The organism is Chryseobacterium shigense, assembly GCF_014207845.1.
GTDB classification, from domain to species: Bacteria; Bacteroidota; Bacteroidia; order Flavobacteriales; family Weeksellaceae; genus Chryseobacterium; species Chryseobacterium shigense_A.
On record NZ_JACHLC010000002.1, the window covers coordinates 1 to 57,671 of the forward strand.

The 57,671-nt window shown below is 37.5% G+C and carries 50 protein-coding genes (1 of these 50 running past the window's edge); 23 read left to right on the top strand and 27 right to left on the bottom strand.

The features are described from left to right. Positions 1-299: 299 nt before the first annotated feature. The 17 genes from HNP36_RS09870 to HNP36_RS09950 form a co-directional block, all read right to left on the bottom strand. Positions 300-983 carry a hypothetical protein gene (locus tag HNP36_RS09870; protein ID WP_184162376.1) on the bottom strand — a complete coding sequence of 228 codons (684 nt, stop codon included), beginning with the start codon at positions 981-983 and terminating at the stop codon, positions 300-302. 1 nt (position 984) lies between these two features. Continuing rightward, positions 985-1,860, bottom strand: a complete 876-nt coding sequence (gene rfbD / locus HNP36_RS09875; RefSeq protein WP_317168972.1) for a dTDP-4-dehydrorhamnose reductase — start codon at positions 1,858-1,860, stop codon at positions 985-987. A gap of 66 nt (positions 1,861-1,926) precedes the next feature. Next, the gene (locus tag HNP36_RS09880) at positions 1,927-2,412 is read right to left on the bottom strand and encodes an acyl-CoA thioesterase (protein WP_184162381.1); all 486 of its coding nucleotides are present in this window, start codon (positions 2,410-2,412) and stop codon (positions 1,927-1,929) included. A 63-nt stretch (positions 2,413-2,475) separates the two neighbouring features. Continuing rightward, a complete protein-coding gene (locus HNP36_RS09885; RefSeq protein ID WP_184162384.1) occupies positions 2,476-2,979 on the bottom strand; it encodes an OmpH family outer membrane protein in 504 nt (167 codons plus the stop codon). Positions 2,980-3,045: 66 nt separating this feature from the next. Next, positions 3,046-3,600, bottom strand: coding sequence for an OmpH family outer membrane protein (locus HNP36_RS09890; protein WP_184162387.1), 555 nt, complete (start codon positions 3,598-3,600; stop codon positions 3,046-3,048). Between the two features lie 10 nt (positions 3,601-3,610). Beyond that, positions 3,611-6,148 carry an outer membrane protein assembly factor BamA gene (gene bamA / locus HNP36_RS09895; protein ID WP_184162390.1) on the bottom strand — a complete coding sequence of 846 codons (2,538 nt, stop codon included), beginning with the start codon at positions 6,146-6,148 and terminating at the stop codon, positions 3,611-3,613. Positions 6,149-6,175: 27 nt separating this feature from the next. After that, the gene (locus HNP36_RS09900; protein WP_184162393.1) at positions 6,176-6,925 is read right to left on the bottom strand and encodes an isoprenyl transferase; all 750 of its coding nucleotides are present in this window, start codon (positions 6,923-6,925) and stop codon (positions 6,176-6,178) included. Positions 6,926-6,930: 5 nt separating this feature from the next. Continuing rightward, the gene (locus tag HNP36_RS09905) at positions 6,931-7,821 is read right to left on the bottom strand and encodes a DUF6089 family protein (RefSeq protein ID WP_184162396.1); all 891 of its coding nucleotides are present in this window, start codon (positions 7,819-7,821) and stop codon (positions 6,931-6,933) included. 213 nt (positions 7,822-8,034) lie between these two features. Beyond that, the gene (locus HNP36_RS09910; protein WP_184162398.1) at positions 8,035-10,533 is read right to left on the bottom strand and encodes an exopolysaccharide transport family protein; all 2,499 of its coding nucleotides are present in this window, start codon (positions 10,531-10,533) and stop codon (positions 8,035-8,037) included. A gap of 3 nt (positions 10,534-10,536) precedes the next feature. After that, positions 10,537-11,400, bottom strand: a complete 864-nt coding sequence (locus tag HNP36_RS09915) for a polysaccharide biosynthesis/export family protein (protein ID WP_184162400.1) — start codon at positions 11,398-11,400, stop codon at positions 10,537-10,539. Positions 11,401-11,429: 29 nt separating this feature from the next. Further along, positions 11,430-12,557: a glycosyltransferase family 4 protein gene (locus HNP36_RS09920; RefSeq protein ID WP_184162402.1), complete on the bottom strand. Its 1,128-nt coding sequence runs from the start codon at positions 12,555-12,557 to the stop codon at positions 11,430-11,432. Positions 12,558-12,673: 116 nt separating this feature from the next. Next, on the bottom strand, positions 12,674-13,657 hold the full coding sequence (locus HNP36_RS09925; protein WP_184162404.1) for a glycosyltransferase family 2 protein: 984 nt from the start codon (positions 13,655-13,657) through the stop codon (positions 12,674-12,676). After that, positions 13,657-14,433 (bottom strand): SGNH/GDSL hydrolase family protein, encoded by a 777-nt coding sequence (locus tag HNP36_RS09930; RefSeq protein WP_184162406.1) that lies wholly within the window; start codon positions 14,431-14,433, stop codon positions 13,657-13,659. Before HNP36_RS09930 ends, HNP36_RS09925 begins: the two co-directional genes overlap by 1 nt. Before the next feature lie 18 nt (positions 14,434-14,451). Continuing rightward, positions 14,452-15,519 carry a formimidoylglutamase gene (locus HNP36_RS09935; RefSeq protein WP_184162408.1) on the bottom strand — a complete coding sequence of 356 codons (1,068 nt, stop codon included), beginning with the start codon at positions 15,517-15,519 and terminating at the stop codon, positions 14,452-14,454. 110 nt (positions 15,520-15,629) lie between these two features. Then, a complete protein-coding gene (topA, locus tag HNP36_RS09940) occupies positions 15,630-18,188 on the bottom strand; it encodes a type I DNA topoisomerase (RefSeq protein WP_184162410.1) in 2,559 nt (852 codons plus the stop codon). A 260-nt stretch (positions 18,189-18,448) separates the two neighbouring features. After that, a complete protein-coding gene (locus tag HNP36_RS19330; protein WP_184162418.1) occupies positions 18,449-21,835 on the bottom strand; it encodes a T9SS type A sorting domain-containing protein in 3,387 nt (1,128 codons plus the stop codon). 332 nt (positions 21,836-22,167) lie between these two features. Continuing rightward, a complete protein-coding gene (locus tag HNP36_RS09950; RefSeq protein WP_228456336.1) occupies positions 22,168-23,310 on the bottom strand; it encodes an EpsG family protein in 1,143 nt (380 codons plus the stop codon). Positions 23,311-23,642: 332 nt separating this feature from the next. Between HNP36_RS09950 and HNP36_RS09955 the strand changes: the two genes are divergently transcribed. From HNP36_RS09955 to HNP36_RS09975, 5 genes are read left to right on the top strand one after another with little or no spacing between them, the layout of a single operon-like run. Further along, positions 23,643-27,296 (top strand): MMPL family transporter, encoded by a 3,654-nt coding sequence (locus HNP36_RS09955; RefSeq protein WP_184162421.1) that lies wholly within the window; start codon positions 23,643-23,645, stop codon positions 27,294-27,296. Positions 27,297-27,339: 43 nt separating this feature from the next. Further along, a complete protein-coding gene (locus tag HNP36_RS09960) occupies positions 27,340-28,254 on the top strand; it encodes a dialkylrecorsinol condensing enzyme DarA (RefSeq protein ID WP_184162423.1) in 915 nt (304 codons plus the stop codon). A gap of 1 nt (position 28,255) precedes the next feature. Next, entirely contained in the window at positions 28,256-29,395 is a 1,140-nt protein-coding gene (locus HNP36_RS09965; protein ID WP_184162426.1) for a beta-ketoacyl-ACP synthase III, read from the top strand. Continuing rightward, positions 29,395-29,826, top strand: a complete 432-nt coding sequence (locus HNP36_RS09970) for a hypothetical protein (RefSeq protein ID WP_184162429.1) — start codon at positions 29,395-29,397, stop codon at positions 29,824-29,826. Before HNP36_RS09965 ends, HNP36_RS09970 begins: the two co-directional genes overlap by 1 nt. Before the next feature lie 6 nt (positions 29,827-29,832). Then, entirely contained in the window at positions 29,833-30,276 is a 444-nt protein-coding gene (locus HNP36_RS09975; protein WP_184162432.1) for an ABC transporter permease, read from the top strand. A 296-nt stretch (positions 30,277-30,572) separates the two neighbouring features. Here the strand turns inward: HNP36_RS09975 and HNP36_RS09980 are convergent, their stop codons facing one another. Next, the gene (locus HNP36_RS09980) at positions 30,573-33,485 is read right to left on the bottom strand and encodes a M16 family metallopeptidase (RefSeq protein ID WP_184162435.1); all 2,913 of its coding nucleotides are present in this window, start codon (positions 33,483-33,485) and stop codon (positions 30,573-30,575) included. A gap of 251 nt (positions 33,486-33,736) precedes the next feature. Between HNP36_RS09980 and HNP36_RS09985 the strand changes: the two genes are divergently transcribed. From HNP36_RS09985 to HNP36_RS10070, 18 genes are all read left to right on the top strand, one after another. Next, the gene (locus HNP36_RS09985) at positions 33,737-34,141 is read left to right on the top strand and encodes a hypothetical protein (RefSeq protein ID WP_184162438.1); all 405 of its coding nucleotides are present in this window, start codon (positions 33,737-33,739) and stop codon (positions 34,139-34,141) included. 66 nt (positions 34,142-34,207) lie between these two features. Continuing rightward, positions 34,208-35,203 carry a BtrH N-terminal domain-containing protein gene (locus HNP36_RS09990; protein WP_184162440.1) on the top strand — a complete coding sequence of 332 codons (996 nt, stop codon included), beginning with the start codon at positions 34,208-34,210 and terminating at the stop codon, positions 35,201-35,203. Position 35,204: 1 nt separating this feature from the next. Next, entirely contained in the window at positions 35,205-35,963 is a 759-nt protein-coding gene (locus tag HNP36_RS09995; RefSeq protein WP_184162442.1) for an ABC transporter ATP-binding protein, read from the top strand. Further along, positions 35,950-37,218 carry an ABC transporter permease gene (locus tag HNP36_RS10000; RefSeq protein WP_184162444.1) on the top strand — a complete coding sequence of 423 codons (1,269 nt, stop codon included), beginning with the start codon at positions 35,950-35,952 and terminating at the stop codon, positions 37,216-37,218. Before HNP36_RS09995 ends, HNP36_RS10000 begins: the two co-directional genes overlap by 14 nt. Continuing rightward, a complete protein-coding gene (locus HNP36_RS10005) occupies positions 37,208-37,633 on the top strand; it encodes an acyl-CoA thioesterase (RefSeq protein ID WP_184162446.1) in 426 nt (141 codons plus the stop codon). Before HNP36_RS10000 ends, HNP36_RS10005 begins: the two co-directional genes overlap by 11 nt. Then, positions 37,633-38,766: a beta-ketoacyl synthase N-terminal-like domain-containing protein gene (locus tag HNP36_RS10010; RefSeq protein WP_184165160.1), complete on the top strand. Its 1,134-nt coding sequence runs from the start codon at positions 37,633-37,635 to the stop codon at positions 38,764-38,766. Before HNP36_RS10005 ends, HNP36_RS10010 begins: the two co-directional genes overlap by 1 nt. 10 nt (positions 38,767-38,776) lie before the next feature. Continuing rightward, positions 38,777-39,325 carry a 3-oxoacyl-ACP synthase gene (locus HNP36_RS10015; protein WP_184162448.1) on the top strand — a complete coding sequence of 183 codons (549 nt, stop codon included), beginning with the start codon at positions 38,777-38,779 and terminating at the stop codon, positions 39,323-39,325. A gap of 21 nt (positions 39,326-39,346) precedes the next feature. Next, positions 39,347-39,907, top strand: coding sequence for a hypothetical protein (locus HNP36_RS10020; protein WP_184162450.1), 561 nt, complete (start codon positions 39,347-39,349; stop codon positions 39,905-39,907). Positions 39,908-39,968: 61 nt separating this feature from the next. Beyond that, the gene (locus tag HNP36_RS10025; protein ID WP_184162452.1) at positions 39,969-40,226 is read left to right on the top strand and encodes a phosphopantetheine-binding protein; all 258 of its coding nucleotides are present in this window, start codon (positions 39,969-39,971) and stop codon (positions 40,224-40,226) included. A gap of 76 nt (positions 40,227-40,302) precedes the next feature. Then, entirely contained in the window at positions 40,303-41,502 is a 1,200-nt protein-coding gene (locus tag HNP36_RS10030) for a beta-ketoacyl-[acyl-carrier-protein] synthase family protein (RefSeq protein WP_184162455.1), read from the top strand. Then, complete coding sequence (locus HNP36_RS10035) at positions 41,499-42,563, top strand: beta-ketoacyl synthase N-terminal-like domain-containing protein (RefSeq protein WP_184162458.1); 1,065 nt, start codon at positions 41,499-41,501, stop codon at positions 42,561-42,563. The genes HNP36_RS10030 and HNP36_RS10035 overlap by 4 nt, the downstream gene beginning before the upstream one ends. Positions 42,564-42,605: 42 nt before the next feature. Beyond that, entirely contained in the window at positions 42,606-43,361 is a 756-nt protein-coding gene (locus HNP36_RS10040; RefSeq protein WP_184162461.1) for a polysaccharide deacetylase family protein, read from the top strand. Then, positions 43,354-43,980, top strand: a complete 627-nt coding sequence (locus tag HNP36_RS10045) for an outer membrane lipoprotein carrier protein LolA (protein WP_184162464.1) — start codon at positions 43,354-43,356, stop codon at positions 43,978-43,980. Before HNP36_RS10040 ends, HNP36_RS10045 begins: the two co-directional genes overlap by 8 nt. Then, the gene (locus HNP36_RS10050; protein ID WP_184162468.1) at positions 43,946-44,587 is read left to right on the top strand and encodes a hypothetical protein; all 642 of its coding nucleotides are present in this window, start codon (positions 43,946-43,948) and stop codon (positions 44,585-44,587) included. Before HNP36_RS10045 ends, HNP36_RS10050 begins: the two co-directional genes overlap by 35 nt. Position 44,588: 1 nt before the next feature. Next, positions 44,589-45,191 (top strand): outer membrane beta-barrel protein, encoded by a 603-nt coding sequence (locus HNP36_RS10055; RefSeq protein WP_184162470.1) that lies wholly within the window; start codon positions 44,589-44,591, stop codon positions 45,189-45,191. 4 nt (positions 45,192-45,195) lie between these two features. Then, positions 45,196-45,567: a 3-hydroxyacyl-ACP dehydratase gene (locus HNP36_RS10060; protein WP_184162473.1), complete on the top strand. Its 372-nt coding sequence runs from the start codon at positions 45,196-45,198 to the stop codon at positions 45,565-45,567. Positions 45,568-45,570: 3 nt separating this feature from the next. After that, positions 45,571-46,047 carry a hypothetical protein gene (locus HNP36_RS10065; RefSeq protein WP_184162476.1) on the top strand — a complete coding sequence of 159 codons (477 nt, stop codon included), beginning with the start codon at positions 45,571-45,573 and terminating at the stop codon, positions 46,045-46,047. A gap of 4 nt (positions 46,048-46,051) precedes the next feature. Beyond that, a complete protein-coding gene (locus HNP36_RS10070) occupies positions 46,052-47,224 on the top strand; it encodes a DUF2062 domain-containing protein (protein ID WP_184162477.1) in 1,173 nt (390 codons plus the stop codon). Between the two features lie 174 nt (positions 47,225-47,398). Here the strand turns inward: HNP36_RS10070 and HNP36_RS10075 are convergent, their stop codons facing one another. The 9 genes from HNP36_RS10075 to hutH form a co-directional block, all read right to left on the bottom strand. Beyond that, positions 47,399-50,047 (bottom strand): T9SS-dependent M36 family metallopeptidase, encoded by a 2,649-nt coding sequence (locus HNP36_RS10075; RefSeq protein WP_184162480.1) that lies wholly within the window; start codon positions 50,045-50,047, stop codon positions 47,399-47,401. A 259-nt stretch (positions 50,048-50,306) separates the two neighbouring features. Next, positions 50,307-50,672 carry a DUF1648 domain-containing protein gene (locus tag HNP36_RS10080; RefSeq protein ID WP_184162483.1) on the bottom strand — a complete coding sequence of 122 codons (366 nt, stop codon included), beginning with the start codon at positions 50,670-50,672 and terminating at the stop codon, positions 50,307-50,309. Next, entirely contained in the window at positions 50,669-52,354 is a 1,686-nt protein-coding gene (locus tag HNP36_RS10085) for a C45 family autoproteolytic acyltransferase/hydolase (protein ID WP_184162486.1), read from the bottom strand. Before HNP36_RS10085 ends, HNP36_RS10080 begins: the two co-directional genes overlap by 4 nt. Continuing rightward, positions 52,341-53,873, bottom strand: a complete 1,533-nt coding sequence (locus HNP36_RS10090) for a phytoene desaturase family protein (RefSeq protein WP_184162489.1) — start codon at positions 53,871-53,873, stop codon at positions 52,341-52,343. The genes HNP36_RS10085 and HNP36_RS10090 overlap by 14 nt, the downstream gene beginning before the upstream one ends. Positions 53,874-53,983: 110 nt before the next feature. Further along, a complete protein-coding gene (locus HNP36_RS10095; RefSeq protein WP_184162492.1) occupies positions 53,984-54,868 on the bottom strand; it encodes a lipid A biosynthesis acyltransferase in 885 nt (294 codons plus the stop codon). A gap of 113 nt (positions 54,869-54,981) precedes the next feature. Continuing rightward, positions 54,982-55,236 (bottom strand): acyl carrier protein, encoded by a 255-nt coding sequence (locus HNP36_RS10100; RefSeq protein WP_040999465.1) that lies wholly within the window; start codon positions 55,234-55,236, stop codon positions 54,982-54,984. 4 nt (positions 55,237-55,240) lie between these two features. Then, entirely contained in the window at positions 55,241-56,461 is a 1,221-nt protein-coding gene (locus HNP36_RS10105) for a beta-ketoacyl-[acyl-carrier-protein] synthase family protein (protein WP_184162495.1), read from the bottom strand. A gap of 110 nt (positions 56,462-56,571) precedes the next feature. Continuing rightward, positions 56,572-57,303 (bottom strand): 3-oxoacyl-ACP reductase FabG, encoded by a 732-nt coding sequence (fabG, locus tag HNP36_RS10110; protein ID WP_184162498.1) that lies wholly within the window; start codon positions 57,301-57,303, stop codon positions 56,572-56,574. 67 nt (positions 57,304-57,370) lie between these two features. After that, positions 57,371-57,671 carry the end of a histidine ammonia-lyase gene (hutH, locus tag HNP36_RS10115; RefSeq protein WP_184162501.1) on the bottom strand. The gene runs 1,220 nt beyond the window's last position, so the window shows 301 of its 1,521 coding nt (coding positions 1,221-1,521); its start codon lies off the right edge, out of view; the stop codon is at positions 57,371-57,373.

Here is a 57,671-nt window from a genome sequence, read left to right on the forward strand (position 1 = left end):
CTTATTTGCGGTTGCAAAAGTAATTATTTATTTATTAATGACCAAATATTTATCAAAGAAAATTTAAAGTTTTTTTTTAACCCTAACCCCTTTTCCTAAATATCCAATCCAACTCCTGCGCTTACTGATTCCTTTCGTTTTCAGTGGGGCAAAGATAGGCTCTTTACCCTACACAAAACAAATTTATTTAACATAAATTTCATGTTTGCGTAATATTTGACTGTAAAGAACTGGTAAGCAGGAAGAAAAATTTTAAACATTTGTTTAAACCTGTTGCCTGTTTTTATTTACCTAAGATATTATGGTTTATTGTGAACATAAATAAGGCTTAAAAAATCTGCATAAGATTTTTCTAACCCGATAATATCGCCGGATTTCAGATTTAAACCACCGGTTCCTGATGTATCTGATTTTACTTTTAAAGAAGAGGCCTGAAAGTACAGATTCTCATTATTTGTTTTGGGCTGAACTTTAATTGTAGAGCCTAAAAGTTTTTTTGTTGATATGGTATACACTTCTCCCGGGATAATATCCAAGGTAATATATGATCTGGGAGTGAGTAAATAGTCTTTTTTATTGATATTGATCTTCTGATCTTTATCCGAGGAAGCAAAAACATATAATTTCCCGTTTTGATCTGCTAATTTTTCTTTGGGAGTATAGTATAGAGCAATCCTATAGTTGGCAGGATTAAGAGGCTGAGGAGTGCCATCTATATTTCCAAAGGGTTTAAATGAAAAGGTATTGGCTCCTATTTCTTTTGCTTTCTTGTATATCAGTGAAAAAACAGCTGCATCATCTTTTGAGAATCCCTGAACTTCAATTTCACCTAAATATTGGGCATCAATTGTTGATTCAGTTTTTTTATACAAGAACTTATCTGTATTGTCGTTTGTTTTTTCAACTTTTGAAAGGTAAACATTCTGTGCATTACACAGGTGAATACAGAATATGGAAACAGCAACTGCCAGATTCTTGATCATATTATTGTTGTGTTAATATTTTAACTGATTCTTCAAGACTGTTTTCCCAATGTTTAGGCTCTATTTTGTACACTTCTTCTATTTTATCCAATGACATGGTGCTTCTTCCCGGCCTTTTTGCGGGAGTCGGGTATTGATCCGTGGTTAAAGGGTTTAACTGCACTGAAGAGCCGGAGAATTCTGCAATTTTTTTTGCAAATTCAAACCAGGTGGTTTCCGGGTAGTTTGAGAAATGAAAGATTCCAAAAGTTTTACCGGGAGTTTCGATAATGTCCATAATAGCTTCTGCCAGGTCATTTGCATTGGTGGGCTGTCCAAACTGATCGGCAACAATTCCCAACTGATCTTTTTGAGAGAAAAGGTTCAGCATTGTTTTCACAAAGTTTTTATTAAACTCTGAATAGAGCCATGAAGTTCTTAAAATAATAGTTTTGGGATTAATTTCCAGGGCAAGCTCTTCCCCTTTTCTTTTTGACGCACCATATACCCCGGTTGGATTGGTGAAATCGTCTTCTGAGTAAGGCAGGTTCGTATCTCCATCAAATACATAATCGGTGGAAACGTGGATCAGAATACATTTATTATCTGCACAGGCCTGGGCAAGATATGCAACACCGTCAGCATTTACTGCAAATGCTTTGTCTTTTTCTTTTTCGGCGAGATCAACTGCTGTGTATGCGGAAGCATTAATACAATAGTCGGGTTTGTTATCATAGAAGAAGCCATTGATCTGATCTTCATTTGTAATATCCAGTGTCTGGGAATCCGTAAATATGAATTCATACGTATTTTCAAAATCAGGTGCTATTTTTCTGATACAGTTACCTAACTGACCATTTCCTCCTATTACTGCTATTTTTTTCATCTGTAATTTTATTATTTTACTATTGATGTATTATTAAGAAATATCCTTTTAGAAATTGGGTTATTTCATTATTTCCGATTAAGAATTTTTTGCGTTCTGAGATCTAAGGAATTTCACTCTGGGCTGGAAATCTTTTTGCTCAATATCTACATAAAATTTCCCAAAGGTTTCTTTTATATCTTCCGGGTGAACTTCAGATTTTCTTGTTTTGAGGTTGAAGTAAATCACGGTAACCCATAATACGGCATGAACTGTTTTTTCGTCCAGGCTTTTCATGAGTATTTCTACTTTGGCTGTTCTGTCCTGCACTTCTATGGTTTTACTGCTGATTATTACCTGGGTATTGTATCTTACTTCTTTTAAATAAGCGATCTCATTCTGAATAGCAATCCACGTACATCCGGTCTTTTTGGTATATTCTTCGTATGTGAATCCGTAAAATGTTTCTACATGGTCTTCTCTGGCGTTGAACATATAATCCAGATATTTCACGTTATTCAAATGTCCTATCGGATCACAATCGCTGAACCTTACTTTTACGGTTGTTGATACTTCTTTTTCCATAGGGCAAAAATAAAAAAACCGCCTTTAAAAGAGACGGTTAATTTATAAAACTTTGTTAATTTATTAGTTGATCCCTAATTCTTTCTTAACAGCAGCTGTAGCATCTGCACCTGATTTGTAAACCAAAGCAGCAGAGTTTGCATCCATGATGAATTCGTATCCGTTAGCTTTAGCTACTTTCTCGATGGCATCATTCAGTTTTTTCTCAATTGGTCCGAAAGCAACATCCTGCTTAGCCTGAAGATCTTTCTGAGCTTTATCCTGCATCTGAGCAATTTCTTCCTGAAGTTTCTGTAATTCTGTTTCTCTAGCTTTGTTCTCGTCAGCCGTTTTCTTAGGAGCTTCTTCAGTATACTGCTTTAACTTAGCCTGTCCAGCATCTGCTTTTTTCTTAATTTCAGCTTGTTTAGCATCTAAGAAAGTTTTTATATCAGTATCTGCTTTTTTCTTTTCAGGCATTGCATTAAGAACTCCCATTAAATCTACAGTAGCTAGTTTCTGAGCTTTCGCCATACTTACCGATACAACCATTACTACCACGGCAAATAATACACTTAATTTTTTCATAATTGGTAAAATAAATAATTTAATTTGTTTTTAGATTTTAATTTTAAGTAAAAGTTAACTTAAACTTTATTTTTTACTGTTTGTCTTTTCTTTTTTATCAGATGCAGAGGATCCTTTCAATAAGATCGTTAATACTTTTTCTGTATAATCATATCTGGGCAAAAGGAAAAGAACATTGTTATCGGATTTATCAAGAACCGTGCCCAATCCGTTTTTCTCGGCCATTGTTTTAACAGCGGTCCAGATCTGATCCTGAAACGGAACAACCAGATTTGTTCTCAGTTTTGTAATCTCACCATTGGCTCCAAAACGTAAGCTTGTGGTAGTTTTGATATTTTTCTCAAGATCCAATACTTCTTTTTCTCTGAGCTTTAGCTGATCTCCTATCAACAATACTTTCTCACTTTCAAATGCAGATTTTTTTCTTTCGTATTCTGACTGCAGGTTTTGAAGTTCTGCCTGCCAGGTATCGATCTGTGAATTTAATCTTGCTTCTGCTTCTTTGTATTGAGGTAGCTTGTCTAAAATATAGCCTGTATCTACTATTCCAACTTTCTGGGCATTCGAAAGGCCGAAAAGCAGGAACAATACAAATGTGAAAATGATTTTAAGGTTTTTCATATTGTGTGAATTATAATGATTGGTTCATCAGGAAGTGTGTTTTCCATCCGGATGGTTCTGTTCCGGAAACTGTTTTATCAAATCCGTAAGCAAAGTCAAATCCGATCAAACCAAAAGCTCCCATGTATACTCTTACTCCAATTCCCACAGATCTTTTCAGCTGGAACGGGTTGTATGTGCTCCAGGAGTTCCATACGTTCCCCCCTTCTGCAAAGGTAAGTGCATAGATCTTAGCTGTCTGGTTCATAGAGATCGGGTATCTTAATTCCAGGGTAAATCTGTTATAGATTGTACCTCCTCCTCTTTGGGTAATATCATCTATTTCTCCTCCGTATGTTGAAGCGTTTTCATATCCTCTCAATGGAATCAATTCACGTCCGTCATATCTACCTCCGAAAAGTCCTGTACCTCCTACATAGAATCTTTCGAATGGCGGAGCTCCCAATTTTTTGTTATATCCGTCCATGAATCCCATTTCTGCGGAAGATCTCAATACAAGTTTTCCTGCAACTTCATTATAAACGTCAGCTTTGAACTTGATTTTGTAGAATTCCATCCACTTGTACTTGTCCACCGGTGACATTGTAGAGTAATCTTTGTTGCTGAACAATGAATATGGTGCGGTAAGTTTCGCGGAAACTTCAATATTTGAACCCATTGTAGGGAAGATAGGGTCAATACCTGCTGAGTTTCTGCTTAAACCTAAATTAAGACTTAAGTTGTTGGCATCTCCATAGTATTCTGTGGTATCTCCGAACTGGAACGGATAGTTACTGAATTTATAATTCTGGTACTGAATTCCTGTATATAGTGAGAAGTAGTCATCCGGCCAGTTTAATAATCTGTTCAAACCAACTGATGCGGAGAAGATATTAAGCTTTTGAGCAGCTCCATAACTATCACTGTATTTTACTCTGGAAGTATTTAAACTTACTGAAAGGGCTGTAGGTCTTGTTCCGAACAACCATGGCTCAGTAAATGAGATTCCATAGTTTTGGAAATACTGTCCTGCCTGCGCCTGGATAGACAAAGTCTGGCCATCTCCCTGTGGAACCGGCTTAAAGTCTTTAAACTTAAGGAAGTTCTTTAAAGAGAAGTTGTTGAAGGTAAGTCCTAAGGTCCCGATAAAGCTGTTACCACCGTAACCTGCCTGTAACTGTACCTGGGAAGAACCTTTTTCAACCAGTTTCCAGTTGATGTCTACAGTATTATCCTGCTGATTCGGCTGAATATCCTGACCAACCTGCTGAGGGTCAAAGAAGGACATCCCTGCTAAATCGAAGTACGTTCTTTTAATTTCTGTCTTTTTGAAAAGCTCTCCCGGTTTTGTTCTCAGGGCTCTCAATACAACGTGGTCATGGGTAGTGGTATTCCCCTGCCATGTTACTTTGTTCCAGGTTGCCTGTTCACCTTCATTAATTCTGATTTCCAGATTTACGGCATCTCCTGACACGGATTTTTCTACCGGTGTTACATTAGAGAAAAGGTAACCGTTATTCATGTAGACAGACTTGATATCTGAATCGTCTTCTTTACCTCCGTCTTCCCCAACTTTTTTGTTGAAACCAACGGCATCGTAAATATCTCCTTTTTTATATCCTAATAATCTCTGTAAATATTCTGTAGAGTAAACGGTATTTCCGGTGAATGTAACATCCCCGATATAGTACTTTTTACCTTCGTTAAGCTTTACATTGATTTCGTAGTTATTTCTCTTGTTTCTCCATACGGAATCTGAAACAATCTTAGCATCTCTATATCCTAAAGAGTTATAGTAGCTCACAAGGCTCTGCTTGTCTTCCTGGTATTTTTCTTCAATGAATTTTGAAGATTTCAGAATTCCGCCGATACCAAATCTCTTTTGTTTGGTTTCTTTGAAGGCTTTTTTTCTAAGCTTTGCATCAGTAACGCTTTGGTTGCCTTCAAATTCGATATGGTCGATTTTTATTCTTTTACCTTTATCGATATTAATGGTCCAGTCTACCATAGACGGATCATTTGCATTCACTTTATCCTGAATGGTGATTTTAGCATCTGCAAAACCTTTTTTCACATAATCCTTAGGAACTTTGGTCTTAAGGCTTGAGATCAGGTTTTGGGTGATTTTTGTTCCAGGTTTTAGATTATTGTCTTTTGTAAGTTTTTCGTTTTTAGATTTACCGATCCCTCTACCTGTGAATTTTACCTCTCCAAGTTCTTTAAGGTCTTCGAGGTAGAATCTCAGAATTACGGTCTGCCCTTCAATACTCTGAACGTACACTTCAACTTCTGAAAAAGACTGGGTATCCCAAAGCTTTTTAACAGCGTTGCTGATCTTCTGTCCCGGAATATCTACAGCTTCTCCTTTGGTTAAGCCTGTAAATCTTAAGATCTGTGCCGGTGTATATTTTTTTACCCCATCTACAACAATGTCTTTAAGAGTGTAAGTTCCTGCTTCATTTTCTGCATGTACAGCATTATTTACTTTGGTGCTGTCCTGAGGAGTTACTTGTCCATAAAAATGTGCCGAAGCAGCAAACATTATGATGGGTAATAGTCTAAACTTCATTTTATCGAGTCTTTCTTTTCTTTAAATTTATTGGGCGTTTATCTGGTCGCCGGTTAAACCGTATCTTCTTTCTTTATTCTGATAATCTACAATACACTGGAAGAAGATATCTTTTGTAAAATCCGGCCACAGGACATTTAAAAACTGTAATTCCGCATAAGCAATCTGCCAAAGGAGGAAGTTGCTTATTCTTATTTCCCCGCTGGTTCTTATCAGCAGGTCTACAGGAGGAAGATCCTTTGTATAAAGGTAATTTTCGAATAATTTTTCATCAATATTCTCAATATCAACTTTTCCTTCTTTCACGTCTGAACTGATGCTTTTTACGGCATTCAATATTTCATTCTGTGAGCCATAGCTTATTGCCAGTACTAAATTGCCTTTTGTGTTTTCTTTTGTAAGCTCTATTACACGTTCAAGCTGTTCTCTTACAAGAAGAGGCAGCTTTTCTAAATTTCCTATAACATGCATTCTGAGTCCTTTGCTGAAAATTTCTTCAGCTTCCAGCAACAGGGTTTCCACCAGCAGATTCATCAGTGTATTAACTTCATCTGCAGGGCGGTTCCAGTTTTCAGAGGAAAATGTATACAGTGTTAAATAGGGTATATCTATCTCATTACATGCATTAATGGCATTTCTTACTGCATCAATGGCGTTTCTGTGACCAAAGGTTCTTTCTTCGCCACGTGTTTTCGCCCATCTTCCATTGCCGTCCATAATAATGGCGACGTGTTTCGGTAAATTCTGAGAATTTATTTTATCTTTAATCAACGACATATTAATTAATCACAATAACACGGAGGTCTTCCGAATGAATAGGTAAGTCCTAAACTAAAAGTATTCATCCAGTCTTTCGACCTTTCATCGCCTATATTTCTTTTATAAAGAAGTTCCTGTTCTCTTTCTTTAGAAACTGCATAATAGTTTCCTGACTGCAGCAGTGATCCACCGGTAGCAGGATCCAAAATATCTCCATTAAAGCTGGATGTAAGATCTTTTGAAAGCAGTCTGCTGTGATCAAGCTGATCCGTCAGTGTATATCTAAATGTAGCTTCTGCAAATATAGCCCAATTATGGTTGAACTTATATTTCAAACCAACTCCAAAAGGAATATGCATCGTTACTTTTTTTCCTAATGTATATTCTGGGGTACTCTTAAAATCCTGTTCATTAAGAGGAGCCTGCGCCACGCCATCTGCATCTCTTCTAAAATCGTTTACAAGATTGGCTTTAGGAGCATCAAACATCAAAGCACCGATACCTCCAAAGATATAAGGGCTTACCATGCTTATCTGTTCATTATTTACGGGGAAAAGATTGTATTCAAAAGTTAAACTTGCTTCGTATACATTATTTTTTCCGTATGAGTTTCTATTTACTCTGTATTCTTCTTTCGCAGCTTTATCGCTAAACTGAATCTGGTTATATCCTAAATCCAATCTAACGGTCTGATGCGGGTTAAAATTAAATCTATATAATAAACCTCCATAAAATGGGAACCCCCAATCTGACATTCTGTCTAAATCCAACGGCTTTTGTAAAATATAATTGGTCCGTCCTATGTCCCCAACTAGGTTACTCATACCCAGACGAACTCCCAATTCATTTCTTTGTGCTTTAACACTTACCATTCCCAGGAAGGCAATAAAGCTAAACAATAATTTTTTATTCATAAAAGAATATGGATTTATGGTTATTTTAAAATTTAATTTTTGCAAATATAAAACATTTTTATATTAATGATATTCTTAATGTATAGTTAAAAATAAACAAAAAAACATAATTTGTTATAAAGTAAACGACAAAGTGCCAAAAATATTCTTTTTTCCTTAGATGACCAAAACTGAAAGTATAAAAAAACCCCCATTTGCTGAGGGTTTAAAACGTTATTTTTTATTAAATATTGTTTGAACCTTATTTCGTATTCTTATTAACAAAGGTTCTTTATAATTTTTGTCTTCATCAAAATAGCCATATCCGTAACCATATCCGTAACCGTAGCCATAACCATACCCTTGTTTTTTATTGTAATCATTATATACAAGTCCTAAATGATCAACTTCTTCGTTATGATATTTCTCTGCGATCATCTTCAGCATATACTTTTCGGTGTATTCATGACGAACCACATAGATATTGGCATCCGAATATTTCATCAGCTCGTAAGAGTCTGCTACCAAACCTACCGGAGGAGAGTCGATGATGATAAAATCGTATTTATCTTTCAGCTCTTCCAGGAATTTGATATTTCTGCTGCTCATAAGGAGCTCTGACGGATTCGGAGGAATTGGTCCGGAAGTAGCCACATCCAGGTTAGGAATCTTGGTTTTATTAATGATTTGATCTATTCCCACTTCTCCTGTCAGGTAATTGGAGATACCATATTTGTTATCAATTTTAAAATCTCCAAAGATCTTCGGTTTTCTAAGGTCCATTCCAAGAAGGATTGTCTTTTTATCACTTAATCCTATTACTGAAGCAAGGTTGATGGAGATATATGTTTTTCCTTCACCCCCAATGGATGATGTAATCAGAATGGTTTTTCCTTTTCCGTCTTCCCTGTTATTCTCCATTAAGAACCTCATGTTTGCTCTTATTCCCCTGAATGCCTCTGATACGGATGATTTAGGCTGTTCCAAAACAGTAAGCATACTCTCGTTGGTATTGTTTCCGATAACCCCAAGAAGAGGAATCTTTGTTGCACCCAGCAGTTCTTTGATATTTCGGATTTTATTATCCAGTAATTCTCCAACCAGGATAAATAATAATGGAATCAACAACAATCCAAACATAATCGCCGATTTGATTGCTTTTACGTTAGGGCCAATCGGAGCCTGCCCCAGGTTTTTAGCAGGGTCAATTACAGTAATATCAGACTGGTTGGTAGCCACTTTCATCTGCGCCTCGTTCTGTCTTCCCAAAAGGCTGTTATAAGTAGCCTCAATCATACTGTATCCTCTTTCTGCATCAAGATATTTTCTTTCTTTTTCAGGATATGAGTTAAGATCTGTATTGGCTTCTGCTACCTGGCGGTCTATATTACCGATCTCATCGTAATATTTTGTATAATAATTTCTAAGAGAACCTGACGAACCTGTTCTTGCCTCATTAATAAGCCTGTCTATTTCTTTCATAGGCTCGGAGTTCGGCTTATAGATGGTTGCCATTTCTCTTCTCTTCATATACAGAGCTTTAAGTTCTGAAACAGTAGCTGTAAAGAAACCATCTTCAAACCCTGCAGCATTTGTACTGATCATTTTATCAAAATTCTGACTCTGAAGTGTATTTTTAATATTATTCAGCGAGTTGATTTTGCTTATAATATCTGCTTTCTTGGCTTCAAGATCTTTTATTTTTTCTAAAGATTTTTCGTCTCTGTCTTTGATGTTATAAAGCTTTTCGGAAGTTTTAAGGTAGTTCAGAACCGCCGCACTTGAGTCGAGCTTTTTACGGATACCATCTATATTGGCCTGCAGATAAAGGTCTGTGTTTTTATTAACAATATTTTTATCCGCCAACCTTTTCTTCTGAAGCTCGGCTACAGATTTATTCAGGAAGTTTACCGTACTGTTAAGATTAAAACCTTTTTTGTTAATAATCATAATGGTAGCAATCTCCTTGTCAAATTGCACTCCTATGGTAGAAACAATCTCATTTACGCTTTGGTTTACAGAGTTAAGACTTACAATAACGTTCTCAATTTTTATTTTGGGAGCTACTGTATTCTTAAGCAGTCTGAACCTAAGGTTCGGAGAATTATACCATTCATTTACTTTTATAATCTTATTGGCAGGTCTGCTATATGCATTAATAGGCTGGAATCCTTCTGTTTCATAGCTGTATAAATTGGTAGACTGCCCTTCATTCGGAAGAACTACTTCATAAGAGTCTCCCCCTTTCGGAATCAGCGTAATAGGATAATTGACCTGCTGCAGGTGCTTTTTGTCGATCTGCAAAAATACCGGTGAATCAGTTTTATCAATATAGGTTGATTTGATTAATCCTTTGGTTGAATAATTAACAAAAAGATCTAATTCTTTTACCAAGAACTCGTTATGAGATCTGGATAACAACATTTTTTTAAGATAAACCCCGTCCTGGTTTCCATTCTGTCCCCAGATAAAGTTGATAGACTGGTTGGGGGTAAAATAACTGGATGTGTTATTGGATATACTGAGGGAAAGATCTGAGGAATAAATATTTTGTGCGTAATACTTGCTGTATACCCATGAAATAATGTAGCCGATAAACAGCATGAATACAAACCAATACCAGTTTTTAAGTATTCTTCTCAGGAAATGTTCAATATCAAATAATGCAAACGATCCATACTTTTCCTTCTGGGATTCGTTTTTCCCTATTTGGGTGCCTTTGTCTGGAATCATGGTTTAAAGGTTTTTAAGAAGCAGATAAATTGATAATGCTGTAGTAATCACCGATACCCCAGTCGTTAATGTCTGTACAGGATCTTTTCCAAATCCGTTCAAGCTCTTACCTCTGGTATTCAGATAGATTTCATCGCCATTCTGCAGATAATAGTATGGGGAGTTCATGAGATCTTCACGGGTAAGGTCTATTTTTGCCACTTTTATTCCTTCCGGCAATTTTCTGTGGATAACAATATTGGTACGGTCAACTGTTCTGTTCAACCCTCCATTAATAGCTAATGCTTCTGTAATGGTCAATGTATTTTTGTGGGCAACTTTTTCTCCGGAAAGTCCTGTAGTTTCTACGTCTCCCAGAATATAATAGGTTATCCCGTCTGTATTCAGTCTTACTTCAGCTTTTCCTTCCTGGAAGTTTTCGTTTACTTTTTCCTGAAGTTCCTGGGTAACATCTTCCAGTGTTCTTCCTTCGGCTTTAACGTACCCTATTCCGAACACGTTGATATCTCCTTTGGAATCCACTTTCAAGCCGTTAAAATAAAAATTCATATTACCGCCGGCTACATTTCCCCCGGCTCCTCCGTTACCGCCTCCGCTTAATGCGGTATTGGCTCCTCCGCCCACTCCACCGGATGTGTTCAGAGAGGAATAAAACTGTGCTGCATCTCCTTTGGGAGTGGTCACAATGTTAAGGTTAAGGATATCATTCTTGGTAATCCTGTACGTAGGGATATTGTAGGGAATAAGTCCTTCTTCATTAATCACGAGACTCTCGCTGGGCTGCAAATACCTTACATCTTTCTTGGTAATGCAGGATGTTATAAAAAAGGGTAGTAGTAAAAATAAATATTTCAAATTCTTCATCATATTTTGGATGTTATTTGCAAAAGTAAAAATTAAATTCTTATTTTCTTATTATTTCGTAAATGATAAATAAGATCCGGCAGGTAGGCTCCTAAAAATCCCATTAAAATAATTATGAACAAAAGAAGGTTTATATTGAGGTGTCTTAAATAATAAGCCACGGTTACAATCATCAGGTAGTAGACGATAATATAGAATGTAGAGCGTCTATGGGTAAGATCAAGCTTCAGAAGTTTGTGATGGATATGGTTTTTATCTGCATCAAAAGGTGATTTCTTATTGCACAGTCTTATAATGATTACATTCAACGTATCCACAATCGGCAGAATAAGGATAGCAACTGCTATGGCCGGTGCAGACTGCAGGTGATACCTTGGTACATTGGGAAGTTCCCTGTCTATAAAAATATCAATAAAATAGATGGAAGTGAATGCCAGAAGAAAACCGAGAAGCATGGATCCCGTATCTCCCATGAATATTTTATTGGTCCTGTAGTTGGATAAATTATAGTACAAAAATGCCAATACAGTTCCTATGATAATTACAGACAAAACCACGAGCGGATAATTATACTCTCCCAGCCTGTAGTAACTTATTCCGAAAAGAGCACTGCAGATTACAGAATATCCTCCGGCCAGGCCGTCTATCCCGTCAATCAGATTAAAAGCATTGATAAGAATAATAAATGTGATAATACTGAACAGCACACTTATGAAATACCCCATTTCATAAATTCCGAATATTCCGAATAAACTTCTGATCCTGATATCGGACCCAATTACAGCCAATGCGGAAACTATAATCTGTGCCACAAGCTTCTTATAAGCTCTCATCACCACAATATCGTCCATTACTCCTATGTACAGAAGGATAATTAATGAGGCAAATAAAAATTTGTAGAGATCAAACAGCTCGTATGCAAATATGGATGCACATATTCCTATCGAATAAAAAATAGCAATACCACCCAGGTTAGGGATTTTTCTGAGATGGGAACTCCTTATTCCCGGCTCATCCATAAGATTCTTTCTTCTTGAGATCTTAATGATGGTGGGAATAGAGAAAAAGGTAATTAAAAAAGAGAACAAGAAGCCTAATCCTATTTTCACGTAAAAAATAGAAACTCCTGATTCGCTTAAGAACAATTCAAAATTCTTCATTTTTTTTTATCAAGTACATCATCAATACTTCTGATAAGGCACATCAAGATACCTCATAAAAAGTTAAACGTTAATGTTTTACATCACGACTGAAACAATTGTACTTATCATTTGTGTTATAACAATTTCTTTATCAGCTTCTTTTGCCCTGCAAAAAACAAGAGATAAAAAATCTTTTTTTTCAACGGCAAAGATAAAAGATAATTTTTACCAAAACGACTATAGTTCAATATATCTTTAATTTTTATTTTTCTTTCCTTCATAAAAATGGTCAGTTCACCGTCCATTTTATAAAATATTTCTGCATTTTTCACAAAGGCCAGATAGGCCAGAAACGAATATACGCCTTCAAATATCTGGAAGTTTTTAAGCTCTTCCCTTTTGTGGGAATATCCGGATTTTTCAAATACAGCTTCTACATCTTTTACTGCTTTCAGAATATCGAGCCCTTTTTCCGTATGGGTTTTTGTAATAGAATCCGTACGCTCCAGATACTGATAATGAAAATTCTGCGTCTGGGCTATGACTTTACATTCCAAAAGCAGTTGCGGTATCAGCTGAATATCTTCAAAATGGACTCCTTTTTTAAATCTTTTATAATCAAAAAGCTCTTTTTTAAACAATTTGTTACAGGCAAAATAACTGAGATCTGAAAAAACAGAAAAATGATCTTCCAGGTCTATTTTTTCAGTCATATTGGGAATCTGTGTCAGTTTTTGCGTTACTTTTCCGTCCTGATCCACTTTCTGAATATTACAGATAACTATTTTTGCCTGATGTTTTTCTGCCAGCTGCAGCATTTCTTCAAACATTGTTTCTGTAACATAATCATCGCTGTCTACAAAACCAATATATTCTCCTGAAGCTCTTTCTATTCCAAAATTCCTGGCATCGCTCAACCCTCCGTTCTCTTTGGTAAAAGCTTTTATTTTCTCAGGAAATTTTGTTGCATATTCTTCAATAACAAGCTGTGAATTGTCTTTACTGCCGTCATTAATCACCAAAATCTCAATATCCTGAAGAGTTTGGGCAACGAGGGAATCCAGGCATTTTGCCAGATAATTTTCTACATTGTATACGGGAACTATAACTGAAATCATTATTTTGTGCTTTCTAAATTAACCATTCCTTTTGCTAAAAATTCGCTGAATTTCTGGTAGCCCAGCTTATTTAAATGCAGGGGATCTGCGTACAGACCTTTATCTTTATCATAATCTGGTGTTACTTCGTCAAAGTTTAAAATGGTTATTTTTTTGTCCAGTCCATCATGCTTTAGTTCTTCCAGCAGGGCATTTCTGTAATCTGGGATTTTAAACTGGTCGCCTCCGTTTAAAACCAGTTCAGCGCTTCGGTTACTGAGGCTGCTGATTACATTTTTACTTTTAAAATTCTCTTCCACTCCAAATTCCGGAAGGGAAACAATAACCGGCCTGATGTTATAATGGAGAAGTGTTTTAATGATCATCAGCATATGATGGGTATAAAATTCAGGTCCCATACAGGTTGCAGCATCATTAACTCCGGCAATTACTATGCAGTAATCGGGTTTTTTTTCAATTACTTTTCTGGAAGAAAACTCTTCGTTATCATCTTTAAACAGGTTCTCGTAAATCTTTTTGGTCTTGGCACCGGGATTCCCTGATGAATAAATCTCCGAATGTATTCCTTTATCCAGAAGTTTTTTCTGTAAAAGTGAATCCAGGTTCTGTCTTACCACCCAGCTATCTCCAATAATACCAATCTGTAGCCCATTCTCGGGTTTCGCAGCGGAAGAAAAATAATTCTCCCTGCCGGCATAGGAATACTTATTCCAGAAATATATGAGGCTAACGACTCCAATTAATAGAACAACACCTAATACTAATTTTTTTTTCATCTTTATGTTTATGTATACTTAAAAAGTCAGCCTGGGATTAAGCGTTCCTCTTTTTGCTTCATCAAAATCTTTTTTAGAGCATGGAATACAGTTTTCTATATTCTCATCTTCTCCAAAATACCACAGATTGCTGAAGGTATCCCGTTTGAAAGCATACTTCTCATCGTCTATCAGCACATAGAACAGTTCATAGTGTCTTTCTTTCGGGTGTGATCTCTGAATATTGATTCCTTCAATCAGGTACCAGATCATCTGGGCAAGCAATTGATGGTTCAGCTGGCTTTCAGAATAAATATTGTAGTTGAAAATCCCTACTGATTTTAAATTTTCACTGAGACCAATTTCCTTCATATAAGCACACAGTTCCCTTCTGTTCAAACCATTAACCTGCGGGTTCATTGAAAATGGCTCGCTGAAACTTTCAACGGCATCACAGTTTAAAGTTACAAGATCTGTTCTTCTGAAAAAAGGTTCTGTTTTTTCCGTTGAGTTCATCATTTCTGCAAGGCGGACAATATCGAATTCCACCTCTTTGATGAGTCTTACAGAATCTGTTTCATTTAAATGTTTCTGATAACCCAAATGATGATAGTTTTTGATGGAAAAGTTCTTGGAACCTAAAATTTTCCCCAGAAAGGTATACTCATTAATGGTTTCACCCTGCTGCAGGGAAATAATATTACTGATCTGGGTGTAGTTAATATTTTTCTTATGAAAATTCAATGCTGAAAATAATGAAAAAGCAAAGTCATTGGAACCTCCGATAATTACCGGAAGCGCTCTTTTGTAATGACATGCCGACAAGACTTCCTGTAAAATATAATGGGTATCCTGAACCGATTTCCCGGAAACCAGATCCCCAAGATCTACTACAGGAATTTCGAAGTCCAGCTGTGAGAGTTTATAGAACTCTTTTCTGACTGCCGTAAAATCCTGCACTTCCGCATCACCGCCTGCCCCTCTGTAATCTGAGACGAAAAGAAGAACAATGCTGTCTTCTTTTATATTTTTAGTGATCCTGCTGCCAATCTGCCAGCTTTCTGTTTTGAAATTTCTTGGCGAAATGATAAAATCTTCAAAATCCATATTGTAATCCGGAGCTTGGAAAGGTTAACTTTTAAATTTCTTTATAGGGCAAACATACAAAAAAAGCCGTTAATACATACTGTTAACGGCTTTGTATAGTTATCTTAATACTATTTCTTTTTGGCTACTGTTTTTTTTGCAGCAGTTGTTTTCTTGGCCGCGGTTTTCTTTGCAGCCGGTTTCTTTTTCTCGGCAAAAGCATTTTTATCCTGGTCTGTGATCCATTTTTTAACCTCATCCAACGATACGGTTTTCAGCTCTTCTGCTTCATACTTTGTATCGTCTTTTTTCTTCGGGATCTTGAACATGGCTTTTCCGAATTTTACAAAAGGGCCCCATCTTCCGTTTTCAATAGAGATTTTCTCTTTTTCCCACTGCTGGATGTAACGGTTGGCTTCTTTTTCCAGCTTGGCATCAATCAGTTCATTGATATCGCTTTGGGAAAGGTTGTCGAAATTATATTTCTTCGGAACATTCACAAAAATATCTTTGTATTTGATGAACGGTCCGAATCTTCCTGTTCCTTTTGTTACCGGATCTCCTTTGTAAGCAGCAATAGGCGCATCAGCTTTTTTCTTTTCGTTGATGATTTCTTCTGCACGTTCCTGCCCTACAGAAAGAGGATCTTCTCCTTTTGGAATACTGATAAATGTTTCGCCCCATTTCACATAAGGACCGAATCTTCCAACTCCTACGGAAACAGGCTGCCCTTCAAATTCACTAAGTTCAAATGGCAGCTTGAAAAGCTCCAGTGCTTCTTCTAAAGAAATGGTTGCAATATTCTGCCCGGTCATTAATGAAGCAAAAATCGGTTTTTCTTCATCTTCTGTTTCACCGATCTGGATCATTGCCCCGAATCTTCCGATTCTTGCATGAACATTTTTACCGGTTTTAGGATCTAATCCAAGAAGCCTGTCGCCGGTAGCACGGTCTGCATTTTCTTCTACATCTTCAATTCTCGGGTGGAATTTTGAATAGAAATTGGTCATCATTTCTTTCCACTTCTGATCTCCGTTGGCAATCTCATCAAAGCTTTCCTCTACTCTTGCGGTAAATCCGTAATCAAGGATTTCTTTGAAATTATCTGTCAGGAAATCATTGACTACTTCACCGATGTCCGTAGGTATAAATTTATTTTTATCGCCCCCGAATTTTTCTTCGAGAACTTCTTTTTTGATCTTATCTTTTGTAAGAGACATTTTAACCACTTCGCGGGTTTGAGGATCAATCTCTCTTTTGTCTACATATTCTCTGTTCTGAATGGTCTGGATTGTCGGTGCATAAGTAGATGGACGGCCAATTCCCAGTTCCTCTAATTTTTTCACCAATCCTGCTTCCGTATATCTTGCGCTTGGTCTTGTGAATTTTTCTGAAGCAACAATCTTTTTGTAGCTTAAAATTTCACCGACGCTTACTTTTGGCAATAGTTTCTCGTTGTTTTCCTCATCATCGTCTTCGGTTTTTACAATACCGTAAGCTTTTAAGAAACCATCAAAAATGATTACTTCTCCCTGTGCTTCAAAATGCTGCGGCAACGATGCGTTTCCAATTTCAATAACTGTTTTCTCAATTTTAGCATTCGCCATCTGGGAGGCCAGCGTTCTTCTGTATATTAATTGGTATAATCTGTTCAACTGGGCATCTCCGATACTTTTCACTCCAAAATCAGTCGGGCGGATCGCTTCGTGAGCTTCCTGTGCAGAAGCAGATTTTGTGGTGTAGTTTCTTGGCGAAGAGTATTCAGCTCCATATTCTGAGATAATCTGTTTTTTTGCTCCTTCAATAGCTTCCTGAGAAAGGTTGACAGAGTCTGTTCTCATATAGGTTATATATCCTTCTTCATACAGTCTTTGGGCAAGACGCATAGTATTGGTTACATTGTATCCTAATCTTGAAGATGCTTCCTGTTGCAGGGTTGAAGTGGTAAATGGCGCAGAAGCGGAACGTGTTCCCGGTTTTGTTTCAACATTCAGAACTTTGAATTCTGTAGTTTTTGCTTTTTCAAGGAATTTTTCTGCGTCTTCTTCTTTTTCGAAGTCTTTTTTAAGCTTGGCTGCAATTTCCTGCTCGGATTTATTTAAGAAAACTCCATCCAGTTTAAAGCTTGCCTTTGGAGTAAATTCACGGATCTCTTTTTCTCTTTCAACAATTAATCTTACAGCTACAGACTGTACTCTTCCTGCAGAAAGACCCGGTTTTACTTTTTTCCATAGAACGGGAGACATTTCAAAACCTACGATTCTGTCTAAAACTCTTCGTGCCTGCTGGGCATTGACAAGATTCTGGTCAATATCTCTGGGATTTTCAATGGCTTTCAGAATGGCATTTTTAGTAATCTCGTGGAAAACAATTCTTTTTCTGTTTTCGGGCTTTAATTTCAATTCATCCGCAAGATGCCATGCGATAGCTTCTCCTTCACGGTCTTCATCGGAAGCCAGCCATACCATTTCGGCTTTCTTTACGGCAGCCTTTAATTCTGTTACCAGCTTCTTTTTGTCAGCCGAAACTTCGTAATCTGGACTGAATGTGGCAAGGTCTATTCCCATTCCTTTTTTGGGAAGGTCACGGATGTGTCCGAAGCTTGATTTCACTTCAAAATCTTTTCCCAGATATTTCTGAATAGTTTTTGCTTTTGCCGGTGACTCTACGATTACTAAATTTTTCGACATTCTAAAAATTTTTTGCAAAAGTAAAGCTTTTTTATTACATCCATTTTGTTAAAACGGTTTAATTTAATATTTAGACGGGTTTAACATGCTTTCCTGAGGGCATTTTTAATCATGAGAAGTCCTTTAGGCAGTATGATTCAGCTTAAATTTCAGCTTTGATATAATAGATGCTATAGAATTTTTCATCAATAATGATAGATGTAAGCATAAAAAAGCAGAATAGGAAATCCTATTCTGCTCTGCTATTACTTTTTTAGGGTTTACTGCTTAATAATTTTTACGATCTCTTCGGAATTATTTATCCTCACTAAATAGACTCCTGAACTGAGCATTGACACATCTGTTTTTCCATTTTCAAATTTTCCTGATCTAACGATCTGCCCGGAAACATTATAGATCTGATAATAGTAACTCATCTTATCAGAAGCGTTGATATACAGAATATCTTTTACCGGATTGGGGAATAAAGAGATTTTGTTTTCATTTACCTTTTCTTTTATTTCGGCACCCGTTAAAACTGCAGCTGTTTTTCCTGAAGCAAGAGCTGTAACCTGCAATCCGGGAATAGGGCCGGCTTCATTTCCCTGAGAATCGTATTTCATTTTTACACATCGGCAGCTAGTTCCGAAATAAGGATCATTATTATCATTAAAGACTATAAACCGGTTAGCTGTGGAAGCTGCATCAAACATAACATTCACCGGCCGTCCTATATAGTTGGATGTCAAAGCACCTGTCCAGGCACCCGGATACTGAAGATTAACGGTATTGAATGTTCCCTGTGAAGACTGATTAGCCAGAACGTTTCTGTATCCGCGTGTACCTGAATCCGGGAAATTCCCTACTGCGTATGATGGACCTATAAACATATAGCCAATAGTGGAAGTTGTAGAGGGATGCCTCACTCTATATCCTGCATAGTCTGTCATTGCATTATAAAAAGCAGCAACATTTTTATCTTTCTTATACCAGGGAGACATACCAAAATCCTGATAGGAGATTGGTGCTACGTTGGTAACATCAGGGATTCTCCAGCCTTCCGGACACGGATCAAAAGGTGATTTCTTTCCTCCTCTGCCCCATCTGTCGGAGGCAAGATTCGGTTCATTGGCAAGCCAGTCTGTTCCATTGGTGTAATTAGGCAGCGCACTGTTATAAGGAGCAAGAGAACCTGGAACCATATACACCAAAGGATTCTTTATGGAATAAGACAGTACTTTGGCTATTTTCTCTGCCGGTCTATCCACATTTTGTACAACTGAAGCCGCATAGGTATTATAAGGAACAATATAATTTCCTGACATATTATTGTATGCTGCAGCCGTCAAGGTAGTATAAGCAACTGTTCCGTTATCTGATGCTGTTCCTAAAAATATATTGAACGAAGCTTTGTTATCTGCATATACAAACGTAGGAATAGGATCTTTTCTTCCCCACTGATAATGCATTCCGGTGGAGGCCCTTATTTTTGCCAATTCCGCAGCAGTGGGAGTAAGAGGGTTAGCGACTACCGGAAAAGCATCCGTCGCGCCAATGTTCCTGTCCATAAATTCGGTTTGAAGCACCACATCTGCCTTGCTTACATAATTTACATAATTCACAGCTTCAGCTGCAGGAAGTTCTGTTGTATAATTAAAGGAACCTAAAGGAGAATCTGTTATCCAGATATGCCAGCTCCAATAAACCGGAGAAGAAATACTTCCGTTATGCAGCGTCACCACAGCATTTCCACTCTGATTCGGATTAATTTCTACTGAAATACTTGAATTACTTAGATTCTGAATTGAAGAGGGAGAAGGGTTAATAACTGATATTCTGTTAATTAAAGCTGTATTTGTAGTCCATAATACATTTGCTTTTAAATGGCTAAAACTGGAAGGATTCAATATTTCCTGATTGTTTAAAAGCTGACTTTGTACAGAAAAAGCCTTACTTACGGGAATTTCCACCGTAAAGAGCTGGGTATTTTTTACAGCCTGATAAGTATTGGGATTATTAATTCCTTCTCTGTATTCTTCCTGAGGAGCAAGATATTCGGAGGGAAAATCATAGTTGTCTACAATATAAAGAGGGTCTTTTATACATCGGCACCCATTGGCTTCAGAAGTACGCATCCCCGCCATCGGCATATAAAAGAATCTACCTTTGATATCGGGATAACCAGGATCAGGGATATCCGGCTGTCCTTTATCAGGGATCATAAAAAGACCTCTGGTCATTACGGCCGGGGAAGCATCAAAATTTCTGGCCATAGTTGCTGTCCATAATGCGACATGATGCTGGTCGGTATATTGCCCCAGGTGAGTCCACCTGATTAATTGCCCTGTTCCCGGAAAAATCCCCATATTATTTCCGCCAACACCAGAGAGATCAAATCCCAGATTTGGATAAATCTTAAATCCCGTCATAAAAGCAGGAACTCCGGCATCCGCAGGCTTTATGATATGATACTTATTGGTCTCGAAAACATTTTTCGCCATATTGGTTCTAACACCGAAAGGAGAAAAATCCAGCCGGATATCATCTATATAAGACTGAGAACCCAGATTGGCAACCAACATGGATGGTATTCTCCACCCATTCGGGCATGGATCATAAGAGGATTTATCTCTGTAAGGTTTTGCGCTGGTATTGTTATTATATCCCGTACTGATGAGCCCCTGAGAGTTATCAGACCAAAGATTAAGCTCCGAAAGCCTGTTATCCGGAAGTGCAGAAGTACGTCCGAACCAGTTAACAGGAAGGTTCAGATTATTATTGTAATATGCCTGGCCGCTGTTATCATCTTTGTTTATATAAATTAAACTCAGAGGATTCTTTACAGAAAGCCTGATATTATTGGTTACCTCAGCACTTGAAAGGGGAACATACTTCGTAAGATTATCAATATTTGCTGCACCTGTAAAATTCTTTGCGCCTCTATGCCGCACCCTTCCTACAGATCCTGAAACCTCATAAAAATCATTCCCTCTCGCAACCAAAGGAGGAATGGGATCTTTCCTGCCCCACTGATAAAGGAGCCCTATACTTCTGTTCCAGTCTGAAGAGGTAATAGAACTGCTTAAAGCTCCAAGATTACGGTCCATCCACCCCCAATCGGAATCCGGAATTTGTTCAATGGTTCCGTCTTCTCTCATTCTTGTCATGTTATCGAAACTTTTATAGGTTGATCCGTTGGAAGGATCATCAGTCACCCATATATGCCAGCTCCAATAGATCTCACCGTTCACTTTCAGTGCAATGACTGCATTTCCCTTTTTAGTTTTGTTGATGGGAACTCTTATTCTTGCACTTTCGCCAGAGCCTAAAACATCCAGTGAATACCTTTCCCCTGATTTAATAAGTCCATGTGAATCTTCCCACAATACATCTGCTGTTACCTTACCGGGAGGAATCCCATCATTCTTAATGTAATTACCATCCCTCCACATAGCATATGCCTTCCTTACCGGAACCAGTAAGCCTTCGCTATTCTGCGCAGGATCAAAAACATAACTATTGGGGGCTTTCGTCCAATCCTGAGCGTCTGATATCCTGCGATTGGAGCTCACCAGCGTATCTCCTGGGGGCACCAATCTTTCCGTATAAACGCCAGGAAGACTTTCTTTTAATTCTCTACTATTCTTGGAATAGGTACAAATCGACACTAAGCAAAAAATTGCCGCTAAATTTTTAACTAAACTTTTCATATCCTTAGACTTATGTACTGCTACATGAAATACAATTTTTGAACCTTTATCAAAAATAATCAATTAATAATTAAAATAAACAATTCATATATCAATTAAATAAAAAATAAATTAACATTAAAAGATTATTAATGATAAAATAATATTTTATTTATAACATGCAAAAATAAATGTTCCGGATAATAAATTTTATGATGGTAATCAAAGTTTACAAAAAGATAAAGAAGGCGGAAATAAAAAAAGACAGCTTCAGAGCTGCCTTTATAAAGATATAATCAATACAGTAAATTCTACGGAAGAATGTGGTTCTTATAAAGTTCAATAGAAAACCTACCTACTTTTATATTAAAGAAAGAAGAGAACACCACAAAATTAAAGACCACAAGGGCCAGGATAAAGGCGTAGATCACTTTTTTCGTACCGTTTGAAACTACATACATAGTATTGGGAATCATCACGTAAGCGAATCCGATAAACGCTCCCACGAGCCTGGATGAGAACACAGGATTATTCCTGAAAATAAAATAAAAACATATCCCGACAACAGCATAAGCCCTGTGATATTCATAATAGGGATAGAGCTCTTTCATTTTGGTATCGAAGGTAAAAAGGAAAAAGGTGATGATGATCATCATTATTTCGGGTACTCCGAAACTACCATTCAGCCTGTCCGAGGTCTCATTTATATATCCGTTCAAGCCATTCGCCAAAATATTGTCTGAGGCCACACTACTCTCCAGGAAACTTCCAAAAGCCCTATACACCTCAAATGGTGAAAGAAATATGGATACGATGATCAAAAGCAGCATTACCGTTTTGCTCAACGGAATGCGCACAAGCCAGTACATTGGGATAAACAGGTAACAAACGGTATGTATACCGGATGCAATAAATATAAAAAAGAGGTAATGCCACAGCTTCCGCTCTTTAATATACCTTATGGCAAAATAAACAATGAATGTCCCCAGATTCTGTCTGATCTGCCCACTCTCTCCAATGAAAAAGAACGGAATAAACATGAACAGGGTAAAGGTAAAAGGATAAAAAGTATTGTCCTCCGTATATTCTATCTTAAAAAAAGTAGCACAAATAGCAATTACCAGAGTAAGAATATAAAAAGGGGCATCAAAAACATTCAGCAATATCTTGTTAATGAGGGTATACAGCCATTCTACCTCCAGCTGGTCAGGGCCTTCCATGTGCAGCATTTTCATGAAAATACTGTAATAGCTCTTTGACTCGGAATAGAAGTAAAGCACTTTATAACTTCCGTAATCCGGCCCTACATTATCACGAAAACCGACTAACAGAATGAGGTAGATCCCTAAAAGCCAGAACCATTTTTTTTCTACTTTTTTTCCAAAAACTTCCTGTACACTAAAGAAAAGCATGTATACAATCGCAACGAGAAAATATGGATGTAATATACTCATGCTAGCTTAATATTTTTTTATCCGATGCAGTACACACCGGAATAATGCAAACCTGTAACAAGACATTACAAACAGCAGAAAAAGAAAGGCTATTACAGACAGCGATCCTTTTTATTTTTTCATCATTTTTTTTCAACATATCTAAAACAGGTTCTTATTTCTTTAATAATAATATTGATTTAAAATATATTTTGAGAGGGAACTTTTGCAAAAGTAGAATATTTTTTCATTCTTCCTAGAATATTTTGTTGATTTTCAGCCAAAACTTATAGCCGAAATGTTTTGAACTAATACTGAAAAAATTAAATTTGCAGACTTGATTTCATAATGCAATGCATCGTTTTTTTATATTTTTATATTATCTGATTTCTAAAAACAGGCTTCTTTCAGTATTTATTGCTTTAGGAATAGCTGTTGTATGCGGATTTTTTGCTTCAAAAATTAATTTTGAAGAGGATATCAACCAGATTATTCCTAAAAATGAAAAATCTGATCTTACCGCAAAAGTTCTCAAACAATTGAATTTTTCGGATAAAATTATTGTAATCATAGAAAACAAATCCAGTGAAGACAATTTTCAGCTCTCTGAAACAGCCGACAGTTTCCTGCAAAAAACAGAACCTCTGAAAAAATATATAAGTTCCGTTCAGGGAAAAGTGAATGACAGTGAGATTTCAGAAACCTTTGATTTCGTAAGCCGGAATCTGCCCCTTTTCCTTGATGAAGATGATTATAAGGAAATTGAAAGGAAACTTCAGAAAGACAGCATAGCCCAACAAGTGGAGAACAATTACGTTTCTCTTGTTTCGCCAACCAGTCTTGTAACCAAGGATTTCATTAAAAAAGATCCGTTGGGAATTACCTATCTGGGGATTAAGAAGTTAAATGCTTTAAACATCAGCAAAGATTTCAAGCTTGAAGATAATTACATCGTTACCAAAGACGGAAAAAACCTTCTGCTTTTCATTGATCCTAAAAATAAAAGCAATGACACAAAGAACAATGAAATTTTCGTCAACCAGCTTAACCAGGTAAAAGACAATATCAATAAACAGTTTAAAGGGAAAACAGAACTCAGCTATTTCGGTTCTCCGGTGATTGCCGTAGCCAATGCACAACAGATCAAAAAAGACATCCAGAATACCGTGATGATCTCTATGACAGTGCTTCTGATCTTATTGATTTATTATTTCAGGAATTTCTTCACCCCTGTTATTGTATTTCTTCCTACCGCATTTTCCGTATTGCTGGCCCTGATGGTTCTTTATTTTATAAAAGACAGGATATCCGCTATTTCCCTAAGTGTAGGAGCAATCCTTATTGGAATTACGATAGATTATGCGCTCCATATCCTTACCCATTACAAGCACAACAACAATATTGAAGAGCTTTATAAAGAGATTACCCAACCTATTGTACTGAGCAGCGCCACAACAGCCGTTTCTTTCCTATGCCTTGTATTCGTGCGTTCTGAAGCCTTGAAAGATCTTGGTATTTTTGCCGCGATTACAGTTATTCTATCTTCCGTTACTGCACTGATTATAGTCCCTCAGCTATACAAACCCAAAGAGAAAGAAGATAAGCACAGCACCAACTTTATTGATAAGATCGGTTCTTATCCTTATGAAAAAAACAAACCCTTGATCATAGGATGTTCCATCATCATTATCGCCTGCCTGTTTGGTTTCAGGCACGTAGGGTTCAATGAAGATATCGGGGATTTGAATTACATTCCAAAAGAGTTAAAAATAAGTGAGACTAAACTTCAGAAACTTTCAGACATTACTTCAAAATCTATTTACACTATCTCTTACGGAAATTCTGAGGAAAAGGCACTGGCAAGCAACTCCCGCCTGAACAAATTCCTTGAAAAAGAAAAACAGGAGAAAAAAATACTGAGCTACAATTCAATCGGGAATATTGTTCTTTCTGAAAAAGATCAGAAACAGAGAATTCAAATCTGGAATACATTCTGGGATGGAAATAAAAAGAACCATACCGTTTCGGAACTGGTGAACAGTGGAAATCAATTTGGTTTCAACAGCAATGCGTTTGATCATTTCAATGAAATTTTAAATAAAAATTACACCACACTAAGCCTTAAAGACTACGAAAAGGTAAAAGCACTGCAGGTCTCCGAATTCCTGAGCAATGAAAACGGATTTTACACCGTCTCCAATGTTGTAAAAGTAGATGAAAAGAAAAGAGACGCCTTCATAAAAGATGTTGAAAAGAATCACAATGCCCTCGCCATTGACCGTCAGCAGATGAATGAAAACTTTTTGGGCCTTCTGAAAAGAGATTTCGGCACGTTAATCAACTACTCTCTTTTGGCGATTGTCCTTACAATCATTGTTTTCTTTAGAAATTTTGAGCTTACTGTTCTTACCATGTTTCCCATTGTACTGACGGGGATAGTTACAGCAGGAATCCTATATTTCTTAGGATTAGAATTAAATATTTTCAGCACGGTAGTCTGCACATTGGTTTTCGGTGTGGGAGATGATTTCAGTATTTTCCTGACAAAAGCCATGCAGAAGGAGCACACAACCGGAAAAAATGAGCTTCCCACTTACAGGACGTCCATTATTTTAGCAGTTTTCACTACCATTTTATCCATTGGATCTTTAATCTTTGCAAAACATCCGGCACTACATTCGCTGGCATTGGTAGCTCTGATCGGGATGTTCTCGGTGATTATCATTACCTCAACGCTTTACCCGTTCTGGTTCAGATTACTGATCACAAACAGGGCAAAGAAAGGACTCTCTCCTATTACTTTCAGACTTCTTTTGAGATGCATCATATCTTTCTTTTATTATGGACTGGGAGGATTTGTTTTTTCCCTGATCGGAAGTATATTTATCAAAAGATCTAAAGGAAAAACATTAAACATCATTAAATTAATTCTAGCTAAGTTTTTAACATCTGTACTCCACATCAGTCCTTTTGTAAGAAAAAGAGTGATAAAAAACCCCGCGGAAGATTTCAGCAAACCGGCAGTGATCATTGCCAATCACACATCATTTCTCGATACACTCGCCATTGCTATGGCTACCCATAAAATTATATACCTGGTCAACGACTGGGTATATGAATCCCCTGTCTTCGGAAGACTGGTAAAGGCACTGGGTTTCTATCCGGTTTCCCAGGGAATAGAGAATGGAATGGAAAAACTGAAGGAAAAAACAGACCAGGGATATTCATTGGTTGTTTTCCCGGAAGCAGAGCGTTCTTATACCAATGATGTCAAAAGATTCCACAAAGGGGCATTTTATCTTGCAGAAGAGTTCGGATTGGATGTTCTCCCGCTGTATATCCATGGAAATTCCGAAGTATTGCCGAAAGGAGATTTCATTATTTACGATGGAAGTATTACCGTAAAAGTTGGGGAAAGAATCAGTAAAGACGATACCAGTTTCGGGGGGAATTATTCTGAAAGAACAAAGAAAATTAATGCCTACTTTAGAGAGAAGTTTGCAGAACTGAGAACCGAGCTGGAAGATGAGAATTATTTCAGGAATAAATTATTCTTAAGTTACCTCTATAAAGACAACGAAGTGGTAAAAGAAGTCAAAGATGATTTCAGCGCCAACAAATCTGTCTATTTTGAACTGAACAAACACATTCCAAAAAATGCATCCATTCTCCACATGGCAGATGATTTTGGACAAAAAGATATCCTTTTAACTCTTTATCAGGCAGAAAGAAGGATTTTTTCACTGATTAAAAATGATGAAAGAAGAGATACGGCAGCTCAGAACTATCTGGTAAAGAGAAGAAAGCTGTATTATATTAACAGTATTTCGGAAGTCAGTAAAAATATTGATGTGCTTCTGGTTTCAGATAAAAATTTTGATCTCAGTACATTGAAAGCATTTCCTGAGACCATTATATTCCTGAATACTCCCGATCAAGAGCTGAATAATTCAGATTATTCCGAGGCATTCAGTTCACAGGCAATAAAAATATTCAAAAAACAGTAAATAAATATGAAAAGCATATTTTTGTAACCGCTAAAGAATATTAATGAAAAAAAATATACTCATTATTTATTATTCGCAAACCGGCCAGCTGGAGGATATTGTGAAGAATGTGGCCCAACCTTTTGAAGCCAGAAAGGAAGAATATGACGTTACCTATTATAATATCCAGCTGAAGGAAGACTTTCCTTTTCCGTGGCCAGGTGACGTTTTCTTCAATACATTCCCTGAATCTTACCTCCAGATCCCCAAAGAGATCTTTCCGCCTTCCGATGAGATTCTGAACAAAAAGTACGACCTCATCTTATTCGGATATCAGGTATGGTACCTTACTCCGTCTATCCCTATTATTTCTTTCTTAAAAAGCGGTTTTGCAGAAAAAATCATGAAGGATACCAATGTCGTTACCATTTCAGGAACCCGCAACATGTGGATGCTTTCCCAGGAAAAATTAAAAGTATATTTAAAAAATCTCGGGGCAAAACTGGTAGGAAATATTGCTTTGGTAGACAGACACGACAATTATACAAGTGTACTGACGATCTTACGCTGGCTGACTACAGGGCAGAAAGAAAAATCAGGAATGCTCCCTGCCGCCGGAGTTTCAGATGAAGAAATTACCGGCTCTGTAAAATACGGGAACATTATTGAAAAGCATTTCAGCAGCGGAAACCTGTCAGATCTTCAGCCTGATCTGGTGCAGAATGGTGCAGTGGAAATCCGCCCTTTTCTGGTAAGAGTTGAGAAGGTTGGTAACAAGATCTTCACCATATGGTCTAACCTGATTATGAAGAAAAAAGAGAAACGTCCATTGCTGATAAAATTCTTTAAGGTATATTTGATGGCTGCGATATGGATTATTTCACCTGTCGTGTTAGTTTTACACTTACTGACAACCCCTATATTTTGGTCTAAAAGACAAAAACAAAAAACATATTTACAAGGAATTAATTTAAAATAGAATGTACGACGTATTTATAACAAAAGCATCAACATACTTACCTAATAACCCGGTATCAAATGATGAAATGGAGACTTATCTTGGTCTGATCAACGGCGCTCCTTCTAAAGCAAAATCACTGATTTTAAGAAATAACAAGATCACAACAAGATATTATGCTTTGGACAAAGAAGGAAATCCTACCCATACCAATGCACAGCTGACAGCAAAGGCTGTAGAAGGATTATTCGATGAAAATTTCAAAAAGGAAGATATGAAGCTATTGTCTGTAGGAACTACTTCTCCGGACCAGATGCAGCCTTCACACGCTTCTATGGTTCATGGTGAGCTGAATATCGGAAAATCTATTGAAATTAATACCGCTACCGGTCTTTGTAACTCAGGAATGAATGCCCTGAACTACGGATTCCTTTCCGTAAAAGCCGGTGTACAGGAAAATGCTGTTTGTGCAGGTTCGGAAAGAATGTCTGCGTGGATGACGGCAGATAAATTCAACCACGAAGCCGAAAACTTAAAATTGCTGGAAGAAAGACCTATTATTGCCTTCAAAAGAGAATTCCTGAGATGGATGCTTTCTGATGGAGCAGGTTCATTCCTTTTAGAAAATAAACCAAGAGAAAACGGAGTTTCTCTAAAAATAGAATTCATCGATTTCTATTCCTACGCCCACGAAATTGAAGCCTGTATGTATGCGGGATGTGACAAGCTGGAAGACGGAAGCCTTAAATCATGGGCAGATTACCCATCTGATGAATGGCTGAAGCAATCTATTTTTGCTATAAAGCAGGATACCAAAATCCTGGACAAATATATCCTTGTAAAAGGTGCTGAAAGTCTAAGATCATCCTTTGACAAACATAATCTGGATCCTGCAACAATAGATCACGTTCTGGCGCATATTTCTTCAGGCTACTTTAAAGACGGCCTAAAAGAAGAATTCGCTAAAAAAGGAATGGATTTTCCGGCGGAAAAATGGTTCTATAACCTTTCTGACATCGGAAACATCGGAGCTGGTTCTATTTTCGTTGCTCTGGAAGAGTTAATGAATTCAGGCACATTGAAAAAAGGAGAGAAAGTATTATTATGCGTTCCTGAAAGCGGAAGATTTGCATATTCTTGTGCACTGTTAACGGTTTGCTAATGAAACACCAACTGCCTACATCTGATCAGGATTTTGTGGGAAGCCTTATTCCACAGCGTTATCCGTTTGTAATGGTTCATGAGCTTTCGGAATACTCCGAAGAACATCTTGTATCAGGATTTGAAATAAAGGAAGACAATATTTTTATTCAGGACGGGGTTTTTCAGGCTTCAGGTCTTATTGAGCATCAGGCACAAAGCGTTGCTTTACACACGGGATATAAATACTATCTTTTAGGAAAAGAATCTCCTACAGGATACATCGGGGCCATTAAATCTTTTGAGGCGGAATCTCTGCCCAAAACAGGAGACCGGCTGGCATCGGAAGTAACGATCCTCAATGAAGTAATGGGAGTAACCCTGGTAGATATTGTTACAAAACTGAATGGCGTAATCATTGCAAAATCCCAAATGAAAACTGCTGTAAAATAAACTGTAATGGAAATCAAGGAAGATCATATTATCAATATACACAACTTTCTGCCGCACCGCGAACCGATGCTGATGGCAGATTATATCCTGGAACTGACCAAAGAAAAGGTTGTGACTTCCTTTGAGATAAAAGGAGATAATATCTTTGTTCACAACAATGAATTTGCAGAAGCCGGACTGATTGAAAACCTTGCACAGACCTGTTCATCTATCCTCGGACAAAGCTTCTTTGAAAATCCGGAAGCAGATACCAAAGTAATAGGCTTTATTACCAATATCAAAAAAATTGAAATATTTGCCCTTCCTAAAGTTGGAGATAAAATCATTTCAAAAGCGTCATTAATCTCTCTGTACGAAAATATCTGCAATATTTTCTGTGAGACTTTTAATAATGATGAAATACTGATCAGGGCGGAGATTAATCTGTTTATTCAGGAGGTGAAATCTTAGAAATAACTTCAATTTAATAATATAAAACCGTACATTTTTTGTGCGGTTTTTTGTTTTTAAACACGGATGACACGGATTTTCGCAGATGATTGTGTAACATGATAATACAATCAGGTTTTGGCTAAAGCCGGATTGGTTTTTATTATTTTTTTTAACGGGCTAAAGCCCGTATCTATTGATTGCATTTGTGTTTATTTGTGAAAAACATTTGTGGAATTCGTGTTTAATTTCAGGTCTACATTACAATAAAAAAGCGGAACATTTCTGCCCCGCTTAAAAATTGATATTATAAAAGGTTAGTACCCGAAGATTTCTTCAAGGGAGACTTCCTGGAACGTTCCCATTTTATTGATAGATTCCATATCCAGATTCTCTTTTTTACCGATGATGGCTGTATTGTATTTTACCGGCTTAACTTCTGTATCATAGAAGCTTGTAAGCTGGGGTAAAGTCAGTCCCTGGATTTCAGAATAAATATCTTTTCTGATATCATAATCAACACCCAGTTTTTTCAGGGCCAGCTGATTAAAGAAAATATTCGTTCTGTTAATTCTGTTGGAAGCAATCTGCTTCAATGCAGAACCTCTGGAATTTTCAAACTGCGCCGGAATCTGTGGAAGAGAAACCATAAGATCATTCATTGCGTTTACTGCCAAAGGAAGCTTGTTGGCCTGGGTTCCGATGTAGTTTGTGATGTAGTTCGCATGTCCTTTTTCTGTTGCGTTGGCGTAAGAAACATAAGCTGTATAGGCCAGAGACTTACTTTCTCTGATCTCCTGGAATACGATGGAGGAAAGGCCTCTTCCGAAATATTCGTTGAAAACATTGGCTTTTCCGAAGTTACTTAAGTTCACTTCACTTCCTTTGGCTACTTTAGCCATTTCCATCTGTACCATGTCGTAGTTAGTAAAATATACTTTCCCTTCTGCAACAGGCTCAGAATATTCCTTAGCTTTTGCAGGCTGAACAGTGGTTTCCGTGATATATGGCTTAACTGCTTTTTCCAAACCTGACTGTTCCTGTCCGTAAAGCAGCACTTCATATGGAGACTGGTTCAATACTTTGATCTTTTTCATCAGTTCCGTTGCATCAATGTTTTCCAGACGTTCTTTAGAGACAATATCCGTCATTCTTGAATTCTTACCATATTTGGCATAATTAGAAAGGGCGGCCATAATTCTTGTCTTATCTTTTTTGCCGGCAGCTCTTGCTTCCAAGATTGTCTTTACAGTTTTACCGTAGATTTCTTTGTCAGCTTTTACATTGGTTAACCAGTGATTCATCAGCTCGGCACCTTTTTTCATATTGGCTTCAAGACCGCTAAGAGTAATAATTACCTGATCATTTGAAGTTCTGAAGCTGTAAGATATTCCTAATTTATAGAATTCTCCTTTCAATTGCTCAGGAGTATATTTATCCGTTCCAAGATACTCGAAAAGTGTTAGGGCAATCGGAAGTTCCTTATCATTATCTGTTCCGAAAGGGAAAATATAACTGATCTGTGCTACATCATTATATTTATTCTTTACAAAGCTTACCTTTTTGTCTTTAATCCGGGAAGTCTGGATTGCCGCTTTATAGTCTATGAATTCCGGTTTGATCTCCTCTACCTTAGTGCTTAAAATATCTTTAAGGAAAGGTGACTGGGCTTCTCTGTTCAGTTTAATTGGGGTAATTCCCGGATTCTGTACACGTACCAGTTTATCATTCACTCCTTTTTCTTTGTAAACAACCACATAATTATCCTTGAAAAATTCATTGGCAAACTTTACAACATCTGCTTTTGTAATTTTCTCATATTGGTTGATGTCATCCAGCTCATCCTGCCATGTTTTTTCATTGATATAGGTATCATACAATGTAGTTGCCAATCCGTCTGCAGTTTCCCAGGATTTCATACGCTGTACTTTCTTGTCGTTTACAATTGCTTTCAGCATCCAGTCTGGGAACTGGCCCTTTTTCACCAGCTCCAGCTGATCCAGTAACAGTTTTTTAGCATCGTCAAAAGACTGCCCTTCTTTAGGTGTTACAGACATCGAAAATGCACCATAAGTCTTAAAGGCTGATTCGTAAGCTCCTGCACTTAACACTTTTTGCGTCTGGTTCATATTAAGGTCAATAAGTCCCGCATCTCCTCTGTTGCTCAAAATTTCTGCCACCACGTCTGCTAATCTTGCATTCTGGCTCCCATTGGAATCTGATCTCCAGGCAAGGGTCATTCTTGGTGTACTTGGGCTTTTCACTGTTCTTGCAACAATGCTTGTCATCGGTTCTTCGCTCACCATTTTTTTCATCGGCAGTTCCTTATATTTAAAGGAACCGAAATACTGGTCAACAAGCTTGATTGTCTTATCAAAATCTATATCTCCAACCAAAACAACAGCCATATTATTGGGAACATAATATGTATCAAAATATTTACGGATGGCAACCATAGAAGGGCTCTTCAGGTGTTCCGAAGTACCTATCGTTGTCTGCTGCCCGTTGGGATGTTTCGGGAAAAGGGCTTCCATCATGGCGTAATTTACAAGACGCCCGTCATTATCCTGAGCCCTGTTATATTCCTCATAAACAGCTTCCAGCTCGGTATGGAAAAGACGCAATACCAGCTCGGAAAAACGCTCTTTCTCCACTTTCATCCATTTTTCAAGCTCGTTGGACGGGATATTGTTTTTATATACGGTTTCATCAAGCCATGTATGGGCGTTGGTTCCTGTAGCACCCAATGATGAGATAGCCTTGTCATATTCATTGGCGATAGCATATTTTGAAGCTTCCTGTGAAACCTCATCTATCTTTTTATAAAGCAACTTCTTTTTTTCCGGATCTTTTTCCGCTTTATGCTGCTCATAAAGGTCGGAAATCTGCTGAAGAAGTACTTTCTCCTTTGCCCAGTCCTGAGTTCCCAGATGTGAAGTACCCTTGAAAACCATATGCTCAAGGTAGTGAGCAAGCCCTGTATTGTCACTTGGATCATTATTAGACCCTGTTCTTACAGGAATATAAGTCTGAATTCTCGGTGCATCATCATTTTTTGCCAGATAAACCTTCAGTCCGTTTTTCAAGGTATACACTCTTACTCCAGCCTGGTCATTCTTAACGGTTTCATAAGAATATCCCTGACCATCGGTTATCTTTTGGGTCTCAAATTTCTGTGCCATTGCACTCAGCATGCAGAAAAGAGAAACAGAAATAAAAAATTTCTTCATAAGTCTTGTTATTTAATTCAAATTTCCAGAATATAATAAGTCTGTATTTATTATATACTTGTTACAGCAAATTAAAGATTATAATTTTTGGAATCAAAATTTCAGTTTACCTTTTAAAAAGACCTGTTTTCGGCATTATAATTTAATATGATTTACATATAATGTATTTTCACTATTTTAGCCAACTGATTAAAAAGAATCGAAAAGGGGAAGTATTTTTCAACTTAAATTAAAAAAATAATACAGTTTACATGAAAAAACAAGACCTGCCTCAGGACGAAAGCAATCTGAAATCGGCAAACATGACCGAAGTCTTGTATGTGACCGATGAGAATGACAATTATACAACCGCCAACAGCACCGGTTGGGACGCGAAAAAAGCGGCCCTTGATGAATCTATGGAGCTTATCCATGAAAGAATTGAAGAGGCCAGACAGGATGTAGCCAATAATCTGGCAAGTCCGATTGTTTATTTTATGGAACTGAATAAAATGGATTTGCAGGTCCTTGCAGCTTATGTAGGAATGTGGCAGTGGAGGGTAAAAAGACATGCAAAACCAAAAGTATTTAAAACACTAAACGAATCCGTACTGAAAAAATATGCCGATGCATTTGGTATTTCAGTAGATGAGTTAAAGAACTTCGACGGGAAATAATAGAGAAATGAAGCATAAACTTTATGCACAATTTCGTTTCACCAATGAAAAAGATAAAAGCAGCAAATGAAACTTAACTTCGAACACCATCAGACCGCACATTGCGAAAACGGTGTTGCCTCCAATCTGTTACTCAATAAAGGCTTAAAGCTTAGCGAACCTATGATCTTCGGGATCGGTTCCGGACTGTTTTTTGTCTATCTGCCGTTTCTGAAAGTCAATTTCGCACCGGGCTTCAGCTATAGACCGATGCCGGGTGCTATTTTCAGCAAGGCAGCCAAAAGACTGGGAATTAAAATCAAAAGAGAAAAATTTTCTAACCCTAAAGAAGCACAGTCTGCTTTAGAAAGAAACTTAAACCAAAACATTCCTACAGGGCTTCAGGTAGGCGTTTTTAACCTTACCTATTTCCCCGAAGAATATAAATTCCACTTCAATGCCCACAATCTCGTGGTATACGGAAAAGAAGACGGAAAATTCCTGATCAGCGACCCGGTGATGGATTATACCACTACCCTTACAGAAGCTGAGCTGGAAAAAGTGAGATATGCAAAAGGTGCGCTGCCACCGAAAGGACACATGTACTATCCTACCTATATTCCGGAACATGTAAATATTGAAGAAGCCATCAGAAAAGGAATTAAAGACACCTGCAAAAATATGCTGGCTCCCGTTCCGCTTATTGGGGTAAAAGCCATGAGATGGGTTGCCAAAAGCATCCCGAAATGGGCTGAAAAGAAAGGCACTAAAGTCACCAATCACTATCTGGGGCAGCTTATCAGAATGCAGGAAGAAATTGGTACCGGCGGCGGCGGTTTCAGGTTTATTTACGGTGCATTTCTTCAGGAAGCGGCAGTTATTCTTAAAAATGACGAATTGAAAGAACTTTCGAAAGAAATTACAGCTATTGGCGACCTTTGGAGAGACTTTGCCGTGGATATTGCCCGTGTGTACAAAAACAGGAACTCGAAAAGTGATATCTATAACAACCTTTCCAAATCCATGCTTCATATTGCCGATCTGGAAGAAGCTTTTTATAAGAAACTGAGAAAAGCAATCTGATATGGCAGAGAATATGATTGAGATTAAAAATCTTTATAAAAAATACAAAAGTGCCGAAGACTTTTCTGTAAATGACATTTCATTGAATATAGAGAAAAACGAGATCTACGGAATTCTGGGACCAAACGGAGCAGGAAAAACTACTCTGATCTCTATGCTTTCCGGATTGATTAAACCTACTTCAGGGCAATTCAAAATCAATGGTTTATCTCCTCAGAAAGATGGTTTTAAATTAAGACAGATCATTGGAATCGTTCCTCAGGAATACGCATTATATCCTACTTTAACAGCCCGGGAGAACCTGATGTTCTTTGGAAGCCTGTACGGTTTAAGCCACAAAAAATTAAGAAATACCATTGATGAATCCCTGGAAATTATGGGTTTATCAAAGTTTGCAGATAAACAGGTAGAGCAGTTTTCCGGCGGGATGAAACGCCGATGCAACCTTATTGCAGGAACTCTTCACAACCCAAAAGTCTTATTTTTGGACGAACCTACTGTTGGCGTTGATGTTCAGTCTAAAAAAGTCATCATCGATTTCTTACAGGAACTGAATAAAAACGGGACGTGCATCATTTACACTTCCCATCACCTTTCCGAAGCGGAAGAATTCTGTACAAAAATTGCCATTATCGACAGGGGAAAAATCCACGCGGTAGGAACACCGGAAGAGCTGGTGGCACAGATTGCCAATGCTGAAAACCTGGAAGACGTTTTCATTTCATTAACAGGAAAAGAATTAAGAGATGTTGTTGTATAAACTTTGGAGAAGCTTCGTGAAAGAGATCCTTCTTCTGAAGAGGGATATTGGGGGAATAGTAATTATTTTCGTCATGCCGTTACTGTTGATTGTAACCATTACGTTAATCCAGGATTCCACTTTTAAAAACCTTGAAGGCTCAAAAATCCCTATCATTTTTATTGATAACGATAAATCTGAGGTCTCAAAAAACATAAAACAGGAACTGGAAACCAGCAAAACGTTCCAGCTACTGACCAATTATAATGAAAAATCAGCGCAAGATGCCGTATTTTCAGGAGATTACCAAATGGCTATCGTGATTCCTGAAAATTTAACGAAAGATTTAAATTCAAATATAGATTCCAAGGTACAGACAATCGTAAGTTCATTTGGTCTGGAAGGAGATTCTGCAAAAGTTCAGAAAGCAGCTCCAAAAGCGAAGGAAATTCATCTGTACTTTGATCCGGCTACCAATGCAGGATTCAAAAATTCAGTAATGAATTCCGTGAATAAAATGGTTTTTGAGATCGAAAACAAAAAGATCTATAAAGCATTCCAGGACCAACTGGGAACTGAGGAAAATCTTGAAGAGAATAAAAACCTTATCAGCTTCAAAGAAATCACACCCAAAAAAGGAGCTATGGAAGTAATGCCGAATTCCGTTCAGCATAACGTTCCTGCATGGACACTTTTTGCCATATTTTTTATTGTGGTTCCTTTATCTATCAATTTAGTTAAAGAAAAAAGCCAGGGTACCAGCGTAAGAGCAAGAATCAGCCCGACTCCGTATTTTGTTCATATTTTAGGAAAAACATTCACCTACCTTATCATCTGCATTATTCAGTTTTTACTGATGGTGGCTGTGGGAATCTATCTTTTCCCATATATGGACCTTCCTGCATTTGATGTTTCAGGGAAAATGTTCCAGCTTCTTGTCGTGACATTGTTCTCCGGACTGGCAGCTATCGGGTTTGGTGTTTTATTGGGCACTATTGCCGATACCCAGGAACAGTCTGCCCCTTTTGGTGCAACTTCAGTGGTAGTTCTTGCTGCAATCGGAGGAATATGGGTTCCCGTATTTTTAATGCCCGAATTTATGCAGACTGTAGCCAAATTTTCCCCTATGAACTGGGGACTGAATGCCTATTACGATATTATTTTAAGAAACAGCGGAATCGCAGGAATTGCCAAAGAGCTTGCTTTCTTGTTTGCATTCTATATTGCCATGGTATCCATTTCCATTTTTTACGAAAGAAAACAAAATGCAGTCTAAAGAAAACATATTAACCTGTACCGAAGAAGTAAGGGTAAGATTCAATGAAACAGATCCGCTGGGAATTGTCTGGCATGGACATTATATTGTCTATTTTGAAGACGGAAGAGAAGCTTTCGGGAGACAGCACGGCCTTACTTACCTCGATATTCAGAATGCAGGATATGTGACGCCCATCGTTAAAAGCACCTGTGAACATTTTCTTCCTTTAAAATATGGGGAAACCTTCAGAATTGTGACCACTTTTGTGAATTCAGTATCCGCAAAACTGATTTATACTTATGAGCTTTTCAACCAGGATAATCAGCTTGTCTGCAGCGGAGAAACTATTCAGGTATTCTTAGACAGCAGCGGAAACCTATGTCTGTATAATCCTGATTTTTTTCAGGCATGGAAAGATAAAATGGGACTATGATGAAGAAGGAAATTTACATTACAGATTACAACTGCGTCACGCCTTTAGGGTTTGATGTTTCCTCCAACTGGAATAATCTGGTAGAAGGAAAATCGGGTGTAGCACTGCATAAAGTGATTGAAAACCAGGAAGCCTTTTATGCTTCAATTATTGATACTGAAAAACTTAACGAAGAGTTCAAAAATAAATTTGAAAATCCGGATTTTACCAGATTGGAGAAAATGTTTCTTCTAAGCCTGAAACCGCTTGTTGACAAGCATCCGGTTACAGAAGAAACCGCATTTATATTATCCACGACAAAAGGAAACATCAGTTTATTAAAAAACCAGACCAAATTACCGGAAGGTGTTTATCTTTCCAATTTAGCTCAGAAAATTGCTGATTATTTTGGATTTAAAACAAAACCCATCGTAGTCTCCAATGCCTGTGTTTCAGGAGTTATGGCCATTGCCGTTGCCAAAAACATGATCCTTGCAGGAAAATATAAAGATGCTATTGTAATTGCGGGTGATGAAGTTTCCGAGTTTGTTATTTCAGGTTTTAATTCTTTCCAGGCTATCGGAACAGAGCCCTGCAAGCCTTATGATAAAAACAGAAACGGGATCAATATCGGTGAAGCTACGGCTGCAGTATATATTACCTCAGTTCTGAATGAAAACGAAAAATTTAGTTTCAAAATACTTGGAGATTCTGCAGTGAATGATGCCAATCATATTTCCGGACCTTCCAGAACAGGAGACGGACTGTACGCCAGTATCAAAAACGCCGTGACAGAAGCCAATATTTCCACAGAACAGATTGATTTTATTTCTGCCCACGGAACCGCCACACTATATAATGATGAAATGGAAGCTATTGCTTTCAACAGAATGGAACTTCAAAATGCCCCGTTAAACAGCATGAAAGGATATTACGGCCATTGCTTAGGTGCTTCCGGACTTCTGGAAAGCATCATATCTATGGAAAGTGCCCGTCATGGGATTCTTATTCCTTCCAGGAATTTTGAGGAAATGGGAGTTTCACAACATTTGAATATTATTAAAGAAAATCAGCCTGCGAAGATTAAATACATTTTAAAAACAGCGTCAGGCTTTGGAGGATGCAACGCGGCGGTTGTTCTGGAAAAATGTTAACATGAAAACAATGAAAAAAACAGACAGCTGCACCATAGAACACTCAAAAATAACCGTCAATGGAAACCTTATTTTTGAAAGCCAGAGCGAAACTTTTCATGACTTTGCAAAAGAAGCGTATAAAAACTTGGAACTCACCTATCCGAAATTCCACAAGATGGATAACCTGAGTAAGCTGGCTTTCCTGGCTGCAGAAATGATTCTAAAAGATGAAGATCACAGCAGAACAGCGGTGGTTTTCGCCAACAGATCATCAAGCCTTGATACAGATTTTAAATACCAGGAAAGTATCAATTCCCAGGAAAACTATTTCCCGAGTCCTGCTGTATTTGTTTATACCTTACCCAACATATGTGTAGGTGAGATCAGCATTAAACACAACATGCAGACGGAAAATGCCTTTTTTGTGCTGGATGAATTTGATGAAACTTTTTTAAACGACTACGCAGAACAGATCCTGCTGTCCGGAAAAGCAGATAAAGTTCTCTGTGGCTGGACAGAACTTTATCAGGATAATTATAAAGCTTTTGTATATTTGCTAAATAACAAAAAAAACTAACATTAAAGTTTATTATTAAGGATGAAGGATGTTTTTTTATTATTAACGTTTTTATTAAGTTTTACAAGTTTTGCCCAGAAGGTTAAACTTGAGAATTTCCAATTAATAAGTTATGACATTAATTCATCCAATAAAGTTGAATTTAATTCATATTCTACTATAGATAAAAATGGAAAACTTAATGTTTATATTGACGGATATAAAGAAAAAAAATATTATTCATATCAATTATCTGAAACAGAAATTAAATTGATAAACGGTTTAGATAAAGAAAATCTCGAGTCTTTTGTTGCAAAAAAACAATTAGATGCTAATCACGGTTATGCAGGAAGCAGAGATTATATTTCATTTCAAAAAAATGGAAAGAAAAAAGAAATTTGTTTTATTTTACCTTTTATGAATTCTGAATTTTTGAAAATATTAAATTCACTTAAGGATAAGATATATTCACAGCAAAATACTGCTGAAACCCCAAAGTTTCATATCAATTTCGACAAACTAGAAAAAGATATTTTAAAACAAAATCAAATTGACAATTATCTACCACAAAAAACATTACCTCCTCCCCCAATGTCAAGATAATAACTCTTGAATTTTAGAAGAATGAGTAATTATTCTGTGGTAACTATTATTAAAATTATTTATGGAAAACTTAAAAACAGAATTGAAGCACAAAATTATTGAAGTCCTTAACCTTGAAGACGTTTCCGTAGAAGAGATCAAAGATGCAGATCCTTTATTCGGAGGCGGTCTTGGCCTTGATTCTATCGACGCTTTGGAACTTATCGTTCTTCTTGATAAAGACTATGGAATAAAATTAGCCGACCCGAAAAAAGGGAAAGAAATTTTCCAGTCTATTGATACAATGGCTGCATTTATTGAAGCAAACAGAACGAAGTAAATTAATGTACTAATTTAACAGTGTATCAATCTACCAATAATTGCTAGATTGTTACACTGTTACATTATAAAAAAACATGAGTCGAAAAATTGCCATAACAGGAATGGGGATCATTTCTTCCATAGGAAATAATGTGGAAGAAAATCTTATTTCGCTGAAAACCGGGAAACATGGAATTTCAGACATTGAGATGTTTGAAACCCGTCATGCCGGATCTATAAAAACAGGCGAAATAAAACGGTCTAATGAAGAACTTGTACAGAAACTTCAGTTACCTGAAGACAACAACGTTACAAGAACCTCTTTATTAGGTATGGTTGCCGCCAAAGAAGCTGTGGAATCTGCAGGAATTACAGATATTAATGCCTATAAAACCGGACTGATTTCCTCTACCAGCGTAGGTGGAATGGATGTTACGGAAAAATATTTCTACACGTACGAAGACTTTCCTGAAAAGCAAAAATACATCGATGCTCATGATGCTGGCAACTCTTCACTGGCAATTGCTGATTATCTGGGATTAAAAGGCATGGTTTCCACGATCAGTACAGCCTGTTCCTCAGCTGCCAATGCTATTATGATGGGGGCAAAACTCATCAAAAACGGAGTTTTAGACCGTGTAATAGTAGGTGGGACAGATTCACTTTCAAAATTTACTTTGAATGGGTTCAATACACTGATGATCCTTACAGATTCTTACAACACTCCTTTTGACAATGACCGAAAAGGTCTGAATCTGGGAGAAGCCGCAGCTTTTATCGTTCTTGAATCTGATGAAGTGGTGAAAAAAGAAAATAAAAAAGTCCTCGCTTATCTTTCAGGTTACGGCAATGCAAATGATGCCCATCATCAGACCGCATCGTCAGAAAACGGACAAGGAGCTTTTTTAGCTATGCAACAGGCATTTAAAGTTTCCGGATTTGCCAAAGAAGATATTGATTATATTAACGTTCACGGAACGGCAACTCCTAACAACGATTTATCAGAAGGAATTGCCATGATCAGGATCTTTGGTGAAAATCAGGTTCCTGAATTCAGTTCTACCAAAGCTTTTACAGGCCATACTCTGGCAGCGGCGGCAGGAATTGAAGCTGTATTTTCCATTCTGGCTATGCAGCACGGGCTTATTTTTCCAAATCTGAATTTCAAAACGAAAATGCAGGAGTTTGACTTAACTCCCGTTACCGAACTGAAAGAGAAAAACATTAATCATGTACTTTCCAACTCGTTCGGTTTCGGAGGCAATTGTTCTACCTTAATTTTCTCAAAATCATGAGTGCAGTATACATCAACAGTGCATCCTGCATCTCTGTACAGGACACTTTAAAAGAAAATTTTTTCCAGAATCTGGTGGCTGAAAATACCGTTCAGATCTTAAAAGCTATAGAACCGAACTATAAAGAATTCATTCCGCCTGCCATGAGCAGAAGAATGTCTAAAACCGTAAAAATGAGCTCCGTAGCTTCACATTACGCTTTAAAGGAAGCAGGAATCGAACAGCCGGATGCCATTATCGTAGGAACAGGAATGGGATGCTCACAGGATTCTGAAAAATTCCTGAAAAATGTGATCGATAATCATGAAGAGTTTTTAACTCCTACATTCTTTATTCAATCCACCCATAATACCGTTGCAGGGCAGATTGCTTTGGGCCTTCAATGTCATGCATACAATTTTACATACGTCAACACATCTTCCTCACTGGAATTTTCCTTCCTTGACGCCAAGCTGCAGATCAATGACGGGGAAGCTGAAAACGTACTTGCAGGTGCTGCGGATGAGCAGACTGACAGAACTATGGAACTGTACCGTCTTAACCATACCATCAAAAAAGAAGAAAATCTTCCTGCTGATTATTTACATTCTGAAACGGATGGAGTAATCTGGGGTGAAGGGGCTGCTTTTTTTGTTTTAGGAAAGGATAAAACTGAAAATTCTTACGCAAAACTTAACGACATCCAGATTATCAACAGATTGGATATAGAAGAAGTACAATCATTTATAACAGATTTTCTTGCTAAAAATAATCTGACAAATAAAGATATTGATACCGTAATCTTAGGTTTCAGCGGAGATGCAACATCTGATGTTTACCATAAAAAAACAATGAATCTTTTCCCAAACTCCGCTTTACTGTATTACAAACATCTGAGCGGCGAATTCAATACAGCAAGCGGTTTTTCAACTTTTATGGCCTGTAACATCCTGAAAGAACAGCAAATTCCTGAAATCATGATGATTAACTCAGAAAAGAAGTCTGAAATTAAAAATGTTCTTCTTTATAATCATCTGGCGGGAAGTGATCACAGTCTCGTTTTATTGGAGAGGGCTTTGTAAAGGTAAATTTCTCTGTTAAAAAACGACTAAAAAATTCAAGAGATGAAGCATTACCCATTCATTCTATTTTATCTTTTCTGTAATGTGTTTATTTATGCATTTCATGGAGGTTTTTGGGTTTATATAGCTTGCTTTCTTGCTTTTTCTGTGGTTGTGGTCTGGGGTTCTTTTGATATTGGACTTGGATATTTCGTCAACAGCATTACCCATAAAAGAACAAAAATTGATGAAGTTGCCCTTACTTTTGATGACGGGCCTACTGAATTTACACCCAAATTCTTAGATTTACTCAAAGAACATCAGGTAAAAGCCACTTTTTTCTGCATCGGAAAACAGATCGAAAAATATCCTGAAACATTTCAGAGAATTATCGAGGAAGGGCATACTGTTGGGAATCATACCTATTCCCATGCAAACAATACAGGTTTTTTATCTGCTTCAAAAATGACAGAGGAAATTGAGAAATGTGATGAAGTGATGTTAAAAGCCGGCAATCTTAAAACTGATTTATACCGCCCTCCTTTTGGAGTTACCAATCCCAGTATTGCCAAAGCTATCAAGAGAACTGATAAAAAAAGCATCGGCTGGAATGTCCGTTCACTGGATACCATTACAGATGATGAAAAAAAGATCTTTAGAAGAGTTACCAAAGACCTGAAAAAAGGCAGTATTATCCTTCTCCACGACACCTCTGAAAAGACCTATAACGTATTGGTAGATTTATTGCTATTTTTGAAGGATAAAAAATATTCGACGTTTACAGTCGATTCAATTACAAAATCAAAGAAAAATGATTAAAAATATTGCTTTTGGAGCATTTTTACTAGTTTCCGGCTTCTTTTATGCACAAATGACAGCCATGTCAGGAACAGAAGCAAAAGCATTTGTAGCCAAAGTTTCTTCTGAAACCAAAGAGATTAAAACGCTGCAAAGTGATTTTACCCAGACCAAAAAGATGGATTTCCTGGATAAAAATATTGTTACTTACGGCAAAATGTCATTAAAAACTCCAAATATGTTAAGCTGGAAATACACAAAACCTTACCAGTACAGCATTGTTTTTAAGGACAATAAAATTTTCATTAACGATCAGGGAAAAAAATCGTCTGTGGATGCTAAAAGCAAAACCTTTGAGAAGATCAATAAGCTGATTGTAGGAAGTTCGAACGGAAAAATGTTCAGCGATCCTGAATTTTCTGTTTCTTATTACAAAAACGGGAACTTCAATGTGGCGAAATTCATCCCGAAATCTGCCCAGCTGCTGAAATATATCAAACAGATCGAGCTTCATTTTCCAAAGAACCAGTCTACGGTTTCACAGGTAAATATGACGGAAGCTTCCGGTGATACTACTAATATTGTTTTCAAAAATACAAAAATTAATGCTGCGATTGCTGCTTCGGAATTTAGCTTATAGCCTTGTTTTTGTGCTGCTTGTTTCCTGTAAAACTTACAAACTTACAGATGCAAAACCGGTTCAAAGCTCTGAAAAAACAGTTGAAAACCTATATTTTTCTTCCGATGAAGACTATGTTTATAAATGCCAGATGGATATTTATAAAAACCATGTGAGCGGAATCCTGATCATTAAAAAGCTCAATGAGATGACTCACCGGGTGGCCATGACCTCAGATTTCGGAAATAAACTGATTGATTTCGAAATTTCTGAGAATAATTTTAAACTGAATTACGTTCTTCCGGATCTGGATAAAAAGATTGTAATTAATTTTTTAAAGAATGATTTCCAACAGCTTCTTAAAAAGCAGTATCCTGTGAGTGAATCTTTTGAAAATAACAATTCTAAAATTTATCTGTCAAAGATTGATAATAAAGCCTATTATCTTTTCTTCAATAAAGAAAACGGCCTTCTGAAAGAAATCATTTATACAAAAAACGACAAGGAAAAAATCGATTTTACTTTTGAGGCAAAAAAACATATCTTCGCGGATAGCTTAAACCTGCAACACAGGGATTTTAAGATCAATATAAAACTATTTCAAATAACTGAAACCGAACAGAATTAACATGAAAAAACTTCTATTTCTCATCACAGCACTTGTCTCGGGCTTTACTTTCTCACAGGTAACTTTTTCACCGGGAATAAGAGCGGGAGCCAATTTCTCTCACTTTTCAAACAGTGAAGAGTTTAATTATTACTATGACGAAGAGTTTCCCAATGCCGAAAAGCCCTATTTGGATTACAAAACCAAAACAGACTTTTACATCGGTTTTCTGGGAAATATCCGTTTTGCAAAATTTTATGCCCTGCAACCGGAAATTAATTATTCCAGGCAGGGAGCAAAAATAAGTACCAACGTTAACAACTGGGATGGGAAAGAACTTTCTGTATCTTATCTGGGACTGCAGCTTGTGAACAAATTTTATTTCAATCAGTTCAATGTACATGTTGGGCCGACTTTGGAATTTGTGGTGGATAAAAAGAATTTTGATCCTGAAAATGAGATTGATCTTGGAATTACTGCCGGTTTAGGTTACGACATTACTAAAAACTTCGGTATCGAAGCAAGGGTAAAAAAAGGCTTCATCCCTGTGGACAGCTATAACAGAAATCATTCTAATGTTGTTTTCCAGACGGGGATTTACTATACATTTAACATGAAAAAATAGCGATATGCAAACTATTCTTACAGACTTTTATACTTTAGAATCTTATGAAAAGGCAGAAAACGGAAGTTTCACTGCCCATATTCATCTGAATAAAGATCATACTATTTTTAAAGGCCATTTTCCGGGAAATCCGGTAACGCCGGGAGTCTGTATGATGCAGATTGTAAAAGAGCTGACGGAAGAATTCACCGGCTCGAAATTATTCCTGAAAACAGCTTCCAATGTAAAATTCATGGCCATCATTAATCCTTTTGAGACACCTGATCTGAAGCTTCAGCTGGATATTACCGAAAATGAAGAAGATGTTAAAGTAAAGAATACAACATCTTTTGGCGAGACTATTGCATTAAAAATGTCAGTAAGCTATAAAAAATAATTTATGAAACTTTTTCTATCTCTTATAACCGCTTTTATTTTTTTCTTTCAAAGTGATCTCGAAGCTTTAAGAAACAGCTATGCAAAAGCTAACCAGTCTAATGCCAATACAGAAGCCTTCATTAATCTTGCTGAAAAACAATCCGGCTCTGATGCTGTAACCACCGGTTATAAAGCTGCTGCAAAGATCATGGAAGCAAAGATTGCCAAAAGCAACAGAAAAGCACTTGTAAAAAGCGGAGCCACCAACCTTGAAAGCGTTATTAAAAGTAACCCTAATAATATTGAACTTCGCCTGATCAGATTAAGTGTTCAGGAGAATATTCCTAAGATAGTAGGCTACAGAGGCAGTATCAAGGATGATAAAGCATTTCTGATTAATAATTACAGCAAGCAGAACACAGCCCTGAAAAGTTATGTGAAAAAATTTGCAATGCAGTCCAAATCCTTTACAGATACTGAAAGAGCTACTATAAAATAAAACCATGACCCTTCCTGAAGTACAAAATGCAATTTCTGAAAAGAAGATTTGTGTTTTAATACCTACCTATAATAATGAAAAAACTCTGAAAAGAGTGATAGACGGTGTTCTGGACTACACCGACAGCATTATTGCAGTAAATGACGGTTCTACGGATTCTACCCCACAAATATTATCACAATACCCTCAGATAACAGTTATATCCCTGCCGGAAAACAAAGGAAAGGGCAACGGACTTAAAATTGGCTTCAGAAAGGCGAAAGAACTTGGTTATCATTACACTATTACTATTGATTCTGACGGCCAGCATTATCCCGATGACATACCGGTATTCGTGGAAACATTGCTTCAGGAAAAGGAAGATATACTTCTTATAGGGAACCGGAATATGTCACAGGACGGAATTCCAAAAAAAAGCAGCTTCGGAAACAGATTTTCGAACTTCTGGTTCTGGTTTGAAACGGGAATAAAGCTTGAAGATACACAATCCGGATACAGATTATATCCTTTGCTAAGGATTCCTGAGAAATACTTTACCCCAAAATTCGAATTCGAGATCGAAATCATTGTAAGGACAGCCTGGAGACATGTTCCGGTGAAGAATGTCCCGGTAAAAGTTTTGTATGATCCGGCGGAAAGGGTTTCCCATTTCAGGCCTTTCAAAGATTTTACACGGATCAGTATTCTGAATACTATTTTGGTAACGATAACCCTGCTTTACATTATTCCGAGAAACTTCGTGAATAACTTCAAAAAAAAAAGCCTTAAAAGGTTCTTAAAGGAAGATGTTCTGGAAAGTGACGGCAGCAACCGGACAAAAGCTTTTTCAATTGCTCTTGGTGTTTTTATAGGACTTTCTCCCTTTTGGGGATTTCATACTTTACTTGTTATTTCGTTATCAGTTCTTTTTAAGCTAAACAAAGTCCTGGCGTTTATTGCCTCCAATGTAAGCCTTCCACCTTTTATTCCTTTTGTGATTGCCGCTTCCCTGTTTCTAGGTTCGCCTTTTGTACATGGTGACAGTAATATTTTAAGCAGTAATCTCGATTTTGAGCTTATTAAAAACAATCTGCTTCAATACGTAATCGGAAGTGCTATTCTGGCCACTTCAATGTCTGCTCTTTGCGGAATTGCAACATTCCTTTTTTTGAATAAACTGAACCCGGAGAATAATTGAGAAAGAAAGGTAGAAGCAGGAAGATGGAAGTTATAGCAATTAGAAACAGTCATTATAATTCGGTTTTTATTGTTATTTTGAGTCTACTCTACATTTTGCGATATTAAAAACAAAAAGCCTTGAAGCAGAACTTCAAGACTTTCATAGGAAATTGTAATTATTCTAATTTTTATTTTACTTTGATACGATAATTTTCTGACTGTAATCAATATCATTACCACTGATTTTCACCATATAGACACCATTCAACAGGGTATTTACATTCACGGTAGTCTGTTTGTTCAGATTGATTTTTTCTGAAGTCACCAATTTTCCGGTAAAATCATAGATTGAAACGGTAGTAATTCCGGACAGATCCATTCCTGAAGGAGTTTTTATAGTAAACTCTGTTTTAACCGGGTTCGGATAGATAGATATTCCTTTAGAGTCTGATGCTGTTTCGTTTACTCCCAGCACGCCACATTCGGCAGGAATGGTGAAATCCTGAACCTGATCATTCAAATCCGGAGCAGGCTGATTCGCACCGATATACAGGCCGTTAAGCCCTCCTGGAGCAGCATTCACCCCTAATCCTCTTTTAGCAAAAACTCTCCAGATCATACATTTATCTTCTCCTCCTATCCTGGCCTGATCAGCTGCAAGGATAGCATCTCTTCCCTGTACAAAGCTCGGGTTACAAGGCTGAAGTTTAAGAGCATCCATTACAAGCTGTAACACCCTGGCGCTTCCACTGTTAGGATTAGCCAATACATTACTGTTATAACCGTATTTTTCCACATACTTCCAGTTAAGGTCCCAGAGCATTGTTGCCCAAATGAAACCAATACTGTGTACATCAGGTACAGTAATAGCAATTCCGAGTATGCTGCCATTAACTTTCATACCGTTTGTTCTTCCATAGGTATAATTGTTAACTGCAAAATCAGGAGAATATCTGGCAGGGCGTATACCTGCTCCATTTACAGCCTCGCCACCGGTAAAGGTTCCGATTGCTCTGGGAACTGAAGCATTATCTCCAGGCCGGTTGGTAACCATCAGAGCAAAGAAATCGGACCATCCTTCACCCATTTGTTCGTTGGATGTGGAATATGATAAACAGCTGCTTCCCGTACCCGTAAGACGGTTAGAAATTCCATGTCCGTATTCGTGAGATATGATCCCGTTATCCAAACTTGCATCTTTATAAACGGCATCAGTTTTCAAGGTAGCGTTACTTACAACACCATTAGTCAGCTCATTAACCAAAAATTCACCTTCTGATTTCCCTACCATGATTGTAGGAATGGTAATTGTGTTATCTGTTCCTCCCATCCCTACAGGCTGGTCACTTGCCGGGTGATATTGTATTACCCCGATTGCTCCGGCATTTTGAAGATTCTTGGTTTTAACCGCAAAACCACAGGTAGCTGCCGTTACAACTGCTATCTTACCGGTTAAGCTTCCTGCTGCAACCGCTGTACAGGCATCTGCTGGGGTTGAAAGAGCAAGGTTTCCTGTTACAGGCGGATTTCCTATAAGCTGGGGACCGAAATTGGCTGTAGTGGCTACGGGAGTTCTGGAAACATAGCTTGTAGGTGAGTTATAATACAGATATCTCACTCCGTTAGGTACAAAAAGGAACATCTGCATTCTTCCGCTGGTTCCATCAGCACCCGGGTTAAAATTAGCATTGTTAAGCCCGCTTCCGTCTCTGGCTTCTGCGAGTACGGGATCATTTCCGGCACCTCCATTTGTAAAATTGTTGGTCTGGTAGTTTCTCGCGGACTCTGTAAATCCAAATTTATAAAATACATCATGCATCTTGTTTGTTGTATAGAATAAATTGGTTACTGCTGCAGAAGTATAGTTTTGCTGTGACAATGTGATATCCAGCGGGAAATCAAATGCTCTTGCAGCTCCTCCGTCAGGGGAAAACTGAGCGGTATTTGTATTGGCCTCGTCAGTGTAGGCAAAGGCATTATTTCCTCTTGTTATGGTATAATGGTTGGTCCCGTCAGAATGCCATCCTTCCGGAGAAGCAGTTAAATCCCACGGATTGTTAATAAGTGTTCTGCTTCCAAATGTAGGTGCTTCAACGGGAAATGCTAAAACATTGTAAGAAGCATTATCCGGTGCCAGAACAAAATTCTTATTAGGAGTATTACTCTCTGGCTTTACATAGGCAGGAAGTGCAGTAGACTGAGTATTCTGTCCTGCTTCAGGAAGTTCTGTAGGGAGGTGTTCAAAAGCACCATCATGAAAATTACATGACAGCGTTGTATTTTCCTGATACAAAACGGAACCGTCATCTGAGCTGATGATCAGATTCCAAACATTGCTTGTCCCTTTTTCCTCAACATTGAACTGATATCCCAGGATCAGCTCCCCGCCTTTTGCAAAATAAACCAGGTTGGTTTTTAATGGCTCTTCTTTTCCTTCTCTGTCTTTAAAGGTAGGCAAGCCGTTAAATTTCTTTGCGGCTTCTGCCACCAAGGAGCTTTTCATGGTATTCTGCTTCCCTTTTACACGGGATGGGTAGGTTTTAATAAAGGAATCTGCAAAGCTCAATACTTTACCTTCTCTGATCAGCACATTGGCTGAGCTTCCAAAAACCGGAATGCCATTGATGGTCTGCTGTATTCCTACAACATCTCCTTTTAAACTTGCAGAAGGATCAACGTTTACAATGGTAAATGCTTTAAGTTCAGGATTTATTTTTTGAAATGTTTTTTCCGAGTTAACATAGTCTTTGATTACCTGCTCATGCTTTTGGGCAGAAAGTATACTGAAACTAAAGAAAGAACAAAGCAATAAAACCTTAACACTGACTAGAATTTTTTTCATATGTATTACTTTTTATTGATGTGATTGTGGTATTTCATTAGTTAGTAGCAAAAACCACAAAATGTTACATTATTTACAATGAAAATTCAATAATCATCAAATAATAACAATGCAAAAAATCATTTTATATATGAAATTGTTAAATAAGTCAAATTATCTGAAATTTTAATTCTATCCTAGAACAATTGTACAAGGGCTTTTAAGAATCATTTGTCCACAATTCTTTACATCTTCCTACAGAGACAGGATCTAGGTAAAATTATTTAAAAACAATATCCGAAAAGGATAACGGTCCCATAATGACGGTTACAAATATGGCGAGAATAACCAGAACAAGCTGATACTGATAATAGGTTTTTGCTTTATCTTCGTCCTTCGCTTCAAAAGTAAACTTAATGTTATCCGGTTTTCTGATCATTAGCCAAATGAAAGGCAGAATTGCAAGATTTAACAGAATTGGAGCAAAAAGGAACAATTTGCTTCCAAATCCGTCATTTCTCCCGCCATATCCATGAATAGGGATAACATCCGGTATTGAGCTGTATACCGTAAGCAGATAAGCCGTGTAGCCGATGATAATGATAAAAGGAACACAGAACAGTAATTGTATATGTCTGGGGATCATTTTAGCTTCTTTAAAGTTTTTCTGAGGTATTTTTCCACATTCTGCCTGTCCGGAATTGTAGTAATTTCTTTTGTGAGAGCTTTCTCGAATTCAGCTTTTGCTTTTGAAAACTCATTAATGTCAAAATAATACTTCCCGGCCTGATAATATACGAACCAAAAATCAGGATTCATAGACTGGTAATAGGGAATAAAATCATCAGTTAATGCTATATCTTTTTTGTTGTCTATGGCGTCGCTCACTTCCTCGCCTAACATTTTAGAGATTTCATAATTATTGAATTCTTCTGAATCTGCGAAAGGATCTCTGGCAATATTAAGTGCTGTTTTTGATTTTAAACTTTCCTGTGCATTCTTACCGGAAAAGATCTCATTCAGGTCATAGCAGACAAATTCTCCCAGCTGATAAGGATTTGAAGAAACCCAGACCAGTCTTTTTTCAGGTGAAAAAATAACAGCATGATGTGCCAGTAACTGATTGATGGCTTTTTCATTTCCATAGCCTATTTTTTCACCCTTTAAACCTGATTTGTCACGCAAAACGGCAGCCATTTTTTCCGGGTTCAGCTTTTTCTTTTCTTCCAGAAGTTCCTGAAGTTTTTCGTAGCGGTATTCGGAGTGGCTTTCTATGATGTGTTTTTGGTTTCTTTTATCATCTTTATAAGCTTCGGACTGAAAATGATTGGTACAGAAAACCCTGCTGGTATTTTCAACTCTGTACACACCGAAATTTTCAGGAGAAACTTCAATAATCACGGCATTTCTATCATTTGCGCTTCCTACCAGGATGGATTCGGAAACAAAAACTTTCCTTTTTTTCGCAATGGCAATTGCCTCATCAATATTTTTTGCATACTGCAGGATTTCTCTTGTGACAAGAGAAATAGGTGTTTTGGCAGTTAGAGGTATTTTAGATTTTCCTGCATTGATTGTTACGGTGATGCCCTCTTTATTCATTCCTGAAACTACGCCTATCATTCCCGGCCAGCTTACAGACATATAGGGAATTCCGGCTTCCGGTTCTACAAATTCTATCAGTTTATTTTTAGCGAATTCATCTCCTACATAAAAATCGAAGTTTCTTCCGATCAGTAATTGGCCATCTTCCGTGTTTTCATTCCAGACAGCCAGTGAAGTACAGCCTACCATCGCCAGATCCTGCATGGCATGGCCGATGTCGTGAGCCCCGTGAAGATACAGACTGCGAAGGTATTTTGGAGCGATAAAGTTGTATTGATCTGAGGAATATTGTGACAGCCCATATAATTCTGCCTGGTAATCTTCCCTTACGTTCAGGTACATTTTCCTGTTGTACCATTTCAGGAATCCTCGAAGCAGCTTCTGTTTAAATTTAGAGGGAACAATACCTTCCACTTTGGAGAAAAAAATTTCTTCCTGCTTCTGCATCAGGTTTTGAGTTAAGGCTCCGTTGTTATATCCAAGCTGTAAGGGATTTCCTTTGATGTAAAGCTCCCAGAGCTGCTGCTTATTTTTGGTTAAATAATTCCTGTTAAAACTGAATGTGGAATCATTGATCTTATCTACTTTTGGCGTTTCCAGAGCATAGGTACTGATATCCGGGATATGGTGGATCGATTTTGAAATACCACATGAAATAAGACAAAGAACAAGGAAAAATTGAATTCCTGTTAACGGTATTGTAAGCCTTCTACTTTTTTTCATGAGTCATCATTTGTTTCAGGCGTTCATCCACAACTTCTTTTCCGAGAATCTCTGCACAGGTGTTGAATGCTCCGATTGTTACTCCCAGAATTCCATGCATATTAACGGACTGGCCTGTGAGAAACAGGTTATCAATTTTCGTTCGGGGAGAGACCATTGTTTTCAGAGGATTATCTGAATTTTTCATGTAGCCGTACATATTTCCTTCAAAGCTTCCGATATAATCCCTGTAAGATAAGGGTGATGATGTGTAGATACTTTGTATGGAATGTCTGAGATTCGGGATTTTCTGTTCTAAGGCAGTGATCATCTTTTCCGCTTTTTCAAGTTTGAACTGTTCATATTTCAATCCTCTTTCATGTTCTTCAGCAACGGTATTTACTGTTTTCTCCCATGTTTTAACCTCAGCAAAATCCATATAAGAGATTGCTGTAAGGCTTTCTGCATAATCAGGATGACGTTTTGAAGGTGTAGAGGAAAGCATATAGGTTTCCGGCCAGTTGTCTTTGCTGTAACGGAATGCATTCCAGATCATTTCTTCCGATGAATAATGGTAAAGATTATAATTAAAGTTCGGGACCGACTGTGGTTTTAAAACCAGGTAAACACTGAAGCATGATGAAACCGGTTCCCAGCTCAGAACCCTGTTCAGAAATGATTTTCTAAGCCTTTCTTCACCCATCAGCCTGATGAAGGAACGGATTTCTATATTGGAAATAAATTTCTTCGCTGCATATTCTTTTCCGTGCTTTGTTTTCACAGAAGACAATACTCCGGCTTCGTTAAAAATAAACCCGGAAACCTCGGAATGCTTATGTACCTCAGCTCCATATTCGCGAAGTTTTCTGATCAGCAGTTTAGTGATCTGGCTTCCTCCTTTTATACATTTATAAGCACTCTGCATGTAGGAATTTACCGTCAGTGCATGAACGTGAAACGGTATGTTTTCTGAATCTCCACCATATAAGAAATTGGAACCCAGCAGTACTGCCTGCAGTTTCTTATCCTGGGTAACAGATTCTATGAATCTTTTGGTATTAAGGTGAAGGATCTCTTCATTATAATTGTCTTTCCCAATAACCTGGTATCTGGGAAACTGTGCACATACGTACTGGACCTCTTCACAGTAGTTTTCTAAATTTTGCTTTTCGTTCGGGAAATAGGCTGTGAGCTGTTCAATAAAGTTTTCATAGCCCTGTGCATGGGGATATTCAATGTTTTCATCTCCAAAAGAGATTTTGTCATAGCCGTCCTCGTCCATTGGATGAAGTTTCAGCTCATCCATAATTTCAAGATAGGAAAAGAACCTGTTAAGATTTTGCCCTTTTGAAAGTCCGCCCAGATAATGCACGCCGGTATCAAAAATGAGTTTCTCCCTTGAAAAGGTCTGCAGATTTCCGCCGTACTGGTTATTTTTCTCCAGGACACAGACTTTCATGCCTTCTTTGGCCAAGATAAGAGCCGAAACAAGACCTCCCAATCCACTACCGATTACAAGTATGTCGTATTCTTTTTTCAAAGGAAGAAAAGCTGTGTGTTTTTACATTAAAAAATTCAGAGGTCCTAATTTCTGAATTTATTTAAAAAATTGAGTTTATTGATTAGTTTTCAGGGATAAAATTAGAAAAATTAATCAATATCATCCCAAAAATCGAAATAATTGAACCATTGAAGGGGATATTTTTTAATCATGACTTCAAGGTTTTGCACATATGAGTTGAGAAGTCCCTGAGAATCACGGTTTTTAATATTCTGGGCGACTCTTGCATATAAATGGTAATGTAGATTTTTTTCTTTCATCACATATACATATACTACAGGAACCCCAAGGCGGGAAGCAATAAGGAACGGACCGGCAGGAAATTTTGCGCTTTTCCCCAGAAGATCGGCTTCAAGATATTTTGAGCCTTCGAAATAACGGTCTCCGGTAAAACAGATCAGTTCATTGTTTGATAAAGCCTGATTGATCTCGAAAATATGGGACATATCGTCTTTAACATAGATAAATTTGATATTACTCTGCTTTACGGCAACGCTTTCCAGGTATTCTTTAATAACCGTTACTTCCTGGTCTGTGGTTACGAGATTGATCTGGCAATCAAAATCAATATCGGCAAAGAAATGTTCTGCAATTTCGAAATTTCCGATGTGGGCGCTTATGAGGACACCGCCTTTTTTTTCAGCCAGAAGGTTTCTGAGGTTTTCAATGCCATCAAACTCGTAGGTATATTTTTCTCTTAATCCAGCAGAAATAGCTGTTTTATCAATGAGAACCTTTCCGAAAGTAAAATAACTTTTGAATACGGAAGCTTTTGATTTCCAGTATCCGTAATCCAGTCTTTTCTGAAAGTAATAAAAGATATAGCTGTTGCTTTTTTTCAGGAATAAAAAGTAGTAGGAAGCTACAAAATAGAGTACAGCATATGAACTCCGGATCCCGATATTTCTAATACACCAAACAAAGATTTTATAGCCCAGTATGGTTCCTTTAGATTTACCTTTCCACTTGTTCATAAGTACAGTTTACCAATTTATCAATATACCAGTGCAACAATGAATTTAAAATATTGTTACACTGGTACATTATTATATTGTTACATTATTAAAAAATAAAGTTCAATCGATAGTTATGCGTTTTTTTCAGCAATTTTGTTTTCAATGGTTGTATAAAAATCGTCAAATGTGACCATTTTTTTGAAATCTGCCTCCCCTAATTTCACTCCGAAATTGGATTCAATAACGACAACCATATCAATATAATCCAGACTGTCCAGTCCGAGCGTCTTTTTCAGGTTGGCATCATTACTGATCTCATCCCCATCCACTTCAAACTCGTTTACTAAGAAATCATTAACGATGTCAACAATTTTTTCCCTTTCCATGTTTTTAATCAAATTTTTTAACTATTAATGCGGAATTGGTTCCCCCAAATCCGAATGAATTTGACAAAAATACGTCAATTTTTTGATTTTTCGTTTTTGAGACTAAATTTATCTTTTTTGCCTCATCATCAGGGTTTTCCAGATTGATGTTCGGGGCAACGAAATTGTTCTGCATCATCAGAATTGAATATACCACTTCACTTGCTCCCGCCATCCAGCATTCATGACCGGTCATAGACTTGGTAGAACTTACCGGAACTTCACTTCCGAAGATCTCATGAATTGCCTTGGCTTCATTGGCATCCCCGATTGGTGTGGAAGTCGCATGGGCATTGATATAATCGATATCTTCCGCTTTCAGTCCTGACTGTTTTAATGCTCTGTCCATAGCCTGAGCCGGGCCGTCAACATTTGGTGTTGAAATATGACCTCCGTTTGAAGAGAAACCATAACCTACGATTTCGGCAAGGATAGTTGCTCCTCTTTTCTGTGCAGATTCCAGGCTTTCTACGATAAGACTGGCAGCTCCTCCGCTTGGGATAAGTCCGTCTCGTCCGGCATCAAAAGGCCTTGAAGCTTTTGTAGGTTCATCTTCCCTTACAGAGAAAACACCGAGCCCGTCAAAACTTGCCATTGAGTATTTATTGGTTTCCTGGGCTCCTCCGCAGATAATCATATCCTGAAAACCGTTTTTAATCATCATATAAGCCAGTCCCAAAGAGTGGGAACCGCTGGCACAGGCTGCACTGATGGTAAGATTGATTCCTTTCAGCTTGAAGATGGTTGAAAGGTTCATTGTTACCGTAGAGTTCATTGATTTGAAGATCGCACCCGATCCCATCAACGTTGTATCTTTCTTTTCTCTCGCAATGTCGATAGATTCTACGACTGCCTGAGAAACACTGTCGTTTCCGTATAAAATTCCCACTTCATGAGTATCCAGGAAATCCTGATCCAGTCCTGCCTGTTTTAATGCATCTGTAGTGGCAAGGTAGGCATATTCGCTTTCCTCACCCATGCTTATGCGCTGGCGTCTGTTGAGCAGGTTTTTAAGATCCGGCTTCGGTACCACACCGGTAAGGCCTGACCTGAACCCGAATTCTTTTCTTTCCTGTACCAAAGCAATACCGGATTTTCCTTGATATAGGGATTCTTTGACTTCTTCCAAAGAGGTCCCGATGCAAGAATAAATTCCCATTCCGGTAATTACAACCCTATTTTCCATTTGTTTTATTAATTTAACAATGTATCAGTTTAACAATGTAACAATAGTATTGAGACTAAACGAGCATTGTTACACTGGTACATTGATATACTGTTACATTATTAATCGATTTATGAGTAAATTCCTCCGTTAATATTCACCACTTCTCCTGTAATGTACGAAGCTTTTCTGGAGGCTAAAAATGCTACCAGATCTGCAACTTCTTCTGCTTCTCCAAATCTGTTGGCAGGGATCATTGCTTTAAGTTCGTCTTCATTGAAATCCTGGGTCATATCTGTTCTGATGAACCCGGGAGCTACGGCATTTACGGTGATGTTTCTTTTGGCAACTTCCTGAGCCAACGCTTTTGTAGCACCCACCAAAGCTCCTTTTGCTGCAGAATAATTGGTCTGCCCGGCTGTTCCTTTTACCCCGGAAACGGAAACCATATTGATAATTCTTCCATATTTATTACGTAAAAGCTTCTGAATAAAGAAATTGGTAACGTTGAAGAAACCATTAAGACTTGTATTGATTACACTGTTCCAGTCTTCACTCTGCATCCACATGAATAATCCGTCTCTTGTAATACCGGCATTGTTTACGATTACCTCAACCACTGCATCGGGATTTTTATCCTGCCATTCTGTTAAAACAGTTTGACTTTCTTCTGCATTGGCTACATCAAATTTCAGGATCTCTCCTGTAGCGCCAAGTTCTTCTACTTTAGCCAGAGTTTCTTTTGCTGCCACTTCGTTGGAAGCGTAGTTGATGAGTATATGATAATTTTTCTCTTCTGCCAGTTTTATACAGATTGCTCTTCCAATTCCCCTTGAGCCGCCTGTTACAATTGCACATTTCATGTGTTAGTGTTTAATTAGTTTTTTACTTTTAATCCCTTAATGTATAACAGTTGATTACCTAAAGTAATTACATTGTCTTTAAATATTTCTTCACATCCTCCAAATACGGATACATCACCATATCATCAGAGAATGCAGGAACAATCTTTCTTATTTCGTCATACAGTTCTTTGGTAGAAGATGACACTTTATCCTGAAAACCAAGATATTCAATGGCCTGAATAATCGTAATGGCTTCAATTGTCAATACTTCAAATGCGTTTTCTATTACTTTTCTGCAAATCACCGCAGCATTCGTTCCCATGCTCACAATATCCTGATTATCATTATTATTAGGTATACTGTGTACGTACATAGAATTAGACAGC

What these genes read in the sequence shown, in the direction of transcription:
- HNP36_RS09910 (WP_184162398.1), bottom strand. Translation starts at nt 10,533, where the DNA reads ATGATTCCAGACAAAGGCACCCAAATAGGGAAAAACGAATCCCAGAAG.
- HNP36_RS09970 (WP_184162429.1), top strand. Translation starts at nt 29,395, where the DNA reads ATGAAACACCAACTGCCTACATCTGATCAGGATTTTGTGGGAAGCCTT.
- HNP36_RS10015 (WP_184162448.1), top strand. Translation starts at nt 38,777, where the DNA reads ATGAAAAAAACAGACAGCTGCACCATAGAACACTCAAAAATAACCGTC.
- HNP36_RS10010 (WP_184165160.1), top strand. Translation starts at nt 37,633, where the DNA reads ATGAAGAAGGAAATTTACATTACAGATTACAACTGCGTCACGCCTTTA.
- HNP36_RS09985 (WP_184162438.1), top strand. Translation starts at nt 33,737, where the DNA reads ATGAAAAAACAAGACCTGCCTCAGGACGAAAGCAATCTGAAATCGGCA.
- HNP36_RS10055 (WP_184162470.1), top strand. Translation starts at nt 44,589, where the DNA reads ATGAAAAAACTTCTATTTCTCATCACAGCACTTGTCTCGGGCTTTACT.
- HNP36_RS10050 (WP_184162468.1), top strand. Translation starts at nt 43,946, where the DNA reads ATGCTGCGATTGCTGCTTCGGAATTTAGCTTATAGCCTTGTTTTTGTG.
- HNP36_RS09870 (WP_184162376.1), bottom strand. Translation starts at nt 983, where the DNA reads ATGATCAAGAATCTGGCAGTTGCTGTTTCCATATTCTGTATTCACCTG.
- HNP36_RS10100 (WP_040999465.1), bottom strand. Translation starts at nt 55,236, where the DNA reads ATGGAAAGGGAAAAAATTGTTGACATCGTTAATGATTTCTTAGTAAAC.
- HNP36_RS10035 (WP_184162458.1), top strand. Translation starts at nt 41,499, where the DNA reads ATGAGTGCAGTATACATCAACAGTGCATCCTGCATCTCTGTACAGGAC.
- topA (WP_184162410.1), bottom strand. Translation starts at nt 18,188, where the DNA reads ATGTCGAAAAATTTAGTAATCGTAGAGTCACCGGCAAAAGCAAAAACT.
- HNP36_RS10060 (WP_184162473.1), top strand. Translation starts at nt 45,196, where the DNA reads ATGCAAACTATTCTTACAGACTTTTATACTTTAGAATCTTATGAAAAG.
- HNP36_RS09905 (WP_184162396.1), bottom strand. Translation starts at nt 7,821, where the DNA reads ATGAATAAAAAATTATTGTTTAGCTTTATTGCCTTCCTGGGAATGGTA.
- HNP36_RS09930 (WP_184162406.1), bottom strand. Translation starts at nt 14,433, where the DNA reads ATGAAAAAAAAATTAGTATTAGGTGTTGTTCTATTAATTGGAGTCGTT.
- HNP36_RS09925 (WP_184162404.1), bottom strand. Translation starts at nt 13,657, where the DNA reads ATGATTTCAGTTATAGTTCCCGTATACAATGTAGAAAATTATCTGGCA.
- HNP36_RS09955 (WP_184162421.1), top strand. Translation starts at nt 23,643, where the DNA reads ATGCATCGTTTTTTTATATTTTTATATTATCTGATTTCTAAAAACAGG.
- HNP36_RS10070 (WP_184162477.1), top strand. Translation starts at nt 46,052, where the DNA reads ATGACCCTTCCTGAAGTACAAAATGCAATTTCTGAAAAGAAGATTTGT.
- HNP36_RS09965 (WP_184162426.1), top strand. Translation starts at nt 28,256, where the DNA reads ATGTACGACGTATTTATAACAAAAGCATCAACATACTTACCTAATAAC.
- HNP36_RS09900 (WP_184162393.1), bottom strand. Translation starts at nt 6,925, where the DNA reads ATGTCGTTGATTAAAGATAAAATAAATTCTCAGAATTTACCGAAACAC.
- HNP36_RS09995 (WP_184162442.1), top strand. Translation starts at nt 35,205, where the DNA reads ATGGCAGAGAATATGATTGAGATTAAAAATCTTTATAAAAAATACAAA.
- bamA (WP_184162390.1), bottom strand. Translation starts at nt 6,148, where the DNA reads ATGAAGTTTAGACTATTACCCATCATAATGTTTGCTGCTTCGGCACAT.
- HNP36_RS10000 (WP_184162444.1), top strand. Translation starts at nt 35,950, where the DNA reads ATGTTGTTGTATAAACTTTGGAGAAGCTTCGTGAAAGAGATCCTTCTT.
- HNP36_RS10105 (WP_184162495.1), bottom strand. Translation starts at nt 56,461, where the DNA reads ATGGAAAATAGGGTTGTAATTACCGGAATGGGAATTTATTCTTGCATC.
- HNP36_RS09915 (WP_184162400.1), bottom strand. Translation starts at nt 11,400, where the DNA reads ATGATGAAGAATTTGAAATATTTATTTTTACTACTACCCTTTTTTATA.
- HNP36_RS09935 (WP_184162408.1), bottom strand. Translation starts at nt 15,519, where the DNA reads ATGGATTTTGAAGATTTTATCATTTCGCCAAGAAATTTCAAAACAGAA.
- HNP36_RS10040 (WP_184162461.1), top strand. Translation starts at nt 42,606, where the DNA reads ATGAAGCATTACCCATTCATTCTATTTTATCTTTTCTGTAATGTGTTT.
- HNP36_RS09990 (WP_184162440.1), top strand. Translation starts at nt 34,208, where the DNA reads ATGAAACTTAACTTCGAACACCATCAGACCGCACATTGCGAAAACGGT.
- HNP36_RS10030 (WP_184162455.1), top strand. Translation starts at nt 40,303, where the DNA reads ATGAGTCGAAAAATTGCCATAACAGGAATGGGGATCATTTCTTCCATA.
- HNP36_RS10075 (WP_184162480.1), bottom strand. Translation starts at nt 50,047, where the DNA reads ATGAAAAAAATTCTAGTCAGTGTTAAGGTTTTATTGCTTTGTTCTTTC.
- HNP36_RS09890 (WP_184162387.1), bottom strand. Translation starts at nt 3,600, where the DNA reads ATGAAAAACCTTAAAATCATTTTCACATTTGTATTGTTCCTGCTTTTC.
- HNP36_RS10045 (WP_184162464.1), top strand. Translation starts at nt 43,354, where the DNA reads ATGATTAAAAATATTGCTTTTGGAGCATTTTTACTAGTTTCCGGCTTC.
- fabG (WP_184162498.1), bottom strand. Translation starts at nt 57,303, where the DNA reads ATGAAATGTGCAATTGTAACAGGCGGCTCAAGGGGAATTGGAAGAGCA.
- HNP36_RS09980 (WP_184162435.1), bottom strand. Translation starts at nt 33,485, where the DNA reads ATGAAGAAATTTTTTATTTCTGTTTCTCTTTTCTGCATGCTGAGTGCA.
- HNP36_RS09950 (WP_228456336.1), bottom strand. Translation starts at nt 23,310, where the DNA reads ATGAGTATATTACATCCATATTTTCTCGTTGCGATTGTATACATGCTT.
- HNP36_RS10025 (WP_184162452.1), top strand. Translation starts at nt 39,969, where the DNA reads ATGGAAAACTTAAAAACAGAATTGAAGCACAAAATTATTGAAGTCCTT.
- HNP36_RS09920 (WP_184162402.1), bottom strand. Translation starts at nt 12,557, where the DNA reads ATGAAGAATTTTGAATTGTTCTTAAGCGAATCAGGAGTTTCTATTTTT.
- HNP36_RS10095 (WP_184162492.1), bottom strand. Translation starts at nt 54,868, where the DNA reads ATGAACAAGTGGAAAGGTAAATCTAAAGGAACCATACTGGGCTATAAA.
- HNP36_RS09880 (WP_184162381.1), bottom strand. Translation starts at nt 2,412, where the DNA reads ATGGAAAAAGAAGTATCAACAACCGTAAAAGTAAGGTTCAGCGATTGT.
- HNP36_RS09975 (WP_184162432.1), top strand. Translation starts at nt 29,833, where the DNA reads ATGGAAATCAAGGAAGATCATATTATCAATATACACAACTTTCTGCCG.
- HNP36_RS09960 (WP_184162423.1), top strand. Translation starts at nt 27,340, where the DNA reads ATGAAAAAAAATATACTCATTATTTATTATTCGCAAACCGGCCAGCTG.
- HNP36_RS10080 (WP_184162483.1), bottom strand. Translation starts at nt 50,672, where the DNA reads ATGATCCCCAGACATATACAATTACTGTTCTGTGTTCCTTTTATCATT.
- HNP36_RS10005 (WP_184162446.1), top strand. Translation starts at nt 37,208, where the DNA reads ATGCAGTCTAAAGAAAACATATTAACCTGTACCGAAGAAGTAAGGGTA.
- HNP36_RS09885 (WP_184162384.1), bottom strand. Translation starts at nt 2,979, where the DNA reads ATGAAAAAATTAAGTGTATTATTTGCCGTGGTAGTAATGGTTGTATCG.
- HNP36_RS10085 (WP_184162486.1), bottom strand. Translation starts at nt 52,354, where the DNA reads ATGAAAAAAAGTAGAAGGCTTACAATACCGTTAACAGGAATTCAATTT.
- HNP36_RS10020 (WP_184162450.1), top strand. Translation starts at nt 39,347, where the DNA reads ATGAAGGATGTTTTTTTATTATTAACGTTTTTATTAAGTTTTACAAGT.
- HNP36_RS10065 (WP_184162476.1), top strand. Translation starts at nt 45,571, where the DNA reads ATGAAACTTTTTCTATCTCTTATAACCGCTTTTATTTTTTTCTTTCAA.